Here is a 57,671-nt window from a genome sequence, read left to right as displayed (position 1 = left end):
AGAACAATCAAAAGGAGTTACCTATATTGGCTCAGAAAAAAGTGATGCTGTTGGGATTTATATCATCTACGAAGTAGGTTCTGGTGTTTATAATTTTAAAGTTTCAGAATTACCAAAAGTAAATTATCCTGACCCCATAAATAAACCCTATAATTTAGCATTAATTGGGCGTATGAATGGCTCTTCAATGACCATTCAATCTGAAAAACTACCTGTTTTTGAAGCGTTTAGAGCAAATGATGAAAGTTTAGAAACGCATTGGAAATCTAAAACTACATCAAACGAATGGTTGGAGATTGAATGGTTTAAACCACAAACCTTTAATACCATTTTACTTCAAGAAGAAGGAAGTAATATTTCAAATTATACACTTCAATACTTTAAAAATGGTAAATGGAAAGATATTGCAAATGGAACTTCCTGTGGGTCTAATAGAACTCATGAGTTTAAAGCAATTACTGCATCAAAATGTAGGTTGATGATATCAGAAGCAAAGCAAAAACCAATGATTTCTGAATTTCAGATTTATAAGAAATAAATAAAAAATAGAGCATAAACTATCTAATGAAACTTAAAGTCCTTTTAATTTTAGTGTCTTTTATAATATCAACTAAAGATACTTTCGGTCAATCCAAAGAATCTACTATCAGTTGGGATAAGGCTGATTGGATAGGATACACCAAAGACAATCGATTAGAAAAATGGTCTACAAGAGATTTTGTTAGAAATCAGCCTCCAATGGATATCAATACTTGGCAACCAACTTTAAAAGAGTTGAAAGCTATAAAACGTAAAGCACATCCATCAGTATTACTTAGAAAAACATTTGAGATAACCAAAGAAATTGCATTTGCAGAAATTATAATTTGTGGTTTAGGATTGTATGAATTACATCTTAATGGAAATAAAGTTGGAGACAGAGTGCTAGATCCTGCACAAACGTCTTATGATAAACGCGCTTTTTTTGTGCGTCATAATGTTACAAAACTTTTAAAAGAAAATAACGGATTAGGAATTATGTTGGGCAATGGTTTTTATGGGCAAAATATTGCCTTTTGGTCTGGACTTGCTTATGGAAAACCACGCGCTATTATGGTGCTTGATATAAATTATAAAGATGGTACATCAGAACAAATTGTAACCGATAAAAGTTGGAAAGCACATAACAGTCCTATTCTTTTTGATAATATTTTTCACGGAGAAACTTATGATGCCAGAAAGGAAATTAAAAATTGGTCTAGTTCTAATTACACAGATACTACTTGGAATTCTGTAGAGCTAATGAAAGCACCAACTACTAACTTATTGGAGCAACAACTGGAACCAATGCGAAAAGTTAGAAAAATTGTACCAGTCGCAATTTTACCAGCAGAAAAAGGTTGGATAATTGATATGGGGAAAAATATGACAGGTTGGTTGCAAATAAGGGTTCAAGAAAAGGAAGACACAGAAATTAAAATGCGTTTTTCAGAGCATTTAATGCCCGATAAACAAAATATAGATCCAGCTTCAACAGGCATTCACGTTACCGGAAATACGCAAACAGATATATATATTGCTAAAGGTGATGGCGTTGAGACTTGGGAGCCTCGTTTTACCTATCACGGTTTTCAATACGTTCAAATAGAAGGTTTACAAAAGAAACCAACACTAGATCAATTTACAGGTTGGTTGGTTCGTTCTGATGTGGAAAGAATAGGAACGTTTAAATGTTCTAATTCACAGATTAATAAATTCTACGAAACTTCTATGTTAACCATAGAAGATAATATTCAAGGTTTGTTAAGTGATTGTCCCCATAGAGAACGTTGTGCATGGATGGGGGATGCCTATGTAGTTGCAGAAGCAGCAAGTTTTAATTTTGATTTACAACGTCTATGGCAAAAAACGGCAGACGATATGCAAACCGTCTTGGGCGTTTCTAAAGCACATTTTAAAGATCCTTTTCCTTATGATAAAAGAGCGCCTGCAAATGTGTCTGTTGGTAAACGTTTGAACTTGCAATCAAGACCAGATTGGGGTGCAGCCACAGTAATGATTCCTTATTTTTCTTATGTTTATTATGGCGATACAGCTATTGTGAAAAAATCTTGGAATATGATGCAAGGTTGGATGGCGTATTTAGATGAAAAGGTACAAGAAAAAGGCATTATAAATGGTGGTTATGGAGATTGGTGTCCTCCTGGAGGAAACCCAAATATGGATACTCCACCAGCACTAACATCAACAGCATTGTATTATCAATCTTTAGTAGCGATGCAAAAAATGGCAATTTTATTAAATAAAGACCAAGTTGCTGTTGAATACGCCAAAAAAGTACAGTTTGTTAAAAAAGCTTTTCATAATGAATTTTTTAATGAAGAAACCAATTCTTACGGCTCGCAAACAGGAAATGCGTTTGCATTGTATTCAGAATTAGTTCCTGAAAAGAAAAAGCAACTAGTTGCAGATAATTTGGCGCAACTTATTATGAAAGATAAAGATGGTCATTTTACCACAGGAATTTTTGGACATCGTGCTTTGTATACAATGCTAAATGATTTTAGGCATAGTGAAGTAACCCAACACTTATGGAAAATTATAGATTATCCTAGTTTAGGTTTCGTGACTGAGGAACATAATTTAAGCACTTGGCCAGAATTGATTGCCAATTGGGATAAATCAAAACGCTATTATCGTAATTCTTTTAATCACCCTATGAATAGTGGTTTTGCTGCCAGTTTTCACGAAAGTCTAGGGGGAATTCGTCCTGATGAAAACAATCCTGGATTTAAAAAATTCTACTTACAACCTACTTTTTTAGAAGGTTTAGAATGGTGTGAAGTGTCTTATAAATCTCCTCAAGGAAAAATTCAAAGTAACTGGAAGAGAAATTCAGAAAGTATTATTTGGTCAGTCACAATTCCAGAAAATTCAGTTGCAATGGTAAAATTACCAATGTATAATTCAAAAGAAATTAAATTAAATAATAAAAAAATTAAAAGCAATAGGTTTGAGTTAACCTCAGGTAAATATGATATAATTATTAAATAATTCAATGAAACATTAAAAATCATATGAAAACCAAACACAAAAAAAATATATTTTTTACAATATTGTTAAGTATTAGTATGCAAAATGTATTTGCGCAAATAATACCATACGATTTAAAATTAGAATATCGATCAAACCCTGAAGGTGTTGATGTTAAACAACCTCGTTTTTTTTGGAAACTAAAGTCTGAAGAATCTGGTCAGTTTCAAAAAGCCTATCAAATAATAGTTGCTACTTCAAAAGAAAAAATAGAAAAGAATTTAGGAGACGTTTTCCATTCTAAAAAAGTAAAAAGCAGTCAATCTACTCAAATAGAATATCAAGGGATACCATTAAAATCAACATCAGAATATTATTGGAAAGTAAGAGTTTGGGATAAAAATAATAGCGTTTCAAAATGGAGCAAAACAGCTACTTTTTCAACAGGTTTATTTAAGGAAAACGATTGGAAAGGAGCACAATGGATTGCTTGGAAAAAGCAAGATGAATGGGCAACTGAATGGTGGCGAAAAAAAGAAGTTGAATCTAAAGCCATCGAGTTTCAATTACCAAGTTATTTTGGAGCCCATTTAAATATGTTTGAACGATATCATTTCTTTGATGACAAAAAACACGATGCAGCACCCCTCTTACGTAAAGGCTTTAATGTAAAAAAGAAGGTTAAAAGTGCTAAAGCATACATCAGCGGAATTGGATATTATGAATTGTATATCAATGGTAAAAAAATAGGGAACTCTGTTTTAGATCCTGGTTGGACCGATTATCGCAAAACAATTTTATATGCCACACACGACATTACAAAAGAGGTAAAAAATGGCGAAAATATGGCTGGTGTCATGTTAGGGCGTGGTTTTTATGGAATGATGGCTTACGATCATTGGGGATTTTATAAAAAAAGTGGTTGGATTGGTCAGCCAAAATTAATTTGTCGTATTAAAGTTGAATATGAAGACGGAACTACAAAAGATATTGTTAGCGATTTAAGCTGGAAAGTCACAGGCGGTCCTGTAGTTTACGATGGTCCACACATGGGCGAAATTTATGATGCTACTAAAGAAATTGAGGGTTGGAGTAAAGTTGGTTCAGATGATTCAAGTTGGGATACTGTAAACCCAGCACCACATCCTGGAGGAGAATTGGTTTCTCAAATGAACGAACCTATTCGAGTTACCAAAACATTTCATCCAATTGCTACAAAAAATTCAAGTAGAGGCCAATGGTTTGATGTAGGTACAAATATGTCTGGTTGGGTACGTTTACGCATCAAAAATGCTAAAAAGGGCCAACGTATTACTATTTATTTTGGAGAAAATGAAGATCCTATTACAGTAAGTCAACCAGGAGGACTTCAGCAAATGGCCTATGTTTGTAAAGGTGGTGGTGTGGAGTATGCCGAATGTCGCTTTTCATATAAAGCTTTTCGCTATATCAAAGTAAAAAGTTTTAGAAAACTAAAGTTTAAATTAGAGGATGTAGAAGTAAAATATGTGCATTCTGATGTACCAAGAGTTGGATATTTTGAATCCTCTGACAAAACCGTAAATGCAGTACACGACATCTGCAGAAAATCTTTGATTTTTAATTTACACAGTATCCCTACAGATTGTCCACATCGTGAAAAAAACGGATGGTTGGGTGATGCAGTTACAGGAATGGAATTTGGTATGGCTAATTACGATTTAGCTGCATTAATGACAAAGTTTACAAGAGATATTTTTGATGGACAAGATAAATTTGGTGGAATTCCTGCAATAGTTCCTGCCAATTATTATGGTCCAGGAAAATCTAGTTTGTGGTCATCTGCAGGAATTCATATTCCTTGGTATATGTACCAATATTATAACGATACACGTTTGTTTGATTTGTATTGGGATAAAATGATGCTTTTTATAAAACGCTCATGGGAGTTCAATAATATTCCCGAAAAAGATGGGATGTTTAAAGAACGCTTTAATGATTGGGTTACGCCTTATGATGCTACCTATAAAGGACGAGGTAAACCTGGAGGAAATGAAGTAATTGCCTCTATGAACTTTTATTTAGTATTAAAACGTATGGCCTATATGGCTGATAAACTAGGAAAAAAGAAAGATAAAAAGCGATTAGAACAACAAGTAGAACGTATTCATAAAGGTTTACAAAAATGGGCTTTTGATGAAGAAAAAGTAGAATATGTAGGGTTAAAACCATTTCATGAATTTTTACCTGTTGTAAATATCTTGGCATTAAATTACGGCATTGTCCCAGAAAAATATAGAGAACAATTAGAAAAAAAGGTAGTAAATAATATTGTAAAAGAGAAAGACCATCATTTATGGGGTGGTGTATTTACTGTGCATTCTGCGTATGAATATTTACCCAAAAATGGTTATGCAGATATGATGCATAAGGTAGTTGTAAATGAAGAATGGCCATCTTTTGGATGGATGATAAAAAATGGTGCTACAACATTGCCAGAAGGTTATAAATTCACGTCTTCAAACATTCATCATTTTATGGGCGCTGTAGATAATTTCTTTTACAGACACATGGTAGGTATTAATGTAGATGAATCCAATCCTGGGTTTCAAAACATCATTTTAAAACCCAACTTTATAAAAGCAATGGATTTTGCCAAAGCAAGCTATAATTCTATTCATGGAGATATAAAAGCGGAATGGAAAAAGGTTTCAAATAAAGTTTACGAATATAAAATAGAAGTTCCTGTTAATTGTAGCGCACAAGTTATTTTGCCCAATGTAAAGTATAAAGTTAAGTCAGGAAAATATAGTTATCGAATTGAATTATAATAGAGTCATTGAAGTCTGTTTTTAAAAATAAATAATATAATAATGGAAAAAAGTTTAAATTTTAAAATGTTTTGGTTTAATACCAAATTAAGTCTTTTAGCAATAATATTTATTTTGCTAACAAGCTGTCAAAGCAAAAATTCCCATATTTCTATTTCAGATTTACGTTGCGAATACCGAGTAAATCCTTTAGGAATAGATAATGCAAGTCCTAGATTAAGTTGGAAATTACTAGAAGACAATCAAACCAGAGGACAAAAACAAACCGCTTATCAGGTTTTAGTTGCTAGTAGTTTAGAAAATTTAAAAAATAATACTGGCGATGTTTGGGATTCTGGTACAGTAGATTCTAATCAATCTGTAAATGTTACTTATGCTGGTAATGAATTGCAATCTGCAAAACCCTATTTCTGGAAAGTAAAAGTTTGGGATAAAGATGGGAATACTTCTAATTGGAGTGAGCCTGCCAAGTTTTCAATGGGATTGTTAAAGCAATCAGACTGGAAAGGTGATTGGATTTTAAAATCCGATCAGAAAAAAACAGATCATAATTGGTACAGAAAAAATTTCGAATTAAAAGACAATGTAGAATCTGCTTTTGTATTTGTAGGCTCATTTGGCTATCACGAATTGTATGTAAATGGAGAAAAAATCACCGAAAATGTAATGAATCCAGTATCTTCTTTCATGAAAAAGAGAATCCCCTATTTAACCTACAATGTAGCGGATAAACTAAAAAAAGGAAAAAATACAATAGCCATTTGGCATGCTTCCGGCTGGTCACGTTGGAGACGTTTAAGAGAATACCGCCTTATTCCTTTTGTGTTTAAAGCACAAGCAGAAATTGTAGCTGCAGGAGAACAAATCACCCTAAAAACAGATACCTCATGGAAAACAAAGAAAAGCTATTCAGAGTATTATGGCGATTGGGATATTTTGCGTTTTGGAGGTGAAACTATTGACGATAGCAAACGCGAAGATGATTGGAATACTCCTGAATATGATGATAGTAATTGGATGAATGCAAATGTTTACAATCACAAGGAATTAAACTCCAAAATACCTGAAGGAAATAACATCAGTTTTGCTTTAAACAGTAGAGAAGATAGATCGTTAAGGGCTTTATATACCCCAATAAAAGCAAAATTAAGTGCCCAAATTGTAGAGCCTCAAGTAAAATTTAAAGAAATTAAACCTAAAAGTGTTAGACTTTATAAAGATAAGACTTGTGTTATAGATATGGGAGAAAACTATACAGGTTTTTTCGAAATTGAACTATATCATGGTAAAGAAGGAGAAGAGGTTACTTTTGAAATAAGTGATCAGTTAGGGCAAGCTTCTAGTTGGAACCAAAAAAGTAAATACATTTTTGGAAAATCTGGAAAAGGGAAATTCCAAAATCGATTTAATGTAGCAGGAGGGAGATGGATAACAGTACATGGTTTAAAATATCAACCTAAATTGTACGATGTTAAAGGGTTTGTAGTAACGAACAATAGAAAACAAATTAGCAAATTTGTATCTTCGAGTGAGCAACTCAATCAAATTTATCAAGTTAATCTTAATACCTATTTGGCAAATACTATGGATGGTATTTTGGTAGATTGTCCACACCGCGAGCGTCGAGGTTGGGGTGAAGTTACCGTAGCGGCCATGTATGGAGACGCTCTTCCTAACTTTGAAAGTGGCGCGTATATGGATCAGTATTTACAATATACCAGAGATGCACAATTATCTGATGGTCAAACTAGAGCCGTTATAAACGAAGAAGACCGTCCGTTTTTAATGTGGAAAGCCAACAATCCATTAACGGTTTGGGAAACCTACAGAATGTTAGGTGATAAAAAAGTGTTAGAAGACAATTACCAATCCATGCAAAAATGGATGACTTGGTTGTACGAGCACTCAAATTCTAATACAGGAGGGGCTTTAAAAATTGGACAACAAGGCAAAAGAGAAATGCCAGGTTTAGGAGATTGGTGTACGCCACGTGGTAACTTCTGGACCAGTAGTAACTCTCCAGACGCAGCACATTTTAACAATTGTTTGTACGCTTTTATGTTAGAAAATGCGATGCATATTGCAGAGGAGTTAAACAAAACTGAAGATGCTAAAATCTATAAAGACAGATTAAAAATTCAGCAAGAAGCAACCCATAAACTGTCTTACAATTCAGAAACTGGTCAATATTTAAAAGGGTATCAGGTAGATCAAGCCTTTGCCTTAGTATCCGGTGTTACACCAGAATCTGAAAAAGAAAAAGTAGAAGCGAGTTTAGCAGATAATGTTTTATATAAATTTCCGTATTACGATACAGGAAGTTCTGGACAAGCTTTATATACACGTTATTTTACCGAATATGGAGAGCGTATGGATTTAATTTATGAGTTGTTAAGAGATAAACATCACCCTAGTTATGGATATTTTTTAGAGCAAGGAAAAACAGTGTGGCCAGAACGTTGGTCAGCAATTGGTAACAGCCAAATACATACGTGTTATACAGGAATTGGTGGCTATTTTATCAAAGGTTTTGGCGGAATTCGACCAAATCCAGAACAATTGGGTATGCAAAATATGATTATCAAACCAGCACCTGTTGGCGATTTAACGTTTGCAAATACAAGCTATGAATCCATGTATGGAAACGTAATTGTTAACTGGAAAAAAGAAGGGAAAGGTGCAACATTTCATATAGAGGTTCCTGCAAATACGAGTGCAAAAGTATATGTACCAGCAATTAGTAAAGACAAAATTCAAGAAAATGGGGTTTTAGCAGAAAATGCAGAAAACATATCTTTTGTAGGAACAGAAAAAAGTAAAGCCGTTGGTAATTATGTAATTTATAATGTAACATCTGGTGTTTATAATTTTAAGGTTGATGAATTGCCGATAACTCAATTTCCAGCACCTTTACAAGATTTAAAAAACTTAGCTAAATTAGGCAGAATGAATGCGTCATCGATGTTTATTAAAACTGAAAAACTACCCGTTTTTGAAGCATTTAGAGTAAATGATGAAGATGACCAGACACGTTGGTTGGCTACCGAAACTAAAAATCAATATTTGGAAGTAGAATGGGTGAAACCACAAACGTTTAATCAAGTTATTGTTGATGAATTTGAGAATAATATCACTTCTTATAAATTACAATATTGGGAAAATGATGAATGGAAAGATATCGTAGAAGGAACAAGTTGTGGCGCAAATAAAAGTCATCAATTTGATGCAATTCAAACTACAAAATGTAGGTTATTTATTGTTGATGCAAAGCAAGTACCATCCATTAAAGAATTAAAGATCTCACTTTATAAAAAGTCGAACTAGTAAAATAGGAGTAAAACTTTTTTATAAAGTAGGAAAAGTCATTTAAGATAAAAAAAAGACTAGAAAATTATAAATTAAATACAGTGAAAAGTAATTTAATATTTATCATATTAATACTGCTTTTATTTTTAAGTTGCTTAGAAAAAAGCGGAAGCAATCTAGAAAGTCCTTATGACTTATCTGTTTCTGAAGGATTTCAAAATCCTTTAGGTTTTCATGATAGTATGCCGTCTTTTTCTTGGAAATTACCTAAAACAAGTGCTGTAAAAAAACAAAATGCATATAGCATTGTAGTAGCTTCAGCCCCAGATTTATTACCAGATTCTCCTGATGTATGGTCTTCTGGAAAAGTGATGTCTAATCAATCTGTTTTTGTAAAATATACTGGAAATCCGTTAAAATCAAGGCAAAAAATATATTGGCAAGTATGTTATTGGGGTTCAGAAAATAGTGTTTCCGATTGGAGTGAAATTTCCAGTATAGAAATGGGCTTACTTTATAATGTGGATTGGAAAGCAAAATGGATAAAAATTCCCGATCCTAAAGTGTGGGATACTACAAGATACGGCACACGTTTGTTTAGACCACAATATTTGAGAAAAGCATTCAATATAGATGCCGATATTAAAAAAGCACGTTTATACATTACCTCTAAAGGTGTTTTTAAACCATACATTAATGGTGCAAAAATTACTGAAGATGTATTAACACCAGGGTGGACACCTTATCGTAAACGTATAGAAACTTTAACTTATGATGTTACAGAAGCATTAAAAAAAGGAGAAAATACCATAGGAATGATTTTGGCTGAAGGATGGCATTCAGGGCGTTTTGGTCCACGTAGGCGATGGGATACCGTAATCGCAACACCGCGAGCCATATGTCAATTAGAAATTGAAGACGCCAAAGGTAAATTGAAAACGATTACGAGTAATAACAGTTGGAAAGCCACAAGAAATGGCCCTGTAAGAGTTGCTGGTTTATATGATGGCGAAACATACGATGCTAATTTTGAACTATCAAATTGGAACCAACCTGATTTTGATGATGCTTCTTGGGAGAGCGTTATAACAGAAGAAAAAGATTCAACAACAAAACTTTTTCCCAAAAAACACCCTACAATAAAAAATAAGCAAAGCCTATATCCTGTTAAAATGAAGGTTCAGAAAACGAATCAGGTTTTATTCGATTTGGGTCAAAATATGGTAGGTGTAGTAAATTTAAAAATTCCAGTAAAAAAGGGTGATACTATACAATTAAGACACGGCGAGATGCTGAATTCTGAAGGTAAATTATTCACTAAAAATCTTGGGTCTGCAAAAGCCACAGATTATTACATAGCAAAAGAAGATAATACCATTTCCTGGCAACCAAAATTTACGTTTCATGGTTTTCGTTATGTCGAAATAAGTGGATTTCATAAAGAATTCACTCCTCAAAAATCTTGGGTTACAGGCATCGTACAACATTCAGATTTTGATATGTCAGGACACTTTAAATCTTCCAATACAAAACTAAACCAACTACATAGCAATATTCAATGGGGATTAAGAGGAAATTTTTTCGATGTGCCTTTAGATTGCCCGCAAAGAAGCGAACGTTTAGGATGGACAGGAGACGCACAGGTTTTTATCCCAACATCTTTATTTTTAGCTGATACGCATGCCTTTTGGTCTGCGTGGTTAAATAGTATGAGAGAAGAGCAATTTAATAATGGCGGTATTCCTGTGGTGGTTCCAAACTTTACTGGAAATTTTGCTCAAGCAGGTTGGTCTGATGCTTGCACTATAGTACCTTGGGAATTGTATTATAGAACTGGAGATATTAAGGTGCTTGAAGACAACTATGATATGATGCAAAAATGGTGCGATTATCATACTTCAGAAGCAACCAATAATATCAGTCACATGTCTACGGTTGGCGATTGGTTGCAACCTTATTCACAACAAAAAGATGATAGAAGAGGAGATACTCCAAACACACTCATATCAACCGCTTTTTATGCCTATTCAGTGCAGTTAACCATGAAAAGTGCAGCAATTTTAGGATTAGAAGACGACGCGAATTACTATCGTGAATTGTTAAGTTCTATAAACCAGGTTTTTGAAAAAGAGTATTTTGATAATAACGGACAAATAAAAGCACCTTATACCCCAACGCAAACAGGCTATCTTTTAGCACTTGGCTTTAATTTATTATCTCCAAAAACGGCAAATCAAGCTATAAACCATTTAGTTAAAGAAATAGCAGCCACACAAAATCATTTACGTACCGGGTTTATCGGTACACCGTTGTTAGCTTCAGTTTTAGATAAATATGGACAAACCGATTTGCTTTATGACATTTTATTCAAAGAAACCTATCCTTCTTGGTTTTACAGCATCAACCAAGGCGCTACCACCATGTGGGAACGATGGGATGGTTACACCCACGATAAGGGGTTTGCCAATAGAGCATTATCTTTTAATCACTACGCTTACGGAGCTATTGGACAATGGTTGTACGAGCGTACTGCAGGTATTGCGCCATTAGAAGCTGGTTATAAAAAAATACGATTTGCACCATTACCACATCAAACCCTTACAGCAGTAGCTGCAGATTACGAATCCAATTATGGTAAAATTACGTCGAAATGGAAGTTTGAAGGCGATGATTTTATATATAACATCGTAGTACCACCAAATACTTCGGCAAATGTCGTGCTGCCTATGTTTAATAAAACACCTCATATTACCATGAATGGAAAAAAAATCGACGTCACTATCAAAAACGAAAATGTAAACATAGATAATGTGCAAAGTGGGGCATACGAATTCATCTATAAGAATACCCACTAAAAAAAGTATAGGATTAAAATAGAATATTAAAAAATAATAAAAATACAGATACATGTTTTTAAGTAAAAATGTAAAATTATTAATGCTGTCATCAATCTTTATATTGATGCTTTGGTCTTGTGAAAATTCAAAAAACTACGAGATTGTAAAATCAGGCTTTGTAAAACCTACGGAAGATAATACGATATGGTGTTATTGGTATTGGATCAACGACGATATCTCTAAAGATGGAATTACCAAAGATTTATTGGCGATGAAAAAAGCGGGTATTGGAGGGGCGCTAATTGGTAACATCAATCCAGCACATAGAGATGGAAAAGTACCCATGCTTAGTGAAGATTGGTGGTCTCATATGGTACATGCTGTAGAAGAAGGTAAACGAATTGGGGTAGATATTGGGGTATTCAACTGCCCAGGATGGAGCCAAAGTGGTGGACCATGGGTAGATTATAAAAAAGCCATGCGCTACCTAACCTATAGTGAAACAAAAGTTATAGGAGGAAAAACAGTTAATATAGCATTGGCTCAGCCTAAAAAAGAATTTCAAGACACCCATACGCTTGCTTTTAAATCCTCAGATTTAGAAGAAAAGAGCACACAGCATATTCCAACAAAAATAACTGCCAATTGGCAAGATGTTAATGTAAATGTTTTAAACAATGGGAATAAGAAAGACGATACCAGTTTCGAGCCAAAAAAAGGAGAGACTTTAGCCATTAATTTTCAACTTTCAGAACCGATTACAACACGTTCTATTACTGTAATCCCGAGCAGACCATTTAAATGTAAGATGAGCCTTTTTGCAGTTGTAGATGGTAAAGAAAAACTCATTAAAGAGTTTCAATTCGACCGTTTTCGTATTACACCTAATGTAGCCTCTATTGAAACAGGAGATTTTGCTACTGTGTTACCAGAAACAAAAGCACAGCAGTTTATATTAAAATGCACCAACTTTAGAACGAAGCGAAAAGCAGGTTTTGGTTTTGCTGAAATTACGATTTCCGAAGCATTGGTATTAGACAAATATATAGAGAAACAATTGGGTAAGATGAATTCTACACCAGGTATTAAATGGGATTCTTACATCTTTGGCAATCAAGACGAAATTAAAGATAAAGGCCTGTCTATAAATCCAGATACTATTATTGATTTAAGTAATAAACTTGATGAAAATGGGAATTTAACTTGGGATGCACCAAAAGGCAACTGGACAATTATGCGTATGGGAATGACGCCAACAGGTACAAAAAATGCACCTGCTGCACCTCAGGGTGTAGGCTATGAAATAGATAAAATGAATAGCGATTTGGCACAATACCATTTTGATAATTTTGTAGGCGAGTTGTTAAAACGTATTCCTGAAGAAAGCAAATCAGCGTTTAAATATGTTGTAGCCGATAGTTACGAACAAGGCTCTCAAAACTGGACGGATGGATACGAAGTAAAGTTCAAAGAAAAATACGGCTATGACCCTGTGCCATTTTTACCAGTACTATCTGGTAGAATTGTAGGAAGTGTGGAGTTATCCGAACGTTTTCTGTGGGATTTGCGTCGTTCTATTGCAGATGATGTCGCTTACGAATACGTTGGAGGACTGCGAAAAGCAAGTAATAAACACAATTTAAAAACTTGGTTAGAAAACTATGGGCACTGGGGATTTCCAGGAGAATTTATGATGTACGGAGGGCAATCTGATTTAATTTCTGGAGAATTCTGGAACGAAGGAACACTGGGTAATATCGAGTGCAAAGCGTCCTCATCAACAGCACATACCTACGGAAAACCAATTACGTCAGCAGAAGCCTTTACTTCCTCAAGAAGAGCCTATTTAAGACATCCAGCCATGCTGAAAAAGCGAGGCGATTGGGCATTAACAGAGGGTATCAATCACTTTGTACTACATTTGTACATTCAGCAACCCGACGACAATCGCAAACCAGGGATGAATGCTTGGTTTGGTACCGAGTTTAACCGCCATAACACCTGGTTCAGTCAGGCAGACAGTTATTTCGATTATCTACGTCGTTGTCAACACTTATTACAACAAGGAAAATACGTTGCTGATGTATGTTATTATATAGGAGAAGATGCTCCAGTTATGACGGGTGTGCGTCAACCAGAAATTCCAAAAGGCTATTCTTACGATTACATCAACGCAGAGGTTATTCTAAATAGATTGTCTGTAAAAGATGGACGATTTGTGTTGCCAGAGGGCATGTCGTATAAAGTGATGGTATTGCCACCATTTAAAACCATGCGTCCAGAATTATTAGCTAAAATTGAACAGTTGGTGCAACAAGGTGGAACTATTTTAGGACAAAAACCTGAAAAATCGCCAAGTTTACAAAATTATCCAGAAAGCGACGAAATCGTTAAAACCATTGCCAACAAAATGTGGAGTGGTACCTACAATCAAGGTAAAATGGATAAAGCATTCGGTAAAGGTAAAGTGTTAGACGGTTACGAATTATCGGAAGTATTTGCAAAGCTAAAATTAGCAGAAGATGTGAACGTTTCTGACGATGCACCTGTGTTATGGACACATAGAACTACGCCAGAAATGGATATTTATTTTATTACAAATCAAAATGATGAAACCATAGAGTTATCTCCAATTTTTAGAGTACATAAAGATTTGAAACCACAACTTTGGGATGCAGTTAGTGGAGAAATCAGAGCATTACCAAAGTTTGAAATCACGAAAACGGGAATAAAAGTACCTTTACAATTAAAAGGAGCTCAGAGTTGGTTTATTGTATTTGCTAAAGACAATAAGCTATTAGAAAAACCGGCGAGTACAGAAAATTTCCCTGCATTTGAAACAGTAAGCGAATTGAAAAATCCGTTTACAGTAGATTTCTCAAATAAGGAAATCGGTCCTAAGGAACCTATCGTTTTTAATACTTTAGAGGATTGGTCTACATCAGAAAACGAGCAAATTAAATATTATTCTGGTACAGCAACATATACAACCACATTCACAATAGATAAACTCCCTAAAAATAAAGTGTTTTATTTGAATTTAGGAAAGATTTCTGTGATGGCTAAGGTAAAGCTAAATGGAAAAGATATGGGAGGGCTTTGGATAGCACCTTATCGTTTAAACATTTCAGAAGCATTAAAAAAAGGAGAAAATCAATTGGAGATAGAAGTGGTTAATTTATGGCGAAATCAATTGATAAAAGACAAACAACGATCAGAAAATGAAAAATATACTTGGTTAGTTATAGATGATATCAAACCGAAATCAAAATTACAGCCTTCAGGATTATTAGGTCCGGTAAGTATTGAAACGACTAAACAATAATAAATAAGACACACAAATATAAAATAACATGTACATAATTTCGAGTAATAGATTGACAACAATTATACTGGCAATACTATTTTTGGTTTCGTGTTCTTCAGTTCAAAATACTATTCCACCGCACGAGTTGGTGGTAAGTGAACAATTTAAAAATCCAATAGGTTTTTATGATGCAACACCTTCTTTTTCTTGGAAACTACCACAACATAAAAACATCAAAAAGCAAACAGCCTATTCCATCGTCGTAGCTTCTAAACCTGAACTATTACCTAATAATGCTGATTTATGGAAAAGCGGAAAAGTTGAAAGTGAGCAAACTCTTTTTGTAAAATATGAGGGAGAAAAACTGTCCTCGAGACAAAAAGTGTATTGGCAACTAAAGTTTTGGGATCAAGATAAAAAGTCTTCTGCTTGGAGTGAGGTAGCCAACTTTGAGTTAGGACTACTCCATAACTCCGATTGGCAGGCCAAATGGATTAGCTTGCCAAAAGTTGATAAAGCAAAGTCGCCAAAAACGAATAAAACCTCTTACAAAGTACAGTACTTGCGAAATGAGTTTACTCTTGACTCTAAAATTGAATCTGCTAGATTGTACATTACGGCAAAGGGACTTTTTGAAGCTCAAATCAATGGCAAAAAGGTTGGCGACGATGTAATGGCTCCAGGTTGGACCCCTTACAATAAACGCATTGAAACGTTAACTTATGATGTAATAGACCATTTGCAAGATGGTTCTAATGCCATTGGAATTTCCTTAGCTGAGGGCTGGTATGCAGGTCGATTAATGCTTAGAGGCTATCCAAAAGTTTCGCCCAAAGTAATGTGTCAGCTTGAAGTAAAATATACCAATGGCGATGTTAAAACCTTTATTACTGATGAAAGTTGGAAAGCTACCCAAGAGGGGCCAATTGTTTATGCTGGAATTTATGATGGAGAGCAATATGATGCACGGAAAGAACAAAAATCTTGGTCGTTAACATCATTTGATGATGCAAATTGGCAAAAGGTGGTTACTGAAGATATAGATACACAAATTAGTTTGACACCTAAGCGACACAATACAGTTAAATCTGTAGAAGAGTTAACTCCAATTGCTATTACAGAGATTGATAAGGGTGTCGTGATTTTTGATATGGGACAAAATATGGTGGGTGTACCGCTTATTAAAGTACCAATGGATAAAGATGGAACCTTAAAAATACGTTTTGCCGAAATGCTTCAGCAAGATGGGCGTATGTATACTAAAAATTACCGAGGTGCAGTTTCAACTGACTATTATACCGCTAAAGAAGATGGACAAATTGAATATCAACCAACATTTACGTTTCACGGTTTTAGATATGTAGAGTTGAGTGGTTTTGATGCAAATGCTATACCTGATAAATCGTGGGTAACAGGTGTTGTGCAGCATTCTAATTATGATTTGAATGTTGAGTTTAACTCGTCACACGAAAAACTAAATCAACTACAAAGCAATATTATTTGGGGGCTAAGAGGTAATACGCTCGATATACCAACCGATTGTCCGCAACGTGATGAAAGAGCAGGCTGGACAGGAGATGCTCAGGTAATTGCACCTACCTCGTTTTTCTTAGGAGATGTGCATTCCTTTTGGATGAGTTGGTTGCAAAGTGTACGAAACGATCAAGATGAAGATGGGGCGGTTCCTGTAATGGTGCCTTCTTTAGGTGGTAGACTTAGAGCAGGAGCTGGTTGGAGCGATGTAATCACTATTGTCCCTTGGGAAACTTACCAACGTACTGGTGATGTAGGTGTTTTGAAGGAAAACTATGCAAGTATGAAAAAATGGGTAGGATTTTATCAGTCAAATGCTAAAGATCATATTGTTAAAATGTTTACCCATGGCGATTGGTTGCAACCCTATTCAACACACAAAAGAGATGAGCGATTTGGTATCACTTCCAACAAGCTAATTATCACAGCTCATTATGCGCATTCTGTTAAACTAACTGCTCAAGCAGCAAAAGTGCTAGGATTTAAGTCCGAAGCCAAAGAATATGAGCTTTTATTTGATGCAATTCGCGATGTATTTCAAAATAGTTTTTTCGATACTCAAGGACGCATTATTGAAGGTCCTGAAACTCAAACCGCTTATTTATTAGCCTTAGCATTCGATTTGTTGGATGATGAATTAGCGCAAAAAGCAGTACCTCATTTATTGGAACAAATAAAACTAACCGATAACCATTTGCGTACCGGTTTTTTAGGTACACCTTTATTGCCTCTGGTACTTGATAAAATAGGCGAGACTGACTTGATGTATGAAATTTTGTTTAAAGAAACCTACCCATCTTGGTTCTATTCTATAAATCAAGGGGCAACTACCATGTGGGAACGTTGGAATAGTTACACCCATAAAGATGGTTTTAACAAAGGCGGTATGAATTCTTTCAACCATTATGCCTACGGAGCTATTGGTCGTTGGATGTACGAACGAATTGCGGGTATTAAACCTGTTAAAGTAGGTTACAAAGAAATTGAAATTGCTCCGATACCAGGCGGCCCTTTAACGTCTGCAGCAGCTACTTACAATTCGCCTTATGGCAAAGTAAGTTCAAGTTGGAAAATAGTAGACAAGCAATTTAACTTAGATATTATAGTACCTCCAAACACCACAGCTAAAGTTTCAGTGCCAGGAAATACGCAAGAAAATATTCAGCTAAATGGAGTACAGTTTGAAGATAATTCTAATATAAAATTACTGAGCAAAACAAACAAAGCCTTTATTTTCATGGTAAACCCAGGTACATATTCATTTAAAGCTAAGTATTAAGCGAATATGTATTGCAAAAGAAAGGAGAAAATTAATTGGAAATTGAAGTGGTTAATCTTTGGAGAAATCAATTGATAAAAGACGAGCAAAGACCAGAAGAGGAGAAATATACTTGGTTAGTTATTGATGATATCAAACCGAAATCAAAATTAAAGCCTTCGAAATTGTTAGGTCTAGTAAGTATTGAAACTATAAACGATTAGTTAGTTAAACTTTACATTAAAAATGAACAGATTAAATCAATATACAAAAAAGACGATATCTAAAAATCTAATAATTCTTGGATTAATTCTATCTAGTATATATTCGTGTAATAACATATCCAAAGAAGAAAAAGAAATTGTAAAAAACAAACCTAATTTACTGTTCATTTTTGCAGATCAGTACAGACAAGCGTCATTAGGGTTTTTAAAAGAAGATCCTGTACATACTCCCAATTTGGACCAATTGGCAAAAGAAGGTGTGTTTTTTTCTGAAGCAGTAGCCAACAATCCATTATGTAGCCCGTACAGAGCAATGCTTATGACAGGCCGTTACTCGCTATCAACTGGAGTCGTGGAAAATTGTAATTCTCAAAGAACAGCATTAGGGAACTATTTAAAGAAAGATGAAATCTGTTTTTCTGATGTTTTAGTAGATAATGGATACAGTGCAGGTTACGTGGGTAAATGGCATTTAGATGGTCCGGAGCCTACACCTCCAAATGTAAAAAGAGTTTGGGATACGTGGTGTCCACCAGATAGAAGACATGGCTTTTCTTTTTGGTATGCATACGGAACGCACAATAGGCATAACGTGCCTTATTATTGGACAACCAATGCAAAAGAAGATGAAAAAGTTTATATAAAAAAATGGTCTGCAGAACATGAAGCAGATGTTATTATTGAATATTTAAATAATAACGAAAAGCAAAGAAAATCTGATGAACCTTTTGCTTTGTTTTGGTCAATAAATCCACCGCATACACCTTTTAAACAAGTGCCAGAACGCTACAGAAAACATTATGAAGGGATGAGTCACAAAGATGTTTTGAACAGACCAAATGTTCAGTTTAATGACAACTATGATTTAAAAAGAGGAGACCATGGTGTAGAAAAACGATTAGACCAAGCTACAGATTATTTTGCTTCTGTAAATGGAGTTGATGATCAAATAGGACGTGTGATTTCAAAGTTAAAAGAAGAAGGATTGTATGAAAACACCATCATTGTATTTTCTGCCGATCATGGTGAAATGTTAGGAAGTCAAGGCTTGATGCATAAAAACGTTTGGTTTAAAGAAGCTTATCAAATTCCATTAATTGTACACTATCCAAAAGTAGTTCAACCGAAAGCGGATGATATTTTACTAAGTGTACCTGATTATATGCCTACTTTATTAGGATTAATGGGAATGGAAGATAAAATACCAAACGTAGTTGATGGTAAAAATTATGCAGATTTATTTTTTGATAAGCCTGTAAATCGTCCAGAAAAGCAATTATACTTTGGAGGGAAAAGCTTTGCCTCCAAAGGTGATGCTCGTGGTTTTAGAACAAAAGATTATACATACGCGGTAGTGAAACACGAAAGTGGGGATAAATTTCATTATCTCTATCACGATGTTAAAGACCCTTATCAGATGAAAAATATTTGGGGAGAAAATCCAACTTTAGATGCCCAAATGGAAAATGAATTAGCACAGTTACTAACTTCTATGAATGATTCTTGGTAAAATGAAAACAAACAGACGCGATTTTATAAAAAACATGTCGGCACTTGGCATTGTAGGTGTAACATATCCATTATTATCCGCTTGTGGTAGTAAAAATGGAACGGAATATTTAAATGAAAAGATTACAAAATTTGAGTTGTTTAGATACGACATCAATATACCTCGTTATTTTTCTTGGGGAACTTGGCACAACCGTCAGCATTTGTTTATTAAAATATCTGCAGGTGATTTTTATGGATGGACAGAAACGCCAGCTTCAAAAAACAATCCAGATTATAAACCGACTGAATGGGTTATCTATTTAAAGCAATTTAAAGGTTTGACAATTGGAGAGGCTCAAAAATTATTAGCGTCAGAGCAAGTTTTAGGTTCAAAGCGTTCTTTAAAAATGTTAGAATCGTTAGACATGGGGCTTTTGGACTTATCGGGAAGAATTCAAAATAAATCAGCAGTAGAGTTATTAGGTTTGACTGGACGAAATGCGGTTCCAGGTTTATACTGTATACTAGACAAAGACGAGAAAAAAGTTAGAGAGGAGGCCGAAAAAAGTATTGAACAGAACCTTGGGCATCACATGAAATTTAAAATGTATGGAGATGAAACTGTGGATATGAAGTTGCTCAATACAATTAGAGATGTTTTAGGCGATGAAGCAGTCGTGATTTCAGATGTTAATAAGGGTTATAAAAAATGGGAATCATTAGATGAGTTGAAATCTATTTTAAACCGTTTTAAGGAAAATGGTTTGAATGCTATTGAAGATCCAGCAAATTTAAAAACAAAGCAGTGGATAGAGCTACAAAAGATGGTTGGAGATTTATCCCTAATTCCAGATGCCCCAATGAGACCTGCTTGGAAAGGTATAAATACAATGAAAGTAGGAATGGGACATATTTACAACTTACACCCCTCTACGATGGGGAGTTTAACTCACACAGCAAAATTGGCTCATAGAGTAAAAGAAATAGGCGCAAAAGTCATGATTGGAGACGATAGTTTGGTTGGGCCAGCTTGTTCTGCTTGGCAACAAATAGCCATTGGTGTGGGAGCGACTTGGGTAGAAGCCATTGAGAAAAAGGAAGATTCTAAAATCTATTTAGAGTGTTTACAAAGTTTAGCTACTAAAAAAGAAGCAAACGGGTATTATAGCTATAATCCTGCACCTGGATTTGGTGTAGAAATAGATGCTGACCGTTTGAAAAAAGTAAGTGAGTTACACATAGAGGTTTAGAAAATAAAACTAAGTAGTAAAATAATACAAACAGAGAAACAAAGCACAACAATTATGAGAAAAAATATATTATTAATACTCTTTACTTTTTATTTTTCATTTGCATTTTCAAACGAATGGAATAATGCCCAGTGGATATGGCAACAAGAAGATGGCCCTTCTAATACTTGGATGAGTTTTAGAAAAATAATCACTCTAGATGAAGTACCTGAAAAGGTAGAAGCATTAATAGCCGTAGATAGTAAATTTTGGCTATGGATCAATGGTGAAATGGTCTTATTTGAAGGTGGTTTGTCACGAGGGCCAAGTCAAGCTGGAGAATGGAATAGAAAACAGAAAATTACACCAACAAATTCTTGGTATGATACTGTAAATATTCAACCATATTTAAAAAAAGGAGAAAATACAATCGCGATTTTAGCTTGGTATTGGGGACGAGAAACACACAAAGGGACACATATTGATAGTGGAAAAGGAGGATTGTTGTTTTCTGCTAATATAGGAAATCAACCTGTTGTTTCTGATGCATCTTGGAAAGCTTTACAACACCCTGGGTATGATAATACAATTGCCCCATCTAGCAAAGCAATAGTGCAATATAATGTATTGTTTGATGCGCAAAAATCGATAGGAGATTGGTCGGAAAAAGCGTGGTATAAAACTGATTTTAATGATGAAAATTGGCCAAGAGCTGTTGAAAAAGGAAAATTAGGAGTCGCACCATGGTATAACGTAGAACCTAATATAGTTCCGCACTTAATTAATCATGGTTTGGAAAACTATGAAAATCATGAGACTTTAAAATTTCCATTTGTAAGCGATGGAAAAATGTTAAAAGCAAAATTACCTTTTAATAAACAAATTACACCCTATTTAGAGATTGAAGCGAAAGCTGGGGATACTATTTTTATAACTACTGATAATAGATTGAATAGAATTAATGCAACTTATATAACGAAAGAAGGCAAACAATCTTTTGAAAGTTTTTCTTGGATGAACGGTCATGAAATTAGATACACCATTCCAAAAGGGGTTAAGGTAAACGCTTTGAAGTATAGGTGGATGAGTGTTGGTAAAATGGCAGGTAAATTTGAAATTGATGATCCGTTTTACCAGCGTTTATGGTGGATGGGGAATAATACTTTGTTTGTATGTGCTAGAGATAATTTTATGGACTGTCCGGATAGAGAGCGTGCATTATGGATTGGAGATGTTGCAGATCAAGTTGGGTATTTGTTTTATTCCATGGATAATGCTGGACGTCAATTGTTAAAAAAAGCAATTTTGCAAACCACAGCATTTAGCGAAAACGGAGTAATGGGAGCTTTAGGTCCATTAAGAGTTCGAGAATTGGTAGCGCAAAGTTTGCAATTTATCGCTCAAGGAATTTGGCCATACTATTTGAATACAGGAGATAAAGAAACCTTAGAAAAAGCCTACCCGTTTGTGTATGATTATTTAGCATTATTTCCAATGCAAGAAAATGGATTGCCAGAATACCGTAAGGGTAAAAGTCCAGATTCTTGGAATTGGGTAGATTGGGGAGTAAAAAAGACGATAGATGAACAACCTATTCAAATGGCATTCTATTACTTAGCTTTAAAAGAAGCTAAAAAAATGGCAGAAGTTATAGGTAAGACCGAAGATATAAAATGGTATTCAGAAAGAATGGATGTCATGAAACCTGCGTTTGATAAAGCGTATTGGAAGAATGGATTTTATAGTACGAATGTAGATAAATTTAAAGATGATAGAGCAAATGCGATTGCTATTGTTTCTGGAATTGCAAATCCAGATTATTACAATCAAATCGTAGATAATGTATTAATTCCAAATCGTTTTTCAAGTCCACATTTTGAATGGATTGCAGAAGAAGCTATGTGTATTGCAGGAAGATATAAAGCGTCTTTAGAAAGAATGAAAGTACAATATCAAAGTCAAGTAGATAAAAAAACGATGTCTACCTTATATGAAATGTTTCCAAGAGGAGGTAGCTACAATCATGCTTGGAATGCTCCAAATACTATTTTATCTAAACATATTGCAGGAGTTAGACCAACAAAAGTGGCTTGGAGTGAATTTGAAATTATGCCCGCATTGGTGCATCTTGAAAATATAAAGAAAACCATTCCTACTGTAAAAGGAGATATAGATGTCGAAATACATGTTAGTGAGTTAGAATATCAACTAAACTTAAGTTCACCAAAAGAAACAGAAGCGATTATCGGAATTCCGAAAACAGAAAAAACAATTGACAAGGTTTATGTTAATGGAAAATGTGTGTGGAGTAAAGGTAAAATAAAAAAGAAAATCAAAGGTGTTCTTTTTAAAGGAGAAGATATGAGGTATTTGAAATTTGTATTATTATCGGGGAATTGGGAGTTAGAGGCTATTTATAAGTAATTAAATATTTTAGTTATACCTTTTCAGAATTAGAGATTTACTATTAGGTTAATTTGTTTTAAAATATGTTGAGAAATTATTTTTATGCGGTATTTCTTTTATGCCAGTTCACTTTTGCTCAAGTTGTAGAAATCGAAAGTAAAAAAGACCAAGATTATTTATTGGAAATAAAGAAAGAACTCAAAAAGAAATGGCCAAACAATAAAACTATAAACATTGTATTTCATGGGCATAGTGTGCCTTCGGGATATTTTAAAACACCTATGGTAAACACGTTGTCTTCTTACCCGTATCAGGTTTTAAGAAAAATCAAAGAAAAATATCCTTATGCTGTAGTAAATGCTATTGTTACAGCAGTTGGTGGAGAAAATTCAGTAAAAGGTGTAAAAAGGTTTGATAATGAAGTCTTAAATCATAAACCAGATGTCTTATGTATAGATTATGGCTTAAATGATAGAAAAATAGGTTTGGAAAAGGCAAAGCAAGCATGGGAATATATGATAGAAAGCGCTTTAAAAAATAACATACATGTTATACTGTTAACACCATCCCCAGACACTAGGGTTGATTATAATAACCCTAAAAATAAACTCTGGCAACATGCTAATCAGATAAGAAAACTAGCTCAGACTTATAAAGTTGAATTAGTTGATAGTTATAAGGCTTTTGAATTCTTATATTCTAAAAAGAAGAAACTTAAAAAGTATATGGCACAAATAAATCATCCCAATGAAAAAGGTCATGAGTTGATTACTAAAGAAATTATGAAGCATTTTAAATAGATTTAAAGGATTGGTGTTTTAGTGAATAAAAATGATGAAGTTTAGCTCCTAAAAAGGAAGCAATGGTTATTACTCTTATAAATCAGAACCAGGTTTTGGTGTAGAACTGGATAGAGATAGATTAAAAAAAGTAAGTGAATTGTATATTGAAATCTAAATAAGATAATTTAGAACAACGCATTGTAATAATTGATATCATTTTGTGTAATAAATATATCAAAACGTCAATTGTTATTTGTGTCGTTTTCTACGTAATTTACTTTTAACTATTATAAGAACTTTCGTTTTGAATAAATCAAAAAATGCTATTAATGATCAAAAATCTTTTTCAATATTTAATTATTTAGTATTGATTCAGGAAGTTTAAATCAAAAAGAAAATTTGAGAAGACAATTGAAAACGATGAAAAAAATTAATTAAGAATATAATAATGAGAGTTAAAAAAATACTGCCTTTTTTTTACACTATATTTTCTTTTTTTATAATAACGAATTGTAAAAAAGTACAAGTTACTCAAAAACCTAATGTTTTACTCATTTGTGTGGATGATCTCCGTCCAGAGTTAAAGAGTTTCGGAGCTAAGTATATCAGTTCTCCAAATATTGACGCCTTAGCAGAAAAGGGAGTTAAATTTCAAAGACATTTTGTAAATTCTCCAAGTTGTGGACCATCTAGATATACCTTACTGACAGGACAATATGGTCCAGCAGGAAATAATGCACTTTTTCGAAGAGCAAATAAAATAAACGAAGGTAATCAAGAAATAGATAAAAGTATGCCAGAGTGGTTTAAAGCACATGGTTATACGACAATTTCTGTAGGGAAAGTTTCTCATCACCCAGGAGGAAGAGGTGGTAAGAATTGGAATGATAGTACAAAAATTGAAATGCCCAATGCATGGGATAAACATTTGATGCCGGTTGCAGAATGGGAACATCCGCGCGGAGCAATGCATGGATTAGCCAATGGACAAATTCGAGTAAAATCAGGCAATATGGATGTTTTTGAGACAGTAGAAGGAGATGACAATATTTATCCAGATGGAGCAATTACAAATGAATCTATAAACCAACTAAAAACACTTACTAACAATAATGAAAATCCATTTTTTCTAGCTGTTGGAATTATAAAACCACACCTACCTTTTGGTACACCAAAAAAGTATTATGATAGGTACGATGGTGTAGCCCTTCCCGAAATAAAAAACCCTCAAAAACCAAAAGGGAAAACCACATGGCATGAATCGGGTGAATTTATGAAATACAAACGTTGGGGTAAAAATCCTAATACAGATGCTGATTTTGCTAATGATGTGCGTCGTCATTATGCTGCATGTGTGAGTTTTGCAGATGCTCAAGTTGGCAAAATTCTTGCAACATTAAAAAAAACAGGAGCAGACAAAAATACTATTGTTGTACTTTGGGGAGACCATGGTTGGCATTTAGGAGAACATGCAATTTGGGGAAAACACAGTTTGTTCGAGGAATCGTTACATGCGCCTTTAATAATTCATTATCCAGAAATGAAACATAAAGGTGCTAACGCAAATGCCATTGTTGAAACAGTCGATATATTCCCAACTCTATGCGATTTAGCTGGAATTGAAATTCCTGAACATAGCTATGGTGTGTCACTAAAAAAGATATTAGAAGCACCGAATACTACTGGACACGACGCTATAGCTTACAATAATAAAGCTTCAACGATTAGAACATCAACACATAGGTTGACTCTTCATAAAGATGGATTTGTAGAGTTGTATGCTCATACATCAAAAGAAAAGGAAACAAAAAACATTGCTGAGGAACAAAAAGAATTAGTCAAAGAGTTAAAGAAAAAGTTGAATGCTCGATTAGACAAAAACTAGTTTTCAATGCAAATAAATATAAAACAAAATTAAAATGATAAAAGTAGGATTATTTGGTATTGGCTTAGATACCTATTGGCCGCAATTTGAAGGCTTATTAGAACGGTTAGAAGGTTATCAACAACAAATAGCAACTAAAATGGAAAGTTTTGGAGCTAAGGTAGTCAATGTTGGTTTGGTAGATTCTCCAGTGGTAGCAAGAGAAAAAGCTCAGATATTAAAAACAGAAGATGTAGATATCTTGTTTTTATATATATCTACCTATGCCTTATCATCTACAGTTTTACCTGTGGTTCAGAAAGTAAAATGTCCGGTAGTGATTTTAAATATTCAACCTGTAGCAGCTATTGATTATGAGAGTTTTAATGCTTTGGGAGATCGTGGTAAAATGACTGGAGAGTGGTTAGCACATTGTCAGGCTTGTTCGGTACCAGAATTTGCAAATGTGTTTAATCGTGCAGGAATAGATTACGAATTTGTAACAGGTTATTTAGGAGAGCAAGTCGTTTGGGACGAAATTCAGGATTGGATAGATGCTACAAAAGTCGCTTCGATAATGCAAAATAATAGACTCGGTGTTTTAGGACATTATTATGCAGGTATGTTAGACGTATATTCCGATTTAACAAAACAATCTTCAGCTTTTGGAACGCATATAGAAATTGTCGAAATGTGTGAGGTAAAAAAGTACAGAGATGCAGTTACAGATGACGAGGTTGATGAAAAAATAACTGAATTCCAAAGTACCTTTGAAGTGATTGATGCTTGTGAAGAAGAAGAATTGGTACGCGCAGCAAAAACCTCAATAGCTTTAGATAAATTGGTTAAAAACCACGATTTAGGTTCTTTAGCATATTATTATGAAGGGGAATCAGGAAACGAATATGAAAATATTGTAACTTCTGTTATAGCAGGAAATACCTTATTGACAGGGAAAAATGTGCCAGTTGCAGGCGAATATGAAGTGAAAAATGCCCAAGCCATGAAAATTATGGATGCCTTTGGTGTTGGAGGTTCGTTTTCGGAGTTTTATGCCATGGATTTTAATGATGATATCGTTATGTTAGGTCATGATGGACCTGCACATTTTGCCATTGCAGAAGGTAATGTACAATTAGTGCCATTACCGGTGTATCATGGAAAACCAGGAAAAGGCTTATCCATTCAAATGACTGTAAAGCATGGTCCTGTAACTTTGTTGTCTGTTGTTGAAGGTAAAGATGATGTATTCTTATTGGTTGCTGAAGGAGAATCAGTAGAAGGTCCAATATTACAAATAGGAAATACAAATAGTCGATACCGTTTTTCAATAGGTGCAAGAGCTTTTATGAATGAGTGGTCTAAACAAGGTCCATCTCACCATTGTGCTATTGGTGTAGGTCATATTGTTGACAAAATTGATAAATTAGGAAAAATATTAAATCTTAGAGTAGTTAGAATCTGTTAAAGATAAAAAGGATGAAAATACTATATAAAACGCTGTTTATAGGGTTAGTTCTGAATTTTTTTGTGCCAGGTTTATTTGCCCAAAATACATCCTTAGAGCAAAATTTTCAGAATCCACCAGCATCGGCGAAACCACGTACTATGTGGTTTTGGATAAACGGAAATGTAACAAAAGAAGGTATAACAGCCGACTTAGAAGCTATGAAAAAGGTTGGCATTCAAGGCGCTCTGATTTTTAATGTGAATTTAGGAAACCCGAAAGGTTTTGCCGATTATTTAAGTACTGAGTGGCTAGATTTATTTCATTTTGCTGCCTCGGAGGCCAAACGACTAGAACTCGAGTTGAGTTTTCATAATGGTGCTGGTTGGTCGTCAACAGGCGGACCATCAATTACCCCAGAATATGCGATGCAAGAACTGGTTTTTTCAGAAATAGTGTACACTGGTAACAAATCATTTAATGCTAAACTGCCTCAACCAAAAACCCACCTAAATTATTATAGAGACATTGCCATTCTTGCTTTTCCTAAACCTAAAAACGACCAGCGTATTGACGAATTAGATACAAAAATACTTTCGCATAAAGTTAGAAACCACCTAACGCCTGATAATAAGAATGTTTCTGATTTGGCAATAGTTAAAAAAGCAGAAATTATTGATTTGACATCAAAACTTACTAAAGATGGGGTCTTAAAATGGCAAGTACCTAAAGGCGAATGGGTTATTTTACGTATTGGACACACGCCTACCGGCGAAAAAAATCGTTTTCCGAGTGATGGCGGACGCGGTTTAGAGTGTGATAAAATGAACAAAAAGGCTGTAGATATTTTTTGGCAAGGAGGCATACAGCCGATTATTAAAAAATTAGACACTTTAATAGGTACTGCTGTTACAAGATGCCATATTGATAGCTACGAGGTAGGTACAACAAACTGGACAGCTAATTTTGTAGAAGAATTTAAAAACCTTCGTTCTTACAACTGTAAAGCATATTTACCTGCTTTAGCCGGTTACTATATAGAAAGTGGCGAAAAAACTGAACGATTTCTTTGGGATTTTAGACGTACGATTGGAGATTTAATCGCTAAGAATTATTACGGTTATTTCGGAGAACTTTGCCATAAAAACGGCATGCAATTTTCTACAGAACCTTACTGGGGACCATTTGATAGCATGCAAGTTGGTGCAACTGCTGATGTGGTGATGTCTGAATTTTGGAGTGGAAGTTTGGCGTTTTTTGATTCGCCCAAATTTGTTGCTTCGATTGCTAAATTAAATGGAAGCCCCATTGCCGAAGCAGAATCTTTTACGGGTATGGGCGGCTGGAACCAACACCCAGGTACGCTAAAAGCCATGGGCGACTTGGCCTGGGCGCAAGGTATCAATCGTTTTGTTTTTCACTGTTATGTACACCAACCTTGGAATGTAGGACCTGGATTGACTTTACAAGTTTTTGGAACGGATTTTAACCGTTTAAATACGTGGTGGAATCAGAGTAAACCTTTTGTAAATTATATTAGCAGAGGTCAGTTTTTACTACAACAAGGCACCTCGGTAGCCGATGTCTTGGTTTTTACAGGAGAGGCATCTCCAAATGATGCGCTTTTAATGCCAGAAATAAAAGAACTTGGATATGATTATGATGTGATTGGGTCAAACAAAATACATACATTAACAGTAAAAGACGGTCTTATTCAAACTTCTGTAGGAGAAAAATACAAAGTTTTGGTATTGCCTTCAATTGAATGGATGACACCAAAAACACTAACTAAAATTAAAGAATTAGCTAACTTGGGCGCACAAATTATTGGCTCAAAACCAAAAAAATCGCCAAGTCTTGAAAAGTATCCTACTTGCGATGAAAAGGTAGTTGAGTTAGCTGATAATTTATGGAATTCGGGTATTGTTAAAGACAACTCGATTTTAGATGTTTTAAAAAACTGGGTATTGCTTCCAGATTTTTCAATTGAAAACGATACCAATGCCGCTATCGATTTTATTCACAGAAAAACTAAAAATAGCGACATCTATTTTGTAGTAAATTCAAAAAAAGAAAGTCGAGAATTAGACTGTCGTTTTCGAGTTACAGGAAAACAACCAGAACTTTGGAATGCAGAAACAGGAGAAATTACTAATGCTTCAGTATGGAAAAACAATGGTGATGGTACCACAACAGTATCAATTCCTTTTGAACCTCAAGGCTCTGTATTTGTTGTGTTTAAAGAACCTATAACTTCAGAAGATCACATTGTAAGTGCTGCCATCACTACTCAAAAACCTAAATCAACTTCTCCTTCTACTCTAAAAATCATAAAAGCTGAATACGGAACATTTTTACCTGATGGCTTGGTTGATGTTACAGAAAAAGTTGCAAAAAGCGTTGTTGATAATAAATTATCGATACATGCAACTCGCAGTCTTTGTTCTGGAGACCCAGCACCTGGCTATAAAAAAGAATTACGTGTTCAATATAAAGTTGGTGAAACGCTACACGAAAAAAATGCCATGGAAAAAGAGTGGTTACATATAGATGCTACCAACAAAGGAAAATTAGTCGTTGTAAAAGCGGTCTTCGGAAAATTTGCGAGAGGAATAAATAGCATTCCTTCTAACAAACCTATTTACGATGTTACAGAAAAAGTAAAATCAATCGTAGAATCTGGTACTTATGAAATTTCTGTAAACGATCGTTTTTTAAAAGAAAAAAATGATACTAAGAACTCTTTACGTGTTAGCTATACGATTAATAACGAAAAGAAAAGCATTATTGTTTCTGAAGGAAATATTCTAAAGTTGACACAGGAAAGACCTAAATCTAAAATAATTTACGACAACAATGGAGTTGCTTGGGTTACCCCTTATACTGGTGAAATAACCTATCGTTCGTCAAAAGGAAAAACGAAAACATTAAAAGTAAAATCGATACCTAAACCTATTGATATCTCTAATGATTGGCAAGTAAGCTTCCCACTAATAAACAAAGATATTTTAGAAACTACATTTAATCAATTAATTTCTTGGTCGGTTGCTTCAGAAAAAGATATTCGTTACTTTTCGGGGACAGCTAGCTATAAAAAAGAGTTTCAAATCCCTACAAAACTTATAAAATCGTGTTATTCTTTTGAATTAGATTTAAGTAATGTTATGGTAATTGCTGAAGTGATTCTTAATGGAGAAAACCTTGGAATTTTATGGAAAACCCCATACAGAATCAATCTTGATAATGCAATCTTAAAGGGCACCAACACACTTGAAGTAAAAATTACTAACCTTTGGCCAAATAGATTAATTGGCGACGAGCAGATGGAGTTAGATTACGAGCGCAGAGGACCACATATAAAAGATTGGCCCAAGTGGCTTTTAAACAATACCAATAGACCAACAGAACGTATAACTTTAGCTGGGTTTAAACATTACAATAAAAACTCAGAATTGTTGCCCTCTGGTTTAATAGGTCCGGTTAGAATTATTGTTTCAAAAGTCAAGAAGTTATAGAAAATTAAAATAAAGTCTATTGAAGTTGATTTATATTTTAAATTAGCTCATAAATTAAAATACAATGCGAAAAATACCTTTGTACATATTAGTATTAATTAGTGTAGCATGTGCTACAAAAAAAGAGAATGTAGTACCAAACATAATCATTATAAATGTTGATGATATGGGCTGGAAAGATGTTGGTTTTATGGGAAGCAAATACTATGAAACACCTAATATAGATTACCTATCTAGCTTAGGAATGGTATTTACAAATGGGTATGCATCTGCTTCCAATTGTGCCCCTAGTAGAGCTAATTTAATGACTGGGCAATGGGCACCACGTCATGGGGTTTATACAGTGAGTCCGTCAACTAGAGGTAAATCTGAAGACAGAAAAATAATCCCTATTAAAAACACTCATACTTTATCACCAGAACATCATATTTTACCAGAGGTGTTGCACGAAAATGGCTATATAACCTGTCATGCAGGAAAGTGGCATTTAAGTGATAATCCTCTAGAATATGGATTTGATGTAAATATTGCTGGAGGACACAATGGTCTACCCAGAAGTTATTATCCACCCTATAAAAATGTAAAGATAGAAAAAGGCAATAGCCAATATTTGACTGATTTGGTGATGGAAAATGCTTTAAAGTTTGTAGATACTGTTCAAAAACCTTTTTATTTGAACTATTCGCCTTATGCAGTTCATGTGCCTATAATGCCAATAGACAGTATTGTTCCTAAATATGAGAAAAAAACACCTTGGCAAGGTCAAGGTAACGCGGAATATGCTTCTATGGTAGATAATCTAGATAGAAACATAGGACTACTTATCAATAAGCTAAAAGAAAGGTCTCTTTTAGAGAATACCTTAATTGTTTTTACTTCCGACAATGGCGGTTTGTATGGAATTACGAAACAAAAACCATTAAGAGCAGGAAAAGGTAGCTATTATGAAGGTGGTATTAGAGAGCCTTTTTTCTTTGTATTAAATAGTAAGATTCAACCGAATACGAAGAGTGAAATTCCGATAACGAATTTAGATATTTTTCCAACGGTATTGCAATATGCAGGTATTGATGCTAGCTCACTTCAATTGGATGGTAATAATTTATCACCTGTTTTAGAAAAAGAAGTAGAAGTTTTTGAACGTCCTTTATTTTGGCATTTCCCTATTTATTTACAGGCTTATAATGTAAACGATAACGAAAATCGTGATCCTTTATTTAGAACGCGTCCAGGATCTGTAGTAAGAAAAGGGGATTGGAAACTTCATTATTACTTTGAAGACAATGCTATTGAGTTGTATAATTTATCTGAAGATATAGGAGAAAGAAATAATCTTTCAGAAGTAAATCCTGAAAAAGCAACTGAATTATTAACCTTGTTAAAACAATGGTGGAATGATACCAATGCGCCAATTCCAACAACTAAAAATCCAGAATACATAAGTAAATTATAATAATAAATTTTATATTCAAAAGTTATGCAAGCAATATTAGGGGTTATATTTCATTCTTTAGGAGGCGTAGCCGCAGGAAGTTTTTATATGCCATACAATAAAGTAAAAGGTTGGGCATGGGAAACCTACTGGATGGTAGGAGGTGTTATGTCTTGGCTTATTGTACCTCCAATAGCTGCTTATTTAACGGTTCCTGGTTTTGTAGATATCATTGCATCAAGTTCAAGCATAATTTTAGGTTTTACATTTTTAATGGGGCTACTTTGGGGAGTTGGTGGTTTGTCTTACGGCCTTGGAGTACGTTATCTAGGGATGTCTTTAGGTAATTCAGTAGTTCTAGGGTTTTGTGCAGCATTTGGGGCTGTTGTACCCTCAATTTATTATAATTTAAATCCTCAAGATGGTAAAATATCTTTTACAGATATGATATCTTCTTCAGGAGGAAGAGTCGTTTTGCTTGGTGTTTTAGTTTGTTTAATAGGTATTGCAATTTGTGGAAAAGCAGGTATGTTAAAGGAAAAAGAACTTTCTGAAGAAGAAAAAAAGAAGAGCGTAACAGAATTTAATTTGGTAAAAGGGTTAATAGTTGCTGTGCTTTCAGGTATATTAAGTTCATTTTTTAGTTTTGGTATAGAAGTAGGGAAACCTTTAGCAGATGCAGCAGTTGCTGCAGGCTATGATCATCTATTTGCCAATAATGTGACGTTTGTAGTGATACTTTGGGGTGGTTTAGCAACTAATTTAGTTTGGACTACCATGTTGAGTATCAAAAAAAAATCATACAAAGATTTTATCAATACAAATACTCCAATTTGTAAAAATCTTTTGTTTTCTGCTTTGGCAGGCACCATATGGTTTTTACAATTTTTCTTTTATGGTATGGGAGAAAGCAAATTAGGTAATGGTGCTAGTTCTTGGATTTTACATATGTCCACCATTATTTTAACGGCTAATCTTTGGGGGATTTATAGAAAAGAATGGTTTGGTGTAGCTAAAAAAACAAAATTAACTATAACAACCGGAATTATAGTAATTATTCTTTCCGTTGTATTAGTGGGTGTTGGAAATTCTATTTAGATTTAATCAACCTGACACAACAGGATAATCTAAAAAAAAATATAAAATAATTTTAGAATCAATATTATTTGAATAATTTATGGATACTTTAAATTGGGTATTACAATTTTTAGGGCGCTTGCATCCACTATTTGTACATTTTCCAGTAGGTCTTTTGGTTGTTGCATTACTATTAGAAATTCGAACTATAGGAGGTAAACGAAAAGGACTTAGAGAAGGCATCAATTATATGGTTTATATTGGTGCAGGTTTTGCTGTTTTTTCAGCACTTTTTGGTTGGTTTCTAAAAACACAAGATGAATATTCTGGAGATTTGGTAGATAACCATCAATATACAGGAATAGCTACAGCGGTTTTGTCGCTTATTACTGCAATAATTTTAAGAAATGCTCTAAAAAAAGCTACAATTAATTTAAAGGCATACCGATTTATGCTTTTTATAACTGTAATATTGCTAACTATAACTGGACATTTAGGAGCTAATTTAACCCATGGAGAAGATTATTTAACAGCAATTTTGCCAGGAAATAAAGAGGTTTACACTGCTAAAGAATCAAGTGTTTTATTATCAGAGTTAAAAGGGAATTCAGAATTATCGGATTTACAAAAAGACAAATTAAGTTTAGAAGTACGAGGACTTTTTGCACATAAATGTTATCAATGTCATAGTGAAAACAAGCAAAAAGGGGAGTTAGTACTTGAAACTAAACGAGGAGTTTTTAAAGGAGGTAAATCAGGATTGGCAGTTGTACCCGGTAAACCAGAAGAAAGTGAAATTTATAAACGAATTATTCTTTCGGCTAATGATAAAAAGGTAATGCCTACAAAAGGTAAACTATTAACTCCTGATGAAATAGCATTGGTAAAACTTTGGATTAAAGAAGGTGCACATTGGTCAGATAAAGCAGTAAAAGTTTTTCCAGAAGCAGAGTTAGCTTTAGTAAAGCCAGAGCTACCTAATAATATTCAAGGTATAACTCATCCTATTGATAAATTAGTAGCTATTTATTTTGATAAAAATAATCTGGATTGGCAAGAAGTTATTAACGATAGAGCTTTTATAAGACGTGCCTACATGGACGCCATTGGCTTGTTGCCAGAACCAAGCGTAGTTAAAGATTTTATAAATGATAACAATCCAAACAAAAGAGAAGCATTAGTTGATACTTTATTAAACGATAATCAAAATTATACACAACATTGGTTAAGTTTTTGGAATGATTTATTACGAAATGATTATTATAGCGTTGGAGGTAAAAAACAAATTACGCATTGGTTGTATTCGTCACTAATGAAAAATAAATCTTATGACCAATTAGTAACCGAGTTAGTAAATCCAGTAAAAGGTTCAGAAGGTTTTATAAAAGGCATAAAATGGAGAGGTGTTGTTAATGCAAGTCAAAGAACAGAAATGCAAGCTGCACAGAATATTGGCCAATCTCTTATGGGGGTTAATGTAAAATGTGCTTCATGTCATAACAGTTTCATCAGCAATCTAACCTTAGATCAAGCCTACGGATTTGCAACAATTTTTTCTGATTCTATTCTAGAGTTGAATAGATGTGATAAACCCATAGGTAAACTCGCAAAACCAAATTTTCTATATCCAGAATTAGGAAGTGTTGATGGTGAAACGGTTAAAGATAGATTATTAAAACTATCAGAAGTGATGGTTCAGAGAGCTAATGGAAGGCTTTACAGAACCATTGCCAATAGGTTTTGGGACAGATTGATGGGACGTGGTATAGTTGAACCTTTAGATGAAATGGATAATACGCCATGGGATGCTATGGTGCTAGATTGGTTGTCAGCAGATTTTATAGATTCAGGCTCAGATTTAAAGCATTTAATTAAGCGTATCATGACGTCTAAAGTTTATCAATTGCCTATGGTCAATTATAAAAAAGAGGAAGACTTAAAAACCAAGTACGTTTTTAAAGGGCCAGTAACGCGCAGACTTAGTGCGGAGCAATTCTCTGATGCTGTAAGTCAGATTATTGCACCTTTATATCCACAAGTAGCATTCAATCCAAATGGAGATGATATCAAAGCCATACGGATATGGCATCTAGAAGAAGAGTTGGGAAGAGTAGTACTACCTGAACCTGGTAAAAGATATTTTAGAAAATCATTTAATGTTTCAAAAGAAACTATAAAAAAAGGAGAAGTTTTAATTTCAGTTGACAATTCTTATGTCCTTTATCTTAATGGAAAAAAGATATTGCAAAATAAAAATTGGAAGGTAGTTGATAAAATTGATATTACAAGTCATCTAAAAGTTGGGAAAAACACTATAGCGATTATAGGAGAAAATGAAGGTACTATTGCAAATCCAGCAGGTATATTATTTGCTTTAAAGATAGATTATGCGTCGGGTAAGAGTATACTTTTAAAGTCCGATAAATCTTGGGTGAGTTCTCGTGAGTTACCAGAAGCCAACTGGGTAGCTGTTGAATATGATGATAGTTCATGGAGAAAAGTTAGAAATTACAGTACTAGAAATTTTAAAAATTGGGGACAACTACTAGATTTTACTTTTAAACCACACACCGAAAAATTTGCGCGTGCTAGTTTGGTAAAACAACACCCGTTTATGAAAGCTTTAGGAAGACCCAGTAGAGAAATTGTAACGACCTCTAGAGAAGATCAAGCAACCTTGTTACAAGCTTTAGAGCTTACTAATGGTGAGTTTTTTAATGGAATCTTAGAAGAAGGAGCACAATCGTGGTTAAAAAATTATGGAGAGGATAGTCGTGTTATTGTAAAAAACTTATATCAAAAAGCATTTAATAGAGAACCGTCAAGTGAAGAAAAAACAATGATGCTTAATGTTTTAGGAAAGAACCCAAAACAAGAACAATTACAAGATGTATTTTGGGCTGTTTTAATGTCGCCAGAATTTCAGTTTATTAACTAAAAATAAAAAAAATGGATACAAATAAGTCACGTAGAGATTTTTTGAAAAAAATGAGTGCTGCTAGTTTATCAGCAGCAGCAACTACAATTCCAGGATTTAGTTTTTTAAGTTCTTGTTCGCCTGAGGTTCAAAAAATGGCATCTACAGCAGATACTGTTATTTTACTCTGGATGGCAGGAGGAATGGCACATACCGAGACATTTGACCCTAAAGCTTATGTGCCTTTTGAAAAAGGTGTAGAAAGCAAGAGAGTGCTAAGTACTTTTCCTAAGAAACCTACTGTAGTTGATGATTTATATTTTTCTGAAGGATTAGAAGGTATAGGGAGTGTAATGGATAAAGGTGCTATAATTCGTTCATACAAATCTGCAGATTTAGGGCATATTTTGCATACGCGTCATCAATATCATTGGCATACTTGTTATGAGCCACCACAATCTGTACAAGCACCTCACATTGGAGCTTGGATAGCTAAAGAGTTAGGGCCTGCAAACCCTGTTATTCCCCCTTTTATTGCTATGGGGCAACGTTTTACAATGGGGGAGTCTGAAGAGCTCAAGGCATTTCATTCTGCAGGATTTTTAGGTACAGAATATGGGCCTTTTTTAATTCCTGACCCTTCAAGTGGTTTGGAAAGTGTGCGCCCACCAAAGGGTATGTCGCTTAAACGTTTTGAAGCACGTTATAAATTATTTAAAGAACTAGCAAATAAGAGCGAGGTGATGGAGCAGGGTAGCGATTACCAGCGAGAGTCTTTAATGCGTTCTATGGAGCAGTCGTATCGCTTATTGAATTCTCCAGAAGCTAAAGTTTTTGATTTATCAGAAGAACCAAAAGAAGTTTATGATACTTATAATACAGGACGTTTTGGTTTAGGATGTTTGTTGGCAAAACGATTAGCGATGAATGGAGGACGATTTATTAGTGTATCTACAGAATACGAACCATTTTTAGGTTGGGATACGCATGAAAATGGGCATACGAGGCTTAAAAAAATGAAAGCGCTTATTGATAGGCCTATAGCTCAACTTGTTAAGGATTTAGATAAAACAGGACATTTAGATAGAACACTTATTATTTTGGCAAGTGAGTTTAGTCGAGATGCTATTATGGAAGGGAGACCAGGTAAAAAAGTAAAAGACCAAGTGAATCAACCAGATATTATAGAACACGAAAAACACTATGGAATGCATCGTCATTTTACAGATGGTAGTTCTATTTTAATGTGGGGCGGTGGTGTAAAAAAAGGATTAGTTTATGGTAAAACTGCAGACGAAAGACCTTGTTCATCAATAGAGAATCCAGTAGTAATAGATGAAGTGCATCAATCTGTTTATCATGCTTTAGGGATTCATTCAGAAACCCATTATGAAATAGAAGGTAGACCATTTTATACAACGCCAGATGGTAAAGGAAAACCAATATTAGATTTATTTGGGAATCCTATGAAATCATCAAAAGAAAACATCGCTTAAAATTTAATTTCGTTATGACAAAGTCTAATATGAATCGTAGAACGTTTATAAATACAACAGCAAAAGCAAGTTTAGGTTTGGCAGTTGTGCCTCATTTTAACATATTAAAATCTAAACCAGAGATGTATGATGATATTATTGGTCATGGCGATTTTAAGTATAAAGTGCATAAATCTTGGGGAGATTTAGATAGGGCTATTACCCCTGTAAAGAATTGTCATGAAATGGTAATGGATTCTCAAGGCAGACTTATAATGGTGGGTGATGACACGCATAATAATGTTTTAATCTATGATAAATCCGGTAAATTGTTAGATGCTTGGGGAGTGCGTTACAAAGGAGGTCATGGATTATCTTTATGGAATGATGGCTCTGATGATTTTTTGTTTATTGCAGATACTAAAGGAGGTGAACTTATTAAAACCACAACTGATGGTAAAGAATTAATGATAATAGGGCATCCATCCTTATATGGAGCATACGATAAAAAGGATAAATTTAAACCTACTGAAAGTGCCATTGGACCTAATGGAGATATATACATAGCCGATGGTTATGGGTCGCAGTACATACTTCAATTTACAAAAGACGGAGAGTTTATTAGAAAAATTGGAGAAGGAAATGGCACAGGGCAAAATCAATTTCAAACAGCACATGGTGTTTGTATAGATTACAGAGGAAAAGGAGAGCCAACATTGCTAATAACCTCTAGAGCTAGTAATTGTTTTAAGCGTTTTACATTAGATGGCGTGTATATAGAGCAAATAGACTTACCAGGAGCCTTTGTTTGTCGTCCTGTTATTCATAATGATAACTTATATTCGGGTGTATGTTGGTCTTCAGAAATCGACTATGATGCTTCAAGACGATTGAAAACACACCCAACTAAAACTAGTCCAGGTTCAGGATTCGTAACTATTTTGGATGACAAAGGTAAAGTAGTTTCCAACCCTGGTGGTACAAAACCAAAGTATAAAAAAGGAAAACTACAGCGCATGGTACAAGAACAACCTATTTTTCGCCATTGTCATGATGTGTGTATTGATAACGATGAAAACTTATATGTATGCCAATGGAATGCAAATAAGACTTACCCTATAAAGTTAGAAAGAGTTTAAGTTTTTGTATTCAGGTCATTACAGGATTACTTTAGAAAAGGTATACACTATCTTTGAATAATCCAAAGTCATAATTATGTTAAATAAGTTTTTTGTTGTTTGTTTTCTGATGCTAATATCAATAGTTGTATCAGCTCAAGATTACCCTTTTAGCTTGCCATCTAACATGAAGGCAACTATTAATATTAATTCTTCATCACAAGAAGCGTTTAATAATTTATTATTAGGTACAAATACACATCATTTTTCAACCACAAAAGAAAAAGATTTAATTAATAAATTAAAACCAATAACGATAAGGTTTCCACATGGGTTATGGGCTAATTGGTATGACTGGAGAAGAGATGTAACCAGGCTTTTTGGAGCGGAAAGTTTTCAATATGAACAAGGCGTAAATAAGACTATTAAAACAAAATCACCTGACCTGTTAGCAAATATAAAAATATTTGATAGCAATAATATCAAAGTTGGTATTGACGGATTAACAAGTTTAAATGCCACTAGGAAATCAACAACAGGTAAGGGGTTTGATATGATGTGGACTTTTAATATGAGTGCAGATGGTACTGATTTCAATAATGGAAGTCCAGAAACTATAGCAAGATACAATAATTTGATTTCTAGAGGTTTTGAAGTAAAAGTTATAGAATTGGGGAATGAAAACTTTTATCCTGGTCAACGTAGCTCAATCATACCTAATGCCGAAGATTATATCGCTAGAGCAAAATCGATGTCTGCAGCACTAAAAACCAAAGACCCAAATATAAGAGTTTCTATACCATTATTGAGAAGAGACAGTTGGGCAAACCCTAATTGGAATAGAGATGTAACCCAAGATCTTAGTTATTTTGATGCGGTTACTGTACACACCTATGTGGGTTCAGATCCTGATGACGTGAATAATAGTGATGAAGCTTTCGGTACAGCACTTACTGCCAGAAAATATTTAGGAAATTCTATTTATGATTATGCGCACAAAGTAGCACCTAATAAACCTATTTGGTTAACTGAGTGGGGTGTAAAATCTGGTGGACCAAATGCAGTTTCTGTTTTAGGAATGGCAGATTGCTATATTTTTATGAGTCAAAACCAAGATGTTTTTGAACGTGCCAACTGGTTTAGTGTTAACGGAAAATTGAACTCGCATTTTGTTTGGGAAACCTATATTTCTAATAGTGGAGTAGAGCGTCCAAGAATAAAGTATCCATTAGAAAAAACATTGTTTGGCTCTGCTTATGAAATTATACGTTTGGCTTTAGAAAATACCACTTTAATTGAAAGTAACGTAGAAGTATCTAACCTTGTTGATGGTGTAAAAGCTGTTAACGCAAGAGTTGTAACAAAAGATGGTAAAACTTCCATTTTTGTTGTAAACCTTAGTAATCAAGATGTGCCATTTAATGTAAATATAGATGGTGTAGCTTATACAGATACTAAAGTTCATAAAGCTATTACCTTTACTAAAATGGATGAAGAGAGAGTTATGGGGATTGATGTAGATCCATTAACTCTAATTAGCCAAGGAACTGAAGGAATTACGTTACCTAAATTTTCAATAAATATTATAGAATTAAGTAACGCAACATTATCTGCATCCAAAAAAATAAAAGAAGATGTGGTAAATATATATCCAAATCCTAATAGAGGTGTCTTCAATATAAATTTAAGCCATGGAGAAGAAATGCAATATAAAATTTATTCAATTAATGGTGCAGAAATCCAAAAAGGAAGTGTATTGTCAACTAAAGAAATTCGATTAAATAATCATAAAGCAGGTATCTATATTTTAAAAATAGAAGGAAATAGAGGCACATCAATGCATAAAATTGTATTGAATTAATATTCATTTTATAGAGAGGAAGCCTATTATAATTTTTTAAAATTTAATAGGTTTCTTCTTAAAACAGCAATGTAAAAACAGTTTCCACATCAGGTGTAGATTTTACCATTAAGTGCCCTTGATGCAATTTCATTATATGTTTAGAAAGACTTAAACCAATTCCTGTACCTTTTTCTTTGGTTGTAAAAAACGGAATAAAAATTTGCTTAAGATTGTTTTCTGATATTCCAGTTCCGTTATCTATAACTTGTATTTCTATATTTCCAGAAGTTGTTTTTATAGCTTGTAGTTTAATTACTCCGTTAGCATGATGAATTAAAGCATCTATCGAATTCTTAATCAAATTAACAAGTACCTGCATAATCTGATTTTCGTCTGCAAAAAGCTCTAAATTAGTTGGTGTAATTTGAGTTTCGAGAGATATGTTTTTATGTGCCTTTTCGTTACTTACTAACGTGATTATTTTTTCGAATAATGCAGGCACTTTTATAAGTGTTTTATCGGGTTTAGGAATTTTTGTTAAAGAACGATACCCTGTAACAAAATCGGTTAAACCTAAACTTTGTTCTTGTATTACGGCCAATCCTTTTTTTACTTTTTCTAAATCACTTTCTTTTAATTGGTCCAATTGAATTTTACCATTATCAGTTTTAATGACTTTAGATAAACTATCTGAAATAGAAGTTATTGGTGCCAAAGCATTCATGATTTCATGGCTCATTACCTTTATTAATCCCATCCAAGAATCGACTTGTTTAGTGTCTAATTCGCTATAAATATTTTGAATACTAACTAATAAAAGAGACACATTGTTAACTTCTATAGGTTTAGATTCAATTTTTAATTCAACTGTTGCACGTTCGTTCGTTATAGAAATTACCTGTTGCTTAAAAGGTTGTAGTTTGCTAACTAAATTATAGACGCTGTTATCTATTTTTTTAAGCTGTTGAATATGTGTAAGCACATCGCAATTCAACAATTTTTTTGCACTTTTGTTGGCAAATAAAATATGCCCTTTGGCATTAATAGATAATAAGCCAACATTGGTGTATGCTAATAAAGTTTGGTAGTATTGCTCTTGGGCTTGGGTATGTAATTTTTCATCTTGAATAATTCTATTAACTCTATTTAAATGCGCATTTAATTGATTTGTTACCGAGTTATTTGTGTTTTCTGAAAAGCTAATAGTGGAATCTGAGTTTTCTATAGCATTAAAGAAAAACATGAGTTTACGGTTGGTGCTGTTTAGAAAATTGACAAGTGAAATTATTTGTAAAATTAATACGACTCCTAATAATACAGCAACGCCTTTTATATCATTTAAAATAAAAAATACTACGCTAGCACATACCAATACTAGCAATAGTACTCTTAAAATTATTTTTAGATATAAATTTTTAGATAGCATTTTAGAATATTAAATTTTATAACGCTTTGTTTTATTGTATAAGGTTTGACGAGTGATACCTAACTGTTCTGCAGCAGTACTATAATTACCATCGTATTTTTTTAGCGCAGTAATAATCATATTTTTTTCCATTTCGTCAATGGTTATGTCTGCCGTGTTTAATGCTTTTGTTTGCCGCTGATTAAACATAAAATCATTTACCGTTAATAGGTTATTCTCACTTAAAATAACACAACGTTCCATAGTATGTTGTAGCTCTCTAATATTTCCAGGCCAAGTATATTTAAGTAGTTTTTTCTTGATGGCACTACTCAATTTTAATCCTTTTTTATCATATTTATTTGCATATTTATTTAAGAAAAATTCTGCCAATTCTATAATATCATTGCCACGTTCTCTAAGTGCGGGTACTTCAATATGTATAGTATTTATTCGGTACAACAAATCTTCTCTAAAAAGTCCTTCATCAACCATTTTATTCAAATCGCAATTGGTAGCGCAAACCAATCTAACATTTACAGGAATAACTTTGTTAGACCCAATGCGAACGATTTCTTTTTGTTGAATCACTTTTAATAATTTAGACTGTAACTGTAATGGCAAATTACCTATTTCATCTAAAAAAAGCGTACCATTATGAGCAACTTCAAACTTACCTGCTCTATCATTTTTAGCATCGGTAAAAGCGCCTTTTACATGTCCAAAAAGTTCACTTTCAAAAAGGCTTTCGGGTATGGCACTTACATCTACATTTACTAAAATTTCTTGATGTTGCGCAGATTGGTTGTGAATGGCTCGTGCAATTAACTCTTTACCAGTACCATTTTCGCCAGTTATTAAAACATTTGCAGAGGTTTTTGCAACTTTTTCAGTAATTTTTAAAACTGCATTTATCGCTGAAGAAGTTCCGATAATTTGCTGCTCTGTTTCGTTGATAAGGTGCTTTAATTTTTTTTCGCTTTGTTTTAGTAAACTTACTTCTTTCTTAGATTTTCCTAATTGAAAGGCTGCATGAATGGTGGCTAAAATCTTTTCGTTATCCCATGGTTTTAATACAAAATCTATAGCTCCTTCTTTTAAGGTATTTACAGCTAATTCTACATCACCAAAAGCAGTCATCATTATTACAGAAGCATCGGGTGCTATTTTTTTTAATTTTCGTAGCCAATAAAAACCTTCATTTCCTGTATTTATTCTGGATGAAAAATTCATATCCAAAAGAATAACATCGTAGCTTTTTAAATCGGTAACCGAAGATATTCCGTTTGGGTTTTGAAGCGTAGTTACAGTTTTGTAAACATCTTGCAACAACAATTCTAAGGCGCTTAGCACCCCTTTATTGTCGTCTACGATAAGTATTTTTCCAGATTGCAACATAATAATCCAAAGCTACAAATAAGAACAATACTCAACTACAAAGTGTAAAATATTTTTACACTTTGTATAAAAATATTTTACATAAAAAGGATAATTAGATATTGATGATGTTTGTAGTTTATTGAATTTCAGTGTATTGATTTTTTGGCACGCATATCGTTATATAAAATGCAAAACAATAAAAAATGAAAAACACTTTCCTAATTTTTGTAACCTATATTGCCTTTTCTTTAAATGGTAATGCACAAAAATTATGGACTTTAGAGGAATGCATTGTTTATGCTTGTGAAAATAACTTAGACCAAAAAACAAAAATTTACAATTCGGAGATTGATAAGGAATCGTTTCAACAATCTAAACGAGATTTTTTGCCAGACTTTAGTGCTGTATCAAATTTAAACAGACGATTTGGTAGGTATGTAGACCCAAATAATAACAACGTTATCAATACTGCAACGTCATCAAACACCTACGGAGTAACATCGTCTTTAAATCTGTTTAATAATTTTAAAAAGTGGCACCAAAGGTCGCAGAAAAAACTACTATATCATGCAAGCTTAGAAGCTGTTTTGCAAGCAAAATACAACCTTTCTTTTGATGTGATGAACGCTTTTTATCTTGTGAAATTTAGAGAAGATTTATTGCAAATCACAAAAGAAAAATTAGAAATCTCTAATTTAAACTACGAGTTGGTAACTTCAAAAATAGAACTAGGATTGCTAGCGAAATCTAATTTATACGATATTGAATCTGAATTAGGTACTAATAAATTAGAAATAGCTCAAGCCCAAAATGCCTTAAATGAAGCGACTTTAAATCTCATTCAAATCATGAATTTTAATGGCACGAGTATAAAGCTAAAACCCGATTTAGTAGCATTAAAATCTCTTGATAGTTTAACCTTAGAAACTGTTTTTTCTAAAGCAATTGCATTTCTTCCGTCTATTAAACAACAAGAATTACAGGTAAATGCTTCAGAAAAAAACTTGGCTATTAGAAAGAGTGATTTTTATCCATCATTAGCATTAAATGCGGCGTATAGAACAGGTTATTTTGAAACGAGTATTGATGAAAATGGATTGATAACTCCTTTTTTAGACCAGTTGTCTAATAATGCTGCCAAATCCATTGGTTTGTCTTTAAGAATTCCGATTACCAATAAATGGTCAAAACATTCCAGTGTAAAAATTGCTAAAATAAATATCTTAAAAGAAAAGAATATTCTAGAGCAAAAGAAGCAAGAACTTTATAAAGAAATACAAAAAACAATTCAAAAAAACACTGCGCTTTTAGCGGAGAAAGAGGAGAATGAGTCTAACCTAAAATCTAAAGAACTCGCTTTTAATTTTGCTCAAAAAAAGTTTAACAAAGGGCTGGCTACGATTTACGAATTAGAGGTTGCCAAAAATAATTTAGCACAAGCTAAAATTGAAAGAACCAGAATTAATTTACAATTACAATATCAAAAAAAGGCAATAGATTTTTATTGCGGTATTGCTGTTTTTCCTTTTAAATAATAACAAAGAATGGATACTAAAATAGAGAAGAAAAGAACACTACAACCCAAACATATTGGCATAGGATTACTTGTAATTATTTTAATCGCAATATTTCTATACAATAGTTTAGGCACGCCTAGTACATCATCAGAAGTTAAAAAAAATGAAATTACGATAACAGAGGTTAAGCGCTCTAATTTTAATGATTACATTACAATTAATGGCGTTGTAAAACCCATTACTACAGTATATCTTGATGCCTACGAAAACGGAAGAATTGTTGAAAAATATATAGAAGAAGGCAGTATTGTAAAAAAAGGAGATATTATATTAAAGCTAGAAAACAGGCAGTTATATGAGCAAATTTTAGCAAGCGAAAACAACCTAGCCATTAAGCAAAACAATTTAAGAGAAACAAAAATAAATTTTGAGTCGCAACGTGTTTTTAATCAAAAAAGTTTGCTTGAGGCAGAATACAGAGTTATAAAAGCAAACAGGTCTTTTGAGCAAAATAAATCGTTATTTGAAGAAGAATTAATAGCTAAAGAAAATTATATAAGAGCCAAAGAAGAAAAAGAATTGGCGTCTAAACAGTACGATGTTATCAAGTTTAAAGCAAAGCAAGATTCATTATTAAGTGCTACAGGTATAAAAGAATTAGACAACGATTTAATACGAATGAAAAAAACCTTAGCCATGGTTTATGAAAGAATTGAACATTTAAATGTTAGGGCTACTTTAGATGGCCAATTAGGAATGCTAGATGCAGAAATTGGGCAGAGTATTTCCCAAGGACAACGTATAGGGCAGATACACGTGTTAACCAATTTTAAAGTACAGTCTAATATAGATGAGCATTATATTGATAGAGTTACGCGACATGTTTCTGCATCTTTAGAACGCGATGGAGAAACCTATGCCTTAAAAACTAAAAAAGTATATCCGGAGGTAAGAGATGGAGAATTTCAAATAGACCTAAGTTTTATAAAAGAAAAACCAAACAATATTAGAACAGGGCAAAGTTATTTTATAAAATTAGAATTGGGTACACCTACAAATGCGATACTTGTTAGCAGAGGAGCATTCTCTAATACTACTGGCGGAAATTGGATTTACGTTGTAGATGCTTCTGGTAATTTTGCAACTAAACGCCAAATAAAAATAGGCAAACAAAACCCCCAATATTATGAAATTCTTGAAGGCCTAGAACCTAACGAACGTGTAATAACATCTAGCTATAAAAATTTTGAAAACAGCGATAAACTTATTTTAAATTAATAACCATGATACAGACAAAAAACCTAACTAAAATATTTATTACAGAAGATATACAAACTAAGGCATTAAACGATATAAATCTACATGTAAAAGACGGAGAATTTATTGCTATAATGGGGCCTTCTGGTTGTGGAAAATCGACCCTTTTAAATATACTTGGACTTATTGATATTCCATCCGATGGTAGTTATATGTTTCATGGAAAAGAAATAGGCAACCTAAAAGAAAAGGAGTTAACTAAAGCAAGAAAAGGTAATATTGGTTTCATTTTTCAGAGCTTTAATTTAATTGATGGCTTAACGGTTTACGAAAATGTTGAATTGCCATTAACGTTTATGAACATCAATCAAAAAGAACGAAAAGAAAAAGTAAAAGCTGTTTTAAAACGTATGAAAATAGACCACCGTTCTAACCATTTCCCGCAACAATTATCTGGAGGGCAGCAGCAACGTGTTGCTATTGCTAGAGCTGTAATTACCGAGCCTAAATTATTATTAGCAGATGAACCTACGGGAAATTTAGATTCTAAAAATGGTACCGAGGTTATGAATCTATTAACAGAGCTAAGTCAAGAAGGTGCAACTATTATTATGGTAACACACTCCGAAAGTGATGCAAATTACGCACACAGGGTCATCAACTTATTTGATGGAAAAATTGTAATGGAAACAAGCAATTAGTAATACAGCCAATTAACTAAATAACTAGATAAAAATGAACTTTATCAAACTAAATATTTTCTATCGTAATTTAAAAAGAGATAAACTTATTTCTATAATTAATGCAGTAGGTTTAATTATAGGTATACTAAGTGCCTTGTTTATTTTAGAGTATGTGTATTACCAAAGAAGCTACGATAGCCACCACGAAAATGCCAAAGATATTTATCGTGTTGCTTACAATCGTTATCAAAATAACGAAGTGTTATGGAAAACAGCCAATTCATTTCCACCAACCGGAAAATGGTTAAAAGAACATTATAGCGATGTTGTAAATCATGCGAGGATAACTCCAAAAAATGAAATAACCATAAGCTATAACAATGTAGCTGGAAGCAAAATTATTTATTCTGAAGATAAAACATACTATGCAACCTCTTCTATATTTGAAGTATTTACAATTCCATTATTGCAAGGTGAAAAAGACCCTTTAAAAGCGCCAAATACAGTAGCAATATCACACCTCGCAGCAGAGCGTTATTTTGGAGAAGAACGTCCGTTAGGTAAAACAATAAAAGTAAATGGTAATGAAGATTACATGATAACTGCTGTTTATAAAAAGATGCCAAAAAATTCGATTGTAAAATCCGATTTTTTGTTTTCTATGGAAACCATTTACAAACAACGTCCTAGAATTAGAACAAGTTGGACTTATGATTATGGCAGTACTTTTATACAACTAAAACCAAATAGCGATTATAAAAAGCTAGAGAAAGAAGGTCTTCCTGAAATGATAGCTGCTAATTATAAAAAGCGTCTAGATTCGCAAGGCAAAAGAGATACATACTATTTACAACCGTTGCAGGATATTCATTTAACTTCTAATATAGAATATGAATCGGAGCCTCCTGTTAATGGAAAAATTATAAGTATTCTTTTTGGATTTTCTATTTTTCTTTTAATTATAGCTTGGATTAATTTTATAAACCTAACTACAGCACGCTCTATAGAAAGAGCCAACGAGGTAGGTGTTAAAAAAATTAATGGAGCCTCAAAAATGAATTTAATAACTCAGTTTTTAAGTGAAGCTTTCCTTTTTAACATACTTTGCTTAGCCATAACTATTGTATTATTTTATGCTTTAAATCCTTGGTTTAAAACCATTACTCAAATAGGCGATTTTAATTTATTTGAGCACTCTAAATTCTTAGGTACATTTATAGTAATTTTTGTTTTAGGTATTATAATTTCCTGTATTTATCCTGCTGTTATATTACAATCCTATAAACCTGTAACTGTTTTAAAAGGGAAATTTAAAAACAAACGCGAAGGAGTCTTTTTTAGAAAGCTATTAGTTACTCTGCAATTTGTAATTTCAGTTGTATTGCTTTGCGGTACACTTATAGCATACAAGCAAGCTACGTTTTTAATGGAAAAAGATATGGGTATTAATTATGCTCAAAGTATAGTAATTAAAGCGCCCAAAACAGGAGAAAAACAGAGTGAATTACAAAATAAAATTCTTTTAATGAAAGATGAATTAACTCAAATTCCTGAAGTAAAAGGGTTTACTTTTTCATCTGATATTCCTGGTCAAGAAATTCAACATTGGTTTAGTTGTAGAAGAAAGGGGTACGACAAAACAGACACAAATTCTTTTTTCCAACTCTCTATAGATGACCAATTTCTAGAATTTTACAATATAAAACTACTTGCAGGAAGACTATTTAGGAAAGGCGAAAAGGAAACTGGAACCAAGAGTATTATTATGAATGTAAAAGCTATGGAACGTGTTGGTTATAAAACACCAGAAGAAGCTATTAATAACTTTGTTGTAACTGGTAGAAATGAAGAGTTTAAAATTATAGGCATTGTTGACGATTTTTATTATCAATCCATCAAAAACGAACCAGTACCAACGGTATTACGACTTACCGATAGTCACAAAGCCTTTTTAACATTAAAAGTAGCTAGTAATAATACCACCGAAATTCTTCAAAAGTTAAAAACCATTTATGAGAACTATTTCCCAGAACAACCTTTCGATTATTTGTCTCTAGAAAATAAGATAAGTAATACCTTGAAATCAGACCGAACGTTCTTATTTGTCTTTAGTTTATTTTCAATACTTGCCATTATAATTGCCGTAATTGGTATTGTGGGCTTAATATTAATCACTATTAGCCAACGTATGAAAGAAATAGGTGTTAGAAAAGTCCTCGGCTCAGAATTAATGGATGTCTCTAAATTACTAGCCAAAGAAGTTGCTTCACAGATTATTACAGCTATAATAATTGCCATTCCTTTAGCTTGGTATGGTTATCAAAATTGGTTTTTAAAAACCTATATTAATAGCATAGAGTTGCATATTTGGATGTTTTTAGTTCCTGTTATTGTGCTTTTTATAATCGTTTTTTTAGTAATTCATCTTGTGGCTTTAAGAGCGTACCAAATGACTTTGTCTGGAGTATTGCAAAATGAATGACATGAAATAGTTAAAGTAGTATTTTAAAAACACATGATAGTACAGGACGTTTTTCATATTTAAAGGTTATAAATTTCATCTGTTTTAAGTAGAAACTAATTCTTAAAGGTTAGTTTTTAAACTAAATTCTTTTATTTATGAGGCTGCTTAACTTATTAAAAACAACTGGTGTTGTTTTCTTTATAATATCACTTTTTTTACTATCCTGTGATAATAAATTTACTGAGAAAACGCTATCTCAAGATTTATTCAGCAAATTTCAAAATCCTCCTGCAGAAGCTAGGCCTTTTGTTCGTTGGTGGTGGAATGGTAATAAAATTAAATCTGTAGAAATTGATAGGCAATTAGAATCTCTAAAAAATGTTGGATTTGGTGGAGTAGAAATAAACCCAATTGCTATGCCAGTTGCTTTTAATAAAAGCGAAAAATCTTTGGTTTGGATGAGTGATGAATGGGTTGATATGGTAGTTCATGCAGCTAAAAAAGCCAAAGATTTGGGTATGATTACAGATATAATTGCTGGAACAGGTTGGCCATTTGGAGGAGAGTTTTTAAAAGATGAAGAAACGAGTCAGCGAATGGTGTCAGACTACATTGAGTATCGTTCTAAGGATATTATTAAAGTTGATGAAGAGCATTTAATTAGTTTATATAAAAAAAAGTTTGGAAAAACTAGAGCTCAAAGGCATGTAAGTAAAAGAACAACTTATAGGTTAGCTGGTCTTGCTTTGATTCCTAAAAATTGTAATGATAAAGATCAAGTAATAAATCTTTTAGATCATTTAGATAAGAATAGGAAACTAAACTATATAATTGAAAACTCAGGAGAATATTATTTAAGCTATTCGCTAATTCAGCAAAATTTTAGAGATGTTACTTTGGGTGCTCCAGGAGGGGCAGGTCCTGTTATGGATCATTATAAAAAAGAAATGACTTTAGCGTATTTAAATAGGTTAAAGAAAATATCGGAACGTTCTGGTATTCCATTAAATCAATTAATTAGAGCTATTTTTTGTGATAGTATTGAGGTTTCTGGTGCAAATTGGACAGATGGTTTTCAATCAATCTTTTTTAAAACCTATGGTTATAAATTGGCAAAATGGATACCTTTTATTTTTTATGCTTCAACAGGTAGTTATACTGATGATAATTATTCAAAGAATTTTTCAGTAGACTTTAAAAATAAATTAAAAAGAGTTCGATACGATTACAATAGACTGCTGGTAGAAGTGTTTTTAGAAAATTTTACAAAAACATATAAAGATTTTTGTGAAGCAAACGGAGTACTTTGTAGATACCAAGCTTATGGGACGCCATTTTTAATGGGTATGTTAGATGGGTATATGATACCAGACATTCCAGAAAGTAACAATTGGATTTATTCTGCGGCAATGAAAGATTCTTTATGGCAATGGAATCAAAGTCATGGGTATATGACTTGGAATATGTATGCTTCTGCTGGAGGTCATTTAACAAATAAAAATATTGTAAGTTCTGAGGTTATGACCAATACAAGAGGTGTTTTTAAAACAACTCTAGAAGAAATTAAGCAACATGATGATATGAATTTTATCACAGGTATCAATCATTCTATTTTACACGGTTACAATTATTCTCCAAAAGAAGAGCCATTTCCAGGTTGGATACGTTATGGAGCTTATTTTAGTGAGCAAAATACCTGGTGGAAACATCTATATAATTGGGTAGATTACAATGCAAGATTATCAGCGGTATTTCAAAATTCTCAAGCCGATAAATCTATAGCTATTCTTGGACCTACTGCCGATTTATGGGGAGACAAAGGTTTGGCAAGAGCACCTTTCCATTTAGAACCAAAGTATTTATATAAAATGTGGGAACCCATTAGTCAGTTAGGGTATTCTTGCGAATATATCAATCAAAAAGTTTTAACAGAAGCAACCATAGAAAATGGTGAAATCTCTTTTGGAAATATGAGCTATAAATTGTTGATTTTGGCTAGTCTAAAATCTATTCATCCAGAAACAGCTCTTTCAATTCAAAAATTTGTTGACTCTGGAGGTAAAGTTGTGGTAATAGATAAATTGCCTAAACAGTCATTACATTTTAAAGATTTTGATAAGAATGACAGCCGTGTAAAAGAAATTATAGAGAAGATTTTGGCAGAGAAACCGAACTCTATCATTCAAATAAAACAACCAAATTCGTTAGCGCAATTATATACTTGGACAGAGAACTTGCTTAAAAAATCTGAAGTTACTCCAGATGTAATTATCGATAATCCTACTAAAAAAGTATATCAAATTCATCAATATACTAAAGATAAAGACCTATATTTTTTTACAAATGTACATAGGTTTACCAGTGCAAACTTTAATGCTAAATTTCCTGTAAATCATAAATATCCTTATGTGTGGAACCCAGAAACAGGAGAAAGAAAACCATTCTATTATGCTAAAAACACCAATGAATTATCTATTTCACTTAAAGCATTAGAGTCTTTATTGTTGGTTTTTGAAAATGAAAAACCAATAGAAACTCCGATGATGAATCCAACTAAAGTTGAAAAATCTAAAGCAATTACTGGAATTTGGAATGTTACAGGAAAAAGAGTAGATGGCAAAATACTTACTTGGCAAATGAATGAATTGATTGATTTTAGTAAATCTGAGGATAAAAACCAGAGTTCATTTGGTGGAGAAATCAGTTATAAAATTACTTTAAATAACAACGTTAATTATACACATTTAGATTTAGGAAATGTAAACGGAGGAGTTACAGAATTATATGTAAATGGAAAAAAAGTAGGCAAACGTTGGTATGGAGAAGCGGTTTATGCTATTGCAGATTATTTAGAACAAGGAGAAAATAAATTAGAAATTAAATACACTACTGTGTTAGCTAATTATTGCAAATCTCTAGATAATCCATTAACAAACAGATGGACTAGAAATTATAAAGACAAAGTTTCTACAGGAATGGAAGGGCCTGTTATATTAGTTAGATATTAATATTCAATTAAAATTAGTAACATGACTGTACAGGACAACGATTTAAATAAATTCAAATAATTTTATTTTTTCATAGAATCATAACAAAATAAATAAATTTAAGATTTATCTAATGATCAACAAACAATCTCTTTTTTCAATAGTTCTTTTAGCTATTTTCTGTGTATCCTGTAAACAGGTTTATATCTCAAAAACACCAATGTCTTTTGAGAATTTATCAGTAAACACAAAGCATAACCCTTCAGCAATAGAAAGTAAACAGCCTTTGTTTTCTTGGGTTATAAATGTAGAAGAATACAATAAGTCACAATCTGCTTTTCATATTTTAGTAGCATCATCTAAAGAAAAATTAAATGATAGCGATGCTGATATTTGGAATTCTGATAAAGTAGCAAGTAACAAATCTACATTTGTTAAATATCAAGGAAAAGATTTAGAAGCTTTACAAACGTATTTTTGGAAAGTAAAAATTTGGGATGAAAAAGGTTCATCTTCGAACTGGTCAGATGTTCAAGAATTTACAATGGGTTTAATGAATTCTAAAAACTGGGCAAATTCCAAATGGATTACTTTAAATAAAGACACCAGAACTTCGCCTTATCAATATAGAGATTACAAAACAGGTAGAATGAGAAATCAGCCAGCAAAAAAGGTAAACGGTTTTGCTGCTAGTTATTTTAGAAATGAATTAGAGCTTGATAAAGAAGTAGAAAATGCACAAGTTTATATTTGTGGTTTAGGGTATTACGAGTTGTATTTAAATGGAGATAAGGTGGGTGACCATGTCTTAGACCCAGCACCGTCTAACTACGATAAGCAAGCATATTATGTAAATTATGATATTACAGAACAAGTAAAATCTGGGAAAAATGCTTTCGGAATTATATTAGGAAACGGATTTTACGGACAAAATATTTCTTGGAGTAGAGATCCAGAATCGAATAAAAAAGGAGTTTCTTACGGGAAACCAACAGTGCGTTGTTTGGTAAAATTAAATTACTCAGATGGTACATCAGCAGATTTTTATACAGATGAAAACTGGAAAGAAGCTACAGGACCAATTGTTTTTAATAATATTTACGGAGGTGATACATACGATGCACGTTATGAATTGGGTAACTGGAATACTGTTGGCTATGATGATGCAAAATGGGGTAATGCAAAAGTAACATCACCTAATGTTAAAAAAATAAGTGCAAGTCAAATTCCACCAATTAAAAAATTAAAAGAGTTTGAACCGCAAAAAGTTTTTAAAGGGTCAGATGGTAACTGGATTGTAGATTTTGGTCAAAATATTGCGGGTTGGGTAAAACTAAATGTTAAAGAAAAAGAAGGGCAATTAATAGAAGTTGTTACTACAGAAGCCTTGTTAACAAATGGAAAAGATATTTTTAAAGGATCTACAGGAGGTGGAGCAAACGGAATGGCTCAAATATACAAGTACATTTGTAAAGGAGAAGGTGTTGAATCTTGGGAACCTAAATTTAGTTACCATGGTTTTCGATATGCAAAAATTACAGGAATTTCTAGAAAACCAGATGCTGATATGATTAAAGCTGTTTTGGTAGCTACAGATATTCAAGAAACAGGAAATTTTACATCTTCTGATGAATTGCTAAATAAAATGCATAGCATTAGTAAATGGACAATTGTAGACAATGTACATGGTATTCCAGAAGATTGTCCACACAGAGAAAAATGTGGTTGGTTAGGTGATGCACATGCGTTTTGCGAATATGCGTTGTATAATTATGACATGTACGATTTCTATAAAAAATATATGGAAGACATCAAAACACAAATGAGGCCAACAATAGGACATAACAATCCAGAATTGAAGTTTCAAGTACCTACAATGATTGCTCCTGGTAAAAGAACATCAACTTATGCAAAAATAGATTGGGGAGTTGCAACCATGTATTTGCCTTGGTACAATTATAAGTTTTATGGTGATGATGAAATCGTAAAAGAGTATTACGAACCAATGAAAGGTTTAACCGATTTTTACCTCAATTTTAAAGGAGAAAACGGCATTATGCAAGACGGAATGGGAGATTGGTGTCCACCACTTTGGGATAGAAGAAAGAATCCAAGTGCTATGGAATGTGACCCAATTATTTCTGCAAATGCATATTTTTATGATGTTTTAGGCGTAATGGAAACTTTTGCAAAAATGAATAATGATGCTGCTTATGAAGCAAAAATGAAACAAGAAAAAGAAGCGTTAAAAACAGCATTCAATAAAGAGTTTTTAGTTAATATTCCAAATACAAAACACAAATGGTATCAGAGTCAAACAGCAACTGTACAAGCTTTACAATTTGGTATGGTTCCAGAAGAGGAAATAGAAACTGTTGTTAATGGATTAGCTTATAATATTGTAGAAGTTCGAGGAGGTCATCATAATACAGGGATTCATGGTAATAGATACATTTACACAGTTTTGTCTAAGTATGGTAAAGCAGATTTGGCCTATCAAATTTTAACTACACCAGATTTTCCTAGTCAGACTTATGTAATGAATTCAGGGTTTACCACATGGCCAGAACGTCAGTTTATTTGGGAAAAAATGGAAGGACCAAGCAACTCTTTAAATCACCCTATGCACAGTGGTTTTGCTGCATATTTCTTTGAGTCTTTAGGAGGAATTAAATCTTCTATGGAAGCTCCAGGCTTTAAAATGTTTACGGTAAATCCAGAATTTCCTAGTCAAGTTATCAATACAACTGTTTCTGTGCCTTCACCTTATGGGGATATTAAAAATAGTTGGAGATCAGAAAGTGGTCTTTTAACAATGAATCTTGAAGTACCTTTTAATACAAAGGCTAAAATCATTTTAAACAAAAAAGAATTTGAAAGTTTAAAAATAAACGATGCTTCTTTTGATGATAAAGATGAAGTAGTTTTAGGTTCTGGAAAGTATAAAATTGAATATAAAAAATCATAAAAATAAATTCAATACACAACAGGATACTTTGTAATTAAAGTTCAATTAATTTTGTATTAATCATAAAAATAAAGTAGTGAAAAATAAAGTTTTACTTTTTATATTATCAGTCGTTACAATACAAATATTCTCGCAAACCGCTAGTTGTGATGGATCATTACCATTTGAAGAAAAAAATGGTGTTATAACTATAGAAATGGAATCTGGAATTATAAATGATGATAGGTGGAAAATTGCTACAGAAACTTTTGAAGGTGAAGAAGTAACGTATTTGCATTGGACAGGTGCTGAATCTTTTAGTAAACTTTCTGGTGCGCCAATTACTTATAAAATTAAAATAAATAATCCAGGAACATACAGGTTTGCTTGGAGAATGAGAGTTGGTAAAGGTACTAGTAAAGGAGAACACAATGATGCTTGGTTAAAAATAGATGGAGAAGATTTTTATGGAATTAAAAATGGTGCAAAAGTATATCCAAAACCTTATTGTAATTCAAGTAATGAATTAACTTGTGCAGCAGGAACTTCTACTCAGAATTTTATAAAAGCTTTTGGGAATCGTTTAGATTATGGTTTTGTAACCAATACAAACGATCATGTTGCACATAGAGTTTGGGTTGTTTTTGAAGCAAAAGAATATACTATTACAGTAGACGCAAGATCGTCTTATTTATTTATAGATAAAATGGTATTAAAAAGAAGTACGGTTTCAGATAGTGTTGCTTTTAATTTATCAAATCCAGAATCTACATGTTATGATGCTTCGTTATCTACAAACAATATTATTAAGCAAGAGGTTAGTATTTATCCAAACCCAACAAATGGGAAAATAGAAATTAAAAATCTACCAGAAAATTCAAAATTAATTATTACTGATATTTTAGGAGCTAGAGTTCGTCAGATAAATGTAAAATCAACATCACAAACTATTGATATTAGTAATTTAAAAAAAGGTGTATATTTTATCTCTAACAACGACAAAAAAAATCATTTTGTTAGAAAGATTATTAAAATTTAATTCTTCACAAATAATAATTCAGCATTGAAGAAAATAGTATTTTTTTTTGGATTATTATTTATAGTATATTTTTCTAGTTGTAATTCAGAAAAAGATAAGTTAAATCTAAAGAAACCAAATGTACTTTTTATTTTGGTTGATGATTTAGGTTATCATGATTTAGGTATTACAGGTAGCACATTTTATGAAACTCCAAATATAGACAAACTAGGAGAACAATCTGTTTGGTTTAAAAATGGATATGCTTCAAGTAGAGTTTGTAGCCCTTCAAGAGCAAGTATTTTAACAGGTAAATTTACAGCTCGTCATGGAATCACAGATTGGATTGGTGCCAAAGTTGGTAAAGATTGGAGAACAAGAAATAGACACGACAAATTACTACCTGCAGATTATGTAAGAGCTCTTCCAAAGCAAGATATAACCATTGCTGAAGCATTTAAAAATAAAGGATATGCTACTTTTTTTGCAGGTAAATGGCATTTAGGAGATAAAGGTTCGTATCCAGAAGACCATGGTTTTGATATTAACAAAGGAGGGTTTCATAGAGGTGGCCCTTCAGGTGGATTTTTTGCGCCTTTTAGAAATCCAAAATTAAAAGATAAGAAAGAAGGAGAGAATTTAACCTTACGTTTAGCTAATGAAACAGCAAGTTTTATAAAGCAAAATAAAGAGAAACCATTTTTTGCATATCTTTCTTTTTATGCTGTCCATGCGCCTATACAAACTACAGAAACCAAATGGAAAAAGTATAGAGATAAAGCAGATAGTTTGGGAGTTGCAAAATCTGGTTATAAAATGGAGCGTGTTTTACCAATTAGGCAAGTTCAAGATAATCCCATTTATGGTGGTTTAGTTGAAACGATGGATGATGCTGTGGGTATTGTTTTAAAAGCGTTAAAGGATAATGGTTTAGATAAAAATACCATTGTAATTTTTACCTCTGATAATGGTGGTGTGGCTTCTGGCGATAATTATTCTACCAGTAATTTACCTCTAAGAGGAGGTAAAGGGTATCAATGGGAAGGTGGTATTAGAGAACCTTTTTTTATAAAAGTACCTTGGTTGAAAACAAAAGAACTAGCATCAGATTTTCCTGTAATTCATACCGA

Annotated in this window: 31 protein-coding genes (2 of these 31 running past the window's edge); 29 read left to right on the top strand and 2 right to left on the bottom strand. The window is 33.2% G+C overall.

Going from position 1 to position 57,671, the window contains the following annotated elements; translation table 11 throughout:
* From Q0662_RS04175 to Q0662_RS04075, 21 genes are all read left to right on the top strand, one after another.
* Positions 1-538, top strand: the end of a protein-coding gene (locus tag Q0662_RS04175) for a family 78 glycoside hydrolase catalytic domain (protein WP_298947436.1). 2,702 nt of this gene lie to the left of the window's left edge; only the last 538 of its 3,240 coding nucleotides appear in the window; its start codon lies off the left edge, out of view; the stop codon is at positions 536-538.
* Between the two features lie 26 nt (positions 539-564).
* On the top strand, positions 565-3,033 hold the full coding sequence (locus tag Q0662_RS04170) for a family 78 glycoside hydrolase catalytic domain (RefSeq protein WP_298947434.1): 2,469 nt from the start codon (positions 565-567) through the stop codon (positions 3,031-3,033).
* 77 nt (positions 3,034-3,110) lie between these two features.
* Positions 3,111-5,822, top strand: coding sequence for a family 78 glycoside hydrolase catalytic domain (locus Q0662_RS04165; protein ID WP_298947432.1), 2,712 nt, complete (start codon positions 3,111-3,113; stop codon positions 5,820-5,822).
* Positions 5,823-5,864: 42 nt separating this feature from the next.
* Entirely contained in the window at positions 5,865-9,146 is a 3,282-nt protein-coding gene (locus Q0662_RS04160; protein ID WP_298947430.1) for a family 78 glycoside hydrolase catalytic domain, read from the top strand.
* Between the two features lie 83 nt (positions 9,147-9,229).
* Positions 9,230-11,983: a family 78 glycoside hydrolase catalytic domain gene (locus Q0662_RS04155; RefSeq protein WP_298947428.1), complete on the top strand. Its 2,754-nt coding sequence runs from the start codon at positions 9,230-9,232 to the stop codon at positions 11,981-11,983.
* Between the two features lie 52 nt (positions 11,984-12,035).
* Positions 12,036-15,290: a glycosyl hydrolase gene (locus Q0662_RS04150; RefSeq protein WP_298947427.1), complete on the top strand. Its 3,255-nt coding sequence runs from the start codon at positions 12,036-12,038 to the stop codon at positions 15,288-15,290.
* 28 nt (positions 15,291-15,318) lie between these two features.
* Positions 15,319-18,084 (top strand): glycoside hydrolase family 78 protein, encoded by a 2,766-nt coding sequence (locus Q0662_RS04145; RefSeq protein WP_298947425.1) that lies wholly within the window; start codon positions 15,319-15,321, stop codon positions 18,082-18,084.
* A gap of 35 nt (positions 18,085-18,119) precedes the next feature.
* Positions 18,120-18,287, top strand: coding sequence for a hypothetical protein (locus Q0662_RS04140; RefSeq protein WP_298947423.1), 168 nt, complete (start codon positions 18,120-18,122; stop codon positions 18,285-18,287).
* A 22-nt stretch (positions 18,288-18,309) separates the two neighbouring features.
* Complete coding sequence (locus Q0662_RS04135; protein ID WP_298947421.1) at positions 18,310-19,797, top strand: sulfatase; 1,488 nt, start codon at positions 18,310-18,312, stop codon at positions 19,795-19,797.
* 1 nt (position 19,798) lies between these two features.
* Positions 19,799-21,028 carry a mandelate racemase/muconate lactonizing enzyme family protein gene (locus Q0662_RS04130; RefSeq protein WP_298947419.1) on the top strand — a complete coding sequence of 410 codons (1,230 nt, stop codon included), beginning with the start codon at positions 19,799-19,801 and terminating at the stop codon, positions 21,026-21,028.
* A gap of 54 nt (positions 21,029-21,082) precedes the next feature.
* Complete coding sequence (locus tag Q0662_RS04125; protein WP_298947417.1) at positions 21,083-23,431, top strand: alpha-L-rhamnosidase C-terminal domain-containing protein; 2,349 nt, start codon at positions 21,083-21,085, stop codon at positions 23,429-23,431.
* Positions 23,432-23,496: 65 nt separating this feature from the next.
* Positions 23,497-24,213, top strand: a complete 717-nt coding sequence (locus tag Q0662_RS04120; protein ID WP_109403620.1) for an SGNH/GDSL hydrolase family protein — start codon at positions 23,497-23,499, stop codon at positions 24,211-24,213.
* Positions 24,214-24,643: 430 nt separating this feature from the next.
* Positions 24,644-26,080, top strand: a complete 1,437-nt coding sequence (locus Q0662_RS04115; protein ID WP_298947414.1) for a sulfatase — start codon at positions 24,644-24,646, stop codon at positions 26,078-26,080.
* Between the two features lie 34 nt (positions 26,081-26,114).
* A complete protein-coding gene (locus tag Q0662_RS04110) occupies positions 26,115-27,527 on the top strand; it encodes an L-fucose/L-arabinose isomerase family protein (RefSeq protein WP_298947412.1) in 1,413 nt (470 codons plus the stop codon).
* Between the two features lie 11 nt (positions 27,528-27,538).
* Positions 27,539-31,021 carry a glycosyl hydrolase gene (locus Q0662_RS04105; RefSeq protein WP_298947410.1) on the top strand — a complete coding sequence of 1,161 codons (3,483 nt, stop codon included), beginning with the start codon at positions 27,539-27,541 and terminating at the stop codon, positions 31,019-31,021.
* Between the two features lie 64 nt (positions 31,022-31,085).
* A complete protein-coding gene (locus Q0662_RS04100; RefSeq protein ID WP_298947408.1) occupies positions 31,086-32,474 on the top strand; it encodes a sulfatase in 1,389 nt (462 codons plus the stop codon).
* Positions 32,475-32,498: 24 nt separating this feature from the next.
* Positions 32,499-33,551, top strand: coding sequence for an L-rhamnose/proton symporter RhaT (gene rhaT / locus Q0662_RS04095; protein ID WP_298947406.1), 1,053 nt, complete (start codon positions 32,499-32,501; stop codon positions 33,549-33,551).
* A gap of 79 nt (positions 33,552-33,630) precedes the next feature.
* A complete protein-coding gene (locus Q0662_RS04090; protein ID WP_298947404.1) occupies positions 33,631-36,468 on the top strand; it encodes a DUF1549 domain-containing protein in 2,838 nt (945 codons plus the stop codon).
* Positions 36,469-36,479: 11 nt separating this feature from the next.
* Positions 36,480-37,943 (top strand): DUF1501 domain-containing protein, encoded by a 1,464-nt coding sequence (locus Q0662_RS04085; protein WP_298947402.1) that lies wholly within the window; start codon positions 36,480-36,482, stop codon positions 37,941-37,943.
* 14 nt (positions 37,944-37,957) lie between these two features.
* Positions 37,958-39,061, top strand: a complete 1,104-nt coding sequence (locus tag Q0662_RS04080) for a 6-bladed beta-propeller (protein WP_235869078.1) — start codon at positions 37,958-37,960, stop codon at positions 39,059-39,061.
* Between the two features lie 166 nt (positions 39,062-39,227).
* A complete protein-coding gene (locus tag Q0662_RS04075) occupies positions 39,228-40,901 on the top strand; it encodes a T9SS type A sorting domain-containing protein (RefSeq protein WP_298947397.1) in 1,674 nt (557 codons plus the stop codon).
* A 58-nt stretch (positions 40,902-40,959) separates the two neighbouring features.
* On the opposite strand, the gene Q0662_RS04070 is transcribed toward Q0662_RS04075, so the two are convergent.
* Positions 40,960-42,309, bottom strand: coding sequence for a PAS domain-containing sensor histidine kinase (locus Q0662_RS04070; RefSeq protein ID WP_298947395.1), 1,350 nt, complete (start codon positions 42,307-42,309; stop codon positions 40,960-40,962).
* A 9-nt stretch (positions 42,310-42,318) separates the two neighbouring features.
* Entirely contained in the window at positions 42,319-43,686 is a 1,368-nt protein-coding gene (locus Q0662_RS04065; RefSeq protein ID WP_298947393.1) for a sigma-54 dependent transcriptional regulator, read from the bottom strand.
* Positions 43,687-43,871: 185 nt separating this feature from the next.
* Here Q0662_RS04065 and Q0662_RS04060 point away from each other — a divergent pair, with 185 nt between their 5' ends.
* The 8 genes from Q0662_RS04060 to Q0662_RS04025 form a co-directional block, all read left to right on the top strand.
* Positions 43,872-45,203 carry a TolC family protein gene (locus Q0662_RS04060; RefSeq protein ID WP_298947391.1) on the top strand — a complete coding sequence of 444 codons (1,332 nt, stop codon included), beginning with the start codon at positions 43,872-43,874 and terminating at the stop codon, positions 45,201-45,203.
* 9 nt (positions 45,204-45,212) lie between these two features.
* Positions 45,213-46,463 (top strand): HlyD family efflux transporter periplasmic adaptor subunit, encoded by a 1,251-nt coding sequence (locus Q0662_RS04055; RefSeq protein ID WP_298947389.1) that lies wholly within the window; start codon positions 45,213-45,215, stop codon positions 46,461-46,463.
* A gap of 5 nt (positions 46,464-46,468) precedes the next feature.
* A complete protein-coding gene (locus Q0662_RS04050) occupies positions 46,469-47,143 on the top strand; it encodes an ABC transporter ATP-binding protein (RefSeq protein ID WP_109403607.1) in 675 nt (224 codons plus the stop codon).
* A gap of 34 nt (positions 47,144-47,177) precedes the next feature.
* Complete coding sequence (locus tag Q0662_RS04045; protein WP_298947387.1) at positions 47,178-49,607, top strand: ABC transporter permease; 2,430 nt, start codon at positions 47,178-47,180, stop codon at positions 49,605-49,607.
* A 137-nt stretch (positions 49,608-49,744) separates the two neighbouring features.
* On the top strand, positions 49,745-52,597 hold the full coding sequence (locus Q0662_RS04040) for a glycosyl hydrolase (protein ID WP_298947385.1): 2,853 nt from the start codon (positions 49,745-49,747) through the stop codon (positions 52,595-52,597).
* 112 nt (positions 52,598-52,709) lie between these two features.
* The gene (locus Q0662_RS04035) at positions 52,710-55,544 is read left to right on the top strand and encodes an alpha-L-rhamnosidase (RefSeq protein WP_298947383.1); all 2,835 of its coding nucleotides are present in this window, start codon (positions 52,710-52,712) and stop codon (positions 55,542-55,544) included.
* Between the two features lie 76 nt (positions 55,545-55,620).
* Positions 55,621-56,562 (top strand): T9SS type A sorting domain-containing protein, encoded by a 942-nt coding sequence (locus tag Q0662_RS04030; RefSeq protein WP_298947381.1) that lies wholly within the window; start codon positions 55,621-55,623, stop codon positions 56,560-56,562.
* 24 nt (positions 56,563-56,586) lie between these two features.
* Positions 56,587-57,671, top strand: partial view of a sulfatase gene (locus tag Q0662_RS04025; RefSeq protein WP_298947379.1) — the 5' portion only. It continues 505 nt past the right edge of the window; 1,085 of the gene's 1,590 nt are visible here — the first part of the coding sequence; the start codon lies at positions 56,587-56,589; its stop codon lies beyond the right edge, outside the window.

It is taken from the genome of uncultured Polaribacter sp. (assembly GCF_947503855.1).
In the GTDB taxonomy this organism is placed as follows: Bacteria; Bacteroidota; Bacteroidia; order Flavobacteriales; family Flavobacteriaceae; genus Polaribacter.
Note: the sequence above shows the minus strand (reverse complement) of the source record. Positions and strands in the feature narration are given on the sequence as shown.

Bases quoted from the DNA above. Each gene is read 5' to 3' on its own strand.
- Q0662_RS04170 (WP_298947434.1), top strand. From the start codon at position 565: ATGAAACTTAAAGTCCTTTTAATTTTAGTGTCTTTTATAATATCAACT.
- Q0662_RS04165 (WP_298947432.1), top strand. From the start codon at position 3,111: ATGCAAAATGTATTTGCGCAAATAATACCATACGATTTAAAATTAGAA.
- Q0662_RS04160 (WP_298947430.1), top strand. From the start codon at position 5,865: ATGGAAAAAAGTTTAAATTTTAAAATGTTTTGGTTTAATACCAAATTA.
- Q0662_RS04150 (WP_298947427.1), top strand. From the start codon at position 12,036: ATGTTTTTAAGTAAAAATGTAAAATTATTAATGCTGTCATCAATCTTT.
- Q0662_RS04145 (WP_298947425.1), top strand. From the start codon at position 15,319: ATGTACATAATTTCGAGTAATAGATTGACAACAATTATACTGGCAATA.
- Q0662_RS04135 (WP_298947421.1), top strand. From the start codon at position 18,310: ATGAACAGATTAAATCAATATACAAAAAAGACGATATCTAAAAATCTA.
- Q0662_RS04130 (WP_298947419.1), top strand. From the start codon at position 19,799: ATGAAAACAAACAGACGCGATTTTATAAAAAACATGTCGGCACTTGGC.
- Q0662_RS04125 (WP_298947417.1), top strand. From the start codon at position 21,083: ATGAGAAAAAATATATTATTAATACTCTTTACTTTTTATTTTTCATTT.
- Q0662_RS04120 (WP_109403620.1), top strand. From the start codon at position 23,497: ATGTTGAGAAATTATTTTTATGCGGTATTTCTTTTATGCCAGTTCACT.
- Q0662_RS04115 (WP_298947414.1), top strand. From the start codon at position 24,644: ATGAGAGTTAAAAAAATACTGCCTTTTTTTTACACTATATTTTCTTTT.
- Q0662_RS04110 (WP_298947412.1), top strand. From the start codon at position 26,115: ATGATAAAAGTAGGATTATTTGGTATTGGCTTAGATACCTATTGGCCG.
- Q0662_RS04105 (WP_298947410.1), top strand. From the start codon at position 27,539: ATGAAAATACTATATAAAACGCTGTTTATAGGGTTAGTTCTGAATTTT.
- Q0662_RS04100 (WP_298947408.1), top strand. From the start codon at position 31,086: ATGCGAAAAATACCTTTGTACATATTAGTATTAATTAGTGTAGCATGT.
- rhaT (WP_298947406.1), top strand. From the start codon at position 32,499: ATGCAAGCAATATTAGGGGTTATATTTCATTCTTTAGGAGGCGTAGCC.
- Q0662_RS04090 (WP_298947404.1), top strand. From the start codon at position 33,631: ATGGATACTTTAAATTGGGTATTACAATTTTTAGGGCGCTTGCATCCA.
- Q0662_RS04085 (WP_298947402.1), top strand. From the start codon at position 36,480: ATGGATACAAATAAGTCACGTAGAGATTTTTTGAAAAAAATGAGTGCT.
- Q0662_RS04080 (WP_235869078.1), top strand. From the start codon at position 37,958: ATGACAAAGTCTAATATGAATCGTAGAACGTTTATAAATACAACAGCA.
- Q0662_RS04075 (WP_298947397.1), top strand. From the start codon at position 39,228: ATGAAGGCAACTATTAATATTAATTCTTCATCACAAGAAGCGTTTAAT.
- Q0662_RS04070 (WP_298947395.1), bottom strand. From the start codon at position 42,309: ATGCTATCTAAAAATTTATATCTAAAAATAATTTTAAGAGTACTATTG.
- Q0662_RS04065 (WP_298947393.1), bottom strand. From the start codon at position 43,686: ATGTTGCAATCTGGAAAAATACTTATCGTAGACGACAATAAAGGGGTG.
- Q0662_RS04060 (WP_298947391.1), top strand. From the start codon at position 43,872: ATGAAAAACACTTTCCTAATTTTTGTAACCTATATTGCCTTTTCTTTA.
- Q0662_RS04055 (WP_298947389.1), top strand. From the start codon at position 45,213: ATGGATACTAAAATAGAGAAGAAAAGAACACTACAACCCAAACATATT.
- Q0662_RS04050 (WP_109403607.1), top strand. From the start codon at position 46,469: ATGATACAGACAAAAAACCTAACTAAAATATTTATTACAGAAGATATA.
- Q0662_RS04045 (WP_298947387.1), top strand. From the start codon at position 47,178: ATGAACTTTATCAAACTAAATATTTTCTATCGTAATTTAAAAAGAGAT.
- Q0662_RS04040 (WP_298947385.1), top strand. From the start codon at position 49,745: ATGAGGCTGCTTAACTTATTAAAAACAACTGGTGTTGTTTTCTTTATA.
- Q0662_RS04035 (WP_298947383.1), top strand. From the start codon at position 52,710: ATGATCAACAAACAATCTCTTTTTTCAATAGTTCTTTTAGCTATTTTC.